Origin of the sequence: Aphanothece stagnina RSMan2012 (assembly GCF_046764815.1) — a bacterium.
Classification (GTDB): Bacteria; Cyanobacteriota; Cyanobacteriia; order PCC-6307; family Cyanobiaceae; genus NIES-981.
Map to the genome: position 1 here is coordinate 1 of NZ_JBKOUC010000012.1, position 53,732 is coordinate 53,732.

Annotated in this window: 61 protein-coding genes, 3 tRNA genes and 2 pseudogenes (1 of these 66 running past the window's edge); 47 read left to right on the forward strand and 19 right to left on the reverse strand. The window is 69.7% G+C overall.

Annotated features, from left to right (window positions below; all coding sequences use genetic code 11):
* Positions 1-256: 256 nt before the first annotated feature.
* The 3 genes from ACLNEE_RS09250 to ACLNEE_RS09260 are packed head-to-tail and all read left to right on the forward strand — an operon-like array spanning position 257 to position 2,331.
* A complete protein-coding gene (locus tag ACLNEE_RS09250; protein WP_411423784.1) occupies positions 257-1,078 on the forward strand; it encodes a HEAT repeat domain-containing protein in 822 nt (273 codons plus the stop codon).
* Between the two features lie 30 nt (positions 1,079-1,108).
* Positions 1,109-1,849 (forward strand): HEAT repeat domain-containing protein, encoded by a 741-nt coding sequence (locus tag ACLNEE_RS09255; protein WP_411423783.1) that lies wholly within the window; start codon positions 1,109-1,111, stop codon positions 1,847-1,849.
* Positions 1,846-2,331 (forward strand): low molecular weight protein-tyrosine-phosphatase, encoded by a 486-nt coding sequence (locus tag ACLNEE_RS09260; protein WP_411423782.1) that lies wholly within the window; start codon positions 1,846-1,848, stop codon positions 2,329-2,331. Before ACLNEE_RS09255 ends, ACLNEE_RS09260 begins: the two co-directional genes overlap by 4 nt.
* A gap of 19 nt (positions 2,332-2,350) precedes the next feature.
* Here the strand turns inward: ACLNEE_RS09260 and ACLNEE_RS09265 are convergent, their stop codons facing one another.
* Both ACLNEE_RS09265 and ACLNEE_RS09270 read right to left on the reverse strand, forming a co-directional pair.
* Positions 2,351-3,901: a bifunctional pantoate--beta-alanine ligase/(d)CMP kinase gene (locus ACLNEE_RS09265; protein WP_411423781.1), complete on the reverse strand. Its 1,551-nt coding sequence runs from the start codon at positions 3,899-3,901 to the stop codon at positions 2,351-2,353.
* Between the two features lie 88 nt (positions 3,902-3,989).
* Positions 3,990-4,271, reverse strand: a pseudogene (locus tag ACLNEE_RS09270) (septal ring lytic transglycosylase RlpA family protein); the annotation flags it as partial.
* 737 nt (positions 4,272-5,008) lie between these two features.
* Between ACLNEE_RS09270 and purM the strand changes: the two are divergent.
* Together purM and ACLNEE_RS09280 are read left to right on the forward strand one after the other, a co-directional pair.
* Entirely contained in the window at positions 5,009-6,043 is a 1,035-nt protein-coding gene (gene purM, locus ACLNEE_RS09275) for a phosphoribosylformylglycinamidine cyclo-ligase (RefSeq protein ID WP_411423780.1), read from the forward strand.
* A 298-nt stretch (positions 6,044-6,341) separates the two neighbouring features.
* Positions 6,342-6,983 (forward strand): hypothetical protein, encoded by a 642-nt coding sequence (locus ACLNEE_RS09280; protein ID WP_412007020.1) that lies wholly within the window; start codon positions 6,342-6,344, stop codon positions 6,981-6,983.
* Between the two features lie 52 nt (positions 6,984-7,035).
* Here the strand turns inward: ACLNEE_RS09280 and ACLNEE_RS09285 are convergent, their stop codons facing one another.
* Positions 7,036-8,004, reverse strand: a complete 969-nt coding sequence (locus ACLNEE_RS09285; protein WP_412007021.1) for an aldo/keto reductase — start codon at positions 8,002-8,004, stop codon at positions 7,036-7,038.
* Between the two features lie 64 nt (positions 8,005-8,068).
* On the opposite strand from ACLNEE_RS09285, the gene ACLNEE_RS09290 reads away from it, so the two are divergent.
* The gene (locus ACLNEE_RS09290; protein WP_412007022.1) at positions 8,069-8,239 is read left to right on the forward strand and encodes a hypothetical protein; all 171 of its coding nucleotides are present in this window, start codon (positions 8,069-8,071) and stop codon (positions 8,237-8,239) included.
* A 14-nt stretch (positions 8,240-8,253) separates the two neighbouring features.
* A complete protein-coding gene (locus ACLNEE_RS09295) occupies positions 8,254-8,733 on the forward strand; it encodes a hypothetical protein (protein ID WP_411423776.1) in 480 nt (159 codons plus the stop codon).
* Positions 8,734-8,737: 4 nt separating this feature from the next.
* Here ACLNEE_RS09295 and ACLNEE_RS09300 read toward each other — a convergent pair whose 3' ends face one another.
* Both ACLNEE_RS09300 and ACLNEE_RS09305 read right to left on the reverse strand, forming a co-directional pair.
* A complete protein-coding gene (locus ACLNEE_RS09300; protein WP_412007023.1) occupies positions 8,738-8,920 on the reverse strand; it encodes a hypothetical protein in 183 nt (60 codons plus the stop codon).
* A gap of 119 nt (positions 8,921-9,039) precedes the next feature.
* Positions 9,040-9,110: transfer RNA gene (locus ACLNEE_RS09305), tRNA-Cys, on the reverse strand.
* 44 nt (positions 9,111-9,154) lie between these two features.
* Here ACLNEE_RS09305 and ACLNEE_RS09310 point away from each other — a divergent pair.
* Positions 9,155-10,423, forward strand: coding sequence for a lipid-A-disaccharide synthase-related protein (locus ACLNEE_RS09310; protein WP_411423774.1), 1,269 nt, complete (start codon positions 9,155-9,157; stop codon positions 10,421-10,423).
* Between the two features lie 28 nt (positions 10,424-10,451).
* Complete coding sequence (locus ACLNEE_RS09315; protein WP_411423773.1) at positions 10,452-10,709, forward strand: hypothetical protein; 258 nt, start codon at positions 10,452-10,454, stop codon at positions 10,707-10,709.
* Between the two features lie 12 nt (positions 10,710-10,721).
* On the opposite strand, the gene ACLNEE_RS09320 is transcribed toward ACLNEE_RS09315, so the two are convergent.
* A complete protein-coding gene (locus ACLNEE_RS09320) occupies positions 10,722-11,396 on the reverse strand; it encodes a ribonuclease D (RefSeq protein ID WP_411423787.1) in 675 nt (224 codons plus the stop codon).
* A 91-nt stretch (positions 11,397-11,487) separates the two neighbouring features.
* Here ACLNEE_RS09320 and ACLNEE_RS09325 point away from each other — a divergent pair, with 91 nt between their 5' ends.
* Both ACLNEE_RS09325 and ACLNEE_RS09330 read left to right on the forward strand, forming a co-directional pair.
* Positions 11,488-12,039 (forward strand): cofactor assembly of complex C subunit B, encoded by a 552-nt coding sequence (locus ACLNEE_RS09325; RefSeq protein ID WP_412007024.1) that lies wholly within the window; start codon positions 11,488-11,490, stop codon positions 12,037-12,039.
* A gap of 9 nt (positions 12,040-12,048) precedes the next feature.
* Complete coding sequence (locus tag ACLNEE_RS09330; protein WP_411423771.1) at positions 12,049-12,942, forward strand: hypothetical protein; 894 nt, start codon at positions 12,049-12,051, stop codon at positions 12,940-12,942.
* On the opposite strand, the gene hemF is transcribed toward ACLNEE_RS09330, so the two are convergent.
* Positions 12,869-13,987, reverse strand: a complete 1,119-nt coding sequence (gene hemF / locus ACLNEE_RS09335) for an oxygen-dependent coproporphyrinogen oxidase (protein WP_425625184.1) — start codon at positions 13,985-13,987, stop codon at positions 12,869-12,871. The genes ACLNEE_RS09330 and hemF overlap by 74 nt on opposite strands.
* A gap of 112 nt (positions 13,988-14,099) precedes the next feature.
* Here hemF and ACLNEE_RS09340 point away from each other — a divergent pair, with 112 nt between their 5' ends.
* The 8 genes from ACLNEE_RS09340 (at position 14,100) to ACLNEE_RS09375 (ending at position 24,714) form a co-directional block, all read left to right on the forward strand.
* Positions 14,100-15,203 carry an Mrp/NBP35 family ATP-binding protein gene (locus tag ACLNEE_RS09340; RefSeq protein ID WP_411423769.1) on the forward strand — a complete coding sequence of 368 codons (1,104 nt, stop codon included), beginning with the start codon at positions 14,100-14,102 and terminating at the stop codon, positions 15,201-15,203.
* A gap of 4 nt (positions 15,204-15,207) precedes the next feature.
* Complete coding sequence (rodA, locus tag ACLNEE_RS09345; RefSeq protein WP_411423768.1) at positions 15,208-16,485, forward strand: rod shape-determining protein RodA; 1,278 nt, start codon at positions 15,208-15,210, stop codon at positions 16,483-16,485.
* Between the two features lie 16 nt (positions 16,486-16,501).
* On the forward strand, positions 16,502-17,854 hold the full coding sequence (locus ACLNEE_RS09350; RefSeq protein ID WP_411423786.1) for a sensor histidine kinase: 1,353 nt from the start codon (positions 16,502-16,504) through the stop codon (positions 17,852-17,854).
* A gap of 127 nt (positions 17,855-17,981) precedes the next feature.
* Positions 17,982-18,413, forward strand: coding sequence for a photosystem I reaction center subunit II PsaD (gene psaD / locus ACLNEE_RS09355; protein ID WP_411423767.1), 432 nt, complete (start codon positions 17,982-17,984; stop codon positions 18,411-18,413).
* 116 nt (positions 18,414-18,529) lie between these two features.
* The gene (locus ACLNEE_RS09360) at positions 18,530-20,047 is read left to right on the forward strand and encodes an anthranilate synthase component I family protein (RefSeq protein ID WP_412007025.1); all 1,518 of its coding nucleotides are present in this window, start codon (positions 18,530-18,532) and stop codon (positions 20,045-20,047) included.
* Positions 20,044-21,234, forward strand: coding sequence for a glutamate--cysteine ligase (gshA, locus tag ACLNEE_RS09365; protein WP_411423766.1), 1,191 nt, complete (start codon positions 20,044-20,046; stop codon positions 21,232-21,234). Before ACLNEE_RS09360 ends, gshA begins: the two co-directional genes overlap by 4 nt.
* On the forward strand, positions 21,231-24,230 hold the full coding sequence (ppc, locus tag ACLNEE_RS09370; protein WP_411423765.1) for a phosphoenolpyruvate carboxylase: 3,000 nt from the start codon (positions 21,231-21,233) through the stop codon (positions 24,228-24,230). Before gshA ends, ppc begins: the two co-directional genes overlap by 4 nt.
* A gap of 31 nt (positions 24,231-24,261) precedes the next feature.
* Positions 24,262-24,714 carry a hypothetical protein gene (locus ACLNEE_RS09375; protein WP_411423764.1) on the forward strand — a complete coding sequence of 151 codons (453 nt, stop codon included), beginning with the start codon at positions 24,262-24,264 and terminating at the stop codon, positions 24,712-24,714.
* 108 nt (positions 24,715-24,822) lie between these two features.
* On the opposite strand, the gene ACLNEE_RS09380 is transcribed toward ACLNEE_RS09375, so the two are convergent.
* Positions 24,823-24,896: transfer RNA gene (locus ACLNEE_RS09380), tRNA-Arg, on the reverse strand.
* A gap of 62 nt (positions 24,897-24,958) precedes the next feature.
* Between ACLNEE_RS09380 and recF the strand changes: the two genes are divergently transcribed.
* A complete protein-coding gene (gene recF / locus ACLNEE_RS09385) occupies positions 24,959-26,071 on the forward strand; it encodes a DNA replication/repair protein RecF (RefSeq protein WP_412007038.1) in 1,113 nt (370 codons plus the stop codon).
* Positions 26,072-26,124: 53 nt separating this feature from the next.
* Positions 26,125-26,736, forward strand: a complete 612-nt coding sequence (speD, locus tag ACLNEE_RS09390) for an adenosylmethionine decarboxylase (RefSeq protein WP_412007026.1) — start codon at positions 26,125-26,127, stop codon at positions 26,734-26,736.
* Between the two features lie 20 nt (positions 26,737-26,756).
* Here speD and larE read toward each other — a convergent pair whose 3' ends face one another.
* Complete coding sequence (gene larE / locus ACLNEE_RS09395) at positions 26,757-27,608, reverse strand: ATP-dependent sacrificial sulfur transferase LarE (protein ID WP_411424729.1); 852 nt, start codon at positions 27,606-27,608, stop codon at positions 26,757-26,759.
* A gap of 158 nt (positions 27,609-27,766) precedes the next feature.
* On the opposite strand from larE, the gene ACLNEE_RS09400 reads away from it, so the two are divergent.
* Complete coding sequence (locus ACLNEE_RS09400) at positions 27,767-28,978, forward strand: cob(I)yrinic acid a,c-diamide adenosyltransferase (protein WP_412007027.1); 1,212 nt, start codon at positions 27,767-27,769, stop codon at positions 28,976-28,978.
* Positions 28,979-29,079: 101 nt separating this feature from the next.
* Here ACLNEE_RS09400 and moeB read toward each other — a convergent pair whose 3' ends face one another.
* Positions 29,080-30,252, reverse strand: coding sequence for a molybdopterin-synthase adenylyltransferase MoeB (gene moeB, locus ACLNEE_RS09405; RefSeq protein ID WP_411423302.1), 1,173 nt, complete (start codon positions 30,250-30,252; stop codon positions 29,080-29,082).
* A gap of 41 nt (positions 30,253-30,293) precedes the next feature.
* Complete coding sequence (locus ACLNEE_RS09410; protein ID WP_412007028.1) at positions 30,294-30,680, reverse strand: M67 family metallopeptidase; 387 nt, start codon at positions 30,678-30,680, stop codon at positions 30,294-30,296.
* Between the two features lie 112 nt (positions 30,681-30,792).
* Between ACLNEE_RS09410 and ACLNEE_RS09415 the strand changes: the two genes are divergently transcribed.
* Complete coding sequence (locus ACLNEE_RS09415; protein WP_412007029.1) at positions 30,793-31,212, forward strand: CAAD domain-containing protein; 420 nt, start codon at positions 30,793-30,795, stop codon at positions 31,210-31,212.
* A gap of 103 nt (positions 31,213-31,315) precedes the next feature.
* Here the strand turns inward: ACLNEE_RS09415 and ACLNEE_RS09420 are convergent, their stop codons facing one another.
* A complete protein-coding gene (locus ACLNEE_RS09420; RefSeq protein ID WP_411423296.1) occupies positions 31,316-32,209 on the reverse strand; it encodes a fructosamine kinase family protein in 894 nt (297 codons plus the stop codon).
* A gap of 37 nt (positions 32,210-32,246) precedes the next feature.
* On the opposite strand from ACLNEE_RS09420, the gene crtD reads away from it, so the two are divergent.
* Positions 32,247-33,830: a C-3',4' desaturase CrtD gene (crtD, locus tag ACLNEE_RS09425; protein ID WP_411423295.1), complete on the forward strand. Its 1,584-nt coding sequence runs from the start codon at positions 32,247-32,249 to the stop codon at positions 33,828-33,830.
* Here the strand turns inward: crtD and ACLNEE_RS09430 are convergent.
* Positions 33,810-34,706 carry a prephenate/arogenate dehydrogenase gene (locus ACLNEE_RS09430; protein WP_411423294.1) on the reverse strand — a complete coding sequence of 299 codons (897 nt, stop codon included), beginning with the start codon at positions 34,704-34,706 and terminating at the stop codon, positions 33,810-33,812. The two genes, crtD and ACLNEE_RS09430, sit on opposite strands and share 21 nt — an antisense overlap.
* 59 nt (positions 34,707-34,765) lie before the next feature.
* On the opposite strand from ACLNEE_RS09430, the gene ACLNEE_RS09435 reads away from it, so the two are divergent.
* The 3 genes from ACLNEE_RS09435 (at position 34,766) to ACLNEE_RS09445 (ending at position 37,005) form a co-directional block, all read left to right on the forward strand.
* Positions 34,766-36,223, forward strand: a complete 1,458-nt coding sequence (locus tag ACLNEE_RS09435) for a hypothetical protein (RefSeq protein WP_411423293.1) — start codon at positions 34,766-34,768, stop codon at positions 36,221-36,223.
* A gap of 69 nt (positions 36,224-36,292) precedes the next feature.
* Complete coding sequence (locus ACLNEE_RS09440) at positions 36,293-36,532, forward strand: DUF2839 domain-containing protein (protein ID WP_411423292.1); 240 nt, start codon at positions 36,293-36,295, stop codon at positions 36,530-36,532.
* Between the two features lie 101 nt (positions 36,533-36,633).
* Positions 36,634-37,005, forward strand: a complete 372-nt coding sequence (locus ACLNEE_RS09445; protein WP_411423291.1) for a DUF1815 family protein — start codon at positions 36,634-36,636, stop codon at positions 37,003-37,005.
* Between the two features lie 62 nt (positions 37,006-37,067).
* On the opposite strand, the gene recA is transcribed toward ACLNEE_RS09445, so the two are convergent.
* The 6 genes from recA to ACLNEE_RS09475 form a co-directional block, all read right to left on the reverse strand.
* Positions 37,068-38,237: a recombinase RecA gene (gene recA, locus ACLNEE_RS09450; RefSeq protein WP_411423290.1), complete on the reverse strand. Its 1,170-nt coding sequence runs from the start codon at positions 38,235-38,237 to the stop codon at positions 37,068-37,070.
* A gap of 119 nt (positions 38,238-38,356) precedes the next feature.
* On the reverse strand, positions 38,357-39,124 hold the full coding sequence (locus tag ACLNEE_RS09455; protein ID WP_411423289.1) for an HAD family hydrolase: 768 nt from the start codon (positions 39,122-39,124) through the stop codon (positions 38,357-38,359).
* A 45-nt stretch (positions 39,125-39,169) separates the two neighbouring features.
* Positions 39,170-39,241, reverse strand: a tRNA-Gln gene (locus ACLNEE_RS09460).
* Positions 39,242-39,335: 94 nt separating this feature from the next.
* Positions 39,336-40,970, reverse strand: coding sequence for an AAA family ATPase (locus ACLNEE_RS09465; RefSeq protein WP_411423301.1), 1,635 nt, complete (start codon positions 40,968-40,970; stop codon positions 39,336-39,338).
* Between the two features lie 67 nt (positions 40,971-41,037).
* Entirely contained in the window at positions 41,038-42,063 is a 1,026-nt protein-coding gene (locus ACLNEE_RS09470) for a Light dependent period protein LdpA domain-containing protein (RefSeq protein WP_411423288.1), read from the reverse strand.
* Positions 42,050-42,511, reverse strand: a complete 462-nt coding sequence (locus tag ACLNEE_RS09475; RefSeq protein WP_411423287.1) for an NAD(P)H-quinone oxidoreductase subunit N — start codon at positions 42,509-42,511, stop codon at positions 42,050-42,052. Before ACLNEE_RS09475 ends, ACLNEE_RS09470 begins: the two co-directional genes overlap by 14 nt.
* Before the next feature lie 550 nt (positions 42,512-43,061).
* Here ACLNEE_RS09475 and rplC point away from each other — a divergent pair.
* From rplC to ACLNEE_RS09575, 20 genes and pseudogenes are all read left to right on the forward strand, one after another.
* Positions 43,062-43,709: a 50S ribosomal protein L3 gene (gene rplC / locus ACLNEE_RS09480; RefSeq protein ID WP_411423286.1), complete on the forward strand. Its 648-nt coding sequence runs from the start codon at positions 43,062-43,064 to the stop codon at positions 43,707-43,709.
* A gap of 14 nt (positions 43,710-43,723) precedes the next feature.
* Positions 43,724-44,359 carry a 50S ribosomal protein L4 gene (gene rplD / locus ACLNEE_RS09485; protein WP_411423285.1) on the forward strand — a complete coding sequence of 212 codons (636 nt, stop codon included), beginning with the start codon at positions 43,724-43,726 and terminating at the stop codon, positions 44,357-44,359.
* The gene (locus tag ACLNEE_RS09490; protein ID WP_411423284.1) at positions 44,352-44,654 is read left to right on the forward strand and encodes a 50S ribosomal protein L23; all 303 of its coding nucleotides are present in this window, start codon (positions 44,352-44,354) and stop codon (positions 44,652-44,654) included. The genes rplD and ACLNEE_RS09490 overlap by 8 nt, the downstream gene beginning before the upstream one ends.
* A 15-nt stretch (positions 44,655-44,669) precedes the next feature.
* A complete protein-coding gene (rplB, locus tag ACLNEE_RS09495) occupies positions 44,670-45,533 on the forward strand; it encodes a 50S ribosomal protein L2 (protein WP_411423283.1) in 864 nt (287 codons plus the stop codon).
* 35 nt (positions 45,534-45,568) lie between these two features.
* Positions 45,569-45,844 carry a 30S ribosomal protein S19 gene (rpsS, locus tag ACLNEE_RS09500; protein ID WP_213178629.1) on the forward strand — a complete coding sequence of 92 codons (276 nt, stop codon included), beginning with the start codon at positions 45,569-45,571 and terminating at the stop codon, positions 45,842-45,844.
* A gap of 3 nt (positions 45,845-45,847) precedes the next feature.
* Positions 45,848-46,201 carry a 50S ribosomal protein L22 gene (gene rplV / locus ACLNEE_RS09505; RefSeq protein WP_411423282.1) on the forward strand — a complete coding sequence of 118 codons (354 nt, stop codon included), beginning with the start codon at positions 45,848-45,850 and terminating at the stop codon, positions 46,199-46,201.
* 20 nt (positions 46,202-46,221) lie between these two features.
* Positions 46,222-46,950 (forward strand): 30S ribosomal protein S3, encoded by a 729-nt coding sequence (gene rpsC, locus ACLNEE_RS09510; protein WP_411423281.1) that lies wholly within the window; start codon positions 46,222-46,224, stop codon positions 46,948-46,950.
* A gap of 16 nt (positions 46,951-46,966) precedes the next feature.
* Positions 46,967-47,371, forward strand: a pseudogene (gene rplP / locus ACLNEE_RS09515) (50S ribosomal protein L16); the annotation flags it as partial.
* Between the two features lie 80 nt (positions 47,372-47,451).
* Entirely contained in the window at positions 47,452-47,676 is a 225-nt protein-coding gene (rpmC, locus tag ACLNEE_RS09520; RefSeq protein ID WP_411423280.1) for a 50S ribosomal protein L29, read from the forward strand.
* 17 nt (positions 47,677-47,693) lie between these two features.
* The gene (gene rpsQ, locus ACLNEE_RS09525) at positions 47,694-47,945 is read left to right on the forward strand and encodes a 30S ribosomal protein S17 (RefSeq protein WP_411423279.1); all 252 of its coding nucleotides are present in this window, start codon (positions 47,694-47,696) and stop codon (positions 47,943-47,945) included.
* 13 nt (positions 47,946-47,958) lie between these two features.
* Positions 47,959-48,324, forward strand: a complete 366-nt coding sequence (gene rplN, locus ACLNEE_RS09530; RefSeq protein ID WP_411423278.1) for a 50S ribosomal protein L14 — start codon at positions 47,959-47,961, stop codon at positions 48,322-48,324.
* A 1-nt stretch (position 48,325) separates the two neighbouring features.
* Positions 48,326-48,682: a 50S ribosomal protein L24 gene (rplX, locus tag ACLNEE_RS09535; RefSeq protein ID WP_411423277.1), complete on the forward strand. Its 357-nt coding sequence runs from the start codon at positions 48,326-48,328 to the stop codon at positions 48,680-48,682.
* A 112-nt stretch (positions 48,683-48,794) separates the two neighbouring features.
* Complete coding sequence (gene rplE / locus ACLNEE_RS09540) at positions 48,795-49,334, forward strand: 50S ribosomal protein L5 (protein ID WP_411423276.1); 540 nt, start codon at positions 48,795-48,797, stop codon at positions 49,332-49,334.
* A 19-nt stretch (positions 49,335-49,353) separates the two neighbouring features.
* The gene (rpsH, locus tag ACLNEE_RS09545) at positions 49,354-49,755 is read left to right on the forward strand and encodes a 30S ribosomal protein S8 (protein WP_411423275.1); all 402 of its coding nucleotides are present in this window, start codon (positions 49,354-49,356) and stop codon (positions 49,753-49,755) included.
* Between the two features lie 16 nt (positions 49,756-49,771).
* A complete protein-coding gene (rplF, locus tag ACLNEE_RS09550) occupies positions 49,772-50,311 on the forward strand; it encodes a 50S ribosomal protein L6 (protein ID WP_411423274.1) in 540 nt (179 codons plus the stop codon).
* Between the two features lie 32 nt (positions 50,312-50,343).
* Positions 50,344-50,709 carry a 50S ribosomal protein L18 gene (gene rplR / locus ACLNEE_RS09555; RefSeq protein WP_411423273.1) on the forward strand — a complete coding sequence of 122 codons (366 nt, stop codon included), beginning with the start codon at positions 50,344-50,346 and terminating at the stop codon, positions 50,707-50,709.
* 14 nt (positions 50,710-50,723) lie between these two features.
* Positions 50,724-51,374, forward strand: a complete 651-nt coding sequence (gene rpsE, locus ACLNEE_RS09560) for a 30S ribosomal protein S5 (RefSeq protein ID WP_411423272.1) — start codon at positions 50,724-50,726, stop codon at positions 51,372-51,374.
* Positions 51,375-51,382: 8 nt separating this feature from the next.
* The gene (gene rplO / locus ACLNEE_RS09565) at positions 51,383-51,832 is read left to right on the forward strand and encodes a 50S ribosomal protein L15 (RefSeq protein ID WP_411423271.1); all 450 of its coding nucleotides are present in this window, start codon (positions 51,383-51,385) and stop codon (positions 51,830-51,832) included.
* A gap of 149 nt (positions 51,833-51,981) precedes the next feature.
* Positions 51,982-53,301: a preprotein translocase subunit SecY gene (secY, locus tag ACLNEE_RS09570; RefSeq protein ID WP_411423300.1), complete on the forward strand. Its 1,320-nt coding sequence runs from the start codon at positions 51,982-51,984 to the stop codon at positions 53,299-53,301.
* Positions 53,302-53,390: 89 nt separating this feature from the next.
* Positions 53,391-53,732: the 5' portion of an adenylate kinase gene (locus ACLNEE_RS09575; RefSeq protein WP_411423270.1), read on the forward strand. The gene runs 222 nt beyond the window's last position; only the first 342 of its 564 coding nucleotides appear in the window; its start codon is at positions 53,391-53,393; the stop codon falls past the right edge of the window.

Genomic DNA, 53,732 nt, shown 5'->3' on the forward strand with positions numbered 1-53,732 from the left:
TGTCATCGCCAACAACTACATCGACTACGCCATCGCCGCCCTCGTCTGAAATCCCTCCTCAAGGGTTCTTACCTCGGCTCCTCTGGCCCCCGCTCGGGGGCCTTTTTCATGACCTGTCATCATCCAATCCTCAGCCTGTCCGCACCGCCCCAGCCCCCATTCCCGCGCTGGCGGTGATCCTTCATGGCTGCATCTGACCCCTATGGCGGCTTCTGATCCAAGAACTTCGGCGGCCTCGACGGCAGGGGCCCCACGGATGGACTCAGCCGCGGGCCCAACCACGGGCTCGCCCATCAGTGAGACGGAGGCGCTCGAGCGACTCCGCCAGAGCGAGGATCCCTCCCAGCAGTACTACGCCGCCTGGTGGCTCGGGCGCATGCGCAGCCAGCACCCCGACACCATCCCGCTGCTGCGCATGGCCCTGCGACAACGGCGCCCACGGGACCCGGGAGCCGGGGTGGAGGAGAACGCCGTGGCCCGGAACGCCGCCAGGGCCATGGGCAAGCTGGGGCCGGCGGCCGAGACGGCCATTCCGGACCTCCTCGACACCCTGGAGGACCCGGATGACGGGCTGCGGGAGGCGGCGGGCCGGGCCCTGGGAGAACTCCGCGCCGCAGAGGCGGTGGAGGCCCTCTGCCGCCGGCTGGCGAGTGGTCCGGCCGGCGCCGGCGCCCTGCAGCCGAACAGCCCGCGGCTGGTCGAACCCTGCGAAGCCCTGATCGAGGCCATCGGCGAGATCGGTACCGCCAGCCCCGAGGTGATCGGCGTGATCCAGCCCTTCATCGAGCACCCCCGCCCCCTGATCCGCAGCGCCACGGCCCGGGCCCTGCTCCAGCTCACCGGGGAGGAACGCTGGGGCCACATCCTGGTGGAGCTGCTGGGCCATCCCCAGCTGCAGGTGCGCCGCGCCGCCCTCATGGACCTCGGAGCGGCGGGATGGCGCCGGGCCCATCAGGCCATCAGCGCAACCCTGGCGGAGAACAGCCTCAAGCTGATCGCCCTGCGGGGTCTGGTGGAGCGGGGCCACGGTGACCCCGGGGAGGAGGAGCTGCTGGCCTGCATGGACGCCCTCCTGTGACCTCCTCTTGATGACCCTGCAGCTGTGAGCATGAACCTTCGCCAGAACCGCGCCCCCATGGAAGAAGAGGCCGTCGAAGGAGAGGCCATGGAAGGAGAGGTCTTGGACAGCCAGGAGAGGAACGGCCCAGCCCCTGCCGTGGATCTGGGGAGCTTGATCGCCGCCGTCCGGGACGCCGACGACAGCCTCGCCCTGGTGGTGGCCACCCGGGAGCTGGCAGCCAGCCGTCAGCTGGGGGCCGCCCCCACCCTGGTGGAGGTGCTTGGGTTCAACAACCCCGGCGCCGCCGTGACGGCGGTGGAGGGCCTGATTGCCCTCGGCCCTGGAGCCGTCGAAGCGCTGCTCCAGCTGGATGCCCAGAACTACGGCGCCAGGGCCTGGGCCGTGCGGGCCCTGGCCGGCATCGGGGATGTGCGCGGCCTGGACCTGTTGGTGGAGGCCCTGGGCACCGACGTGGCGGCGAGTGTGCGGCGGGCGGCGGCCCGGGGGCTGGGCCAGCTGCGGCTGGAACCCCTGGAGCAGCAGGAGCGCCTCCAGGTGCGGCAGCGCTGCCTGGACGCCCTGCTGGCGGCCACCCACGACGGCGAATGGGTGGTGCGCTACGCCGTGGCCGTCGGTCTGGAATCCCTGGGGCACGGCCAGGTCAGGGACTCCCCGGCCTGGCAACGCGGCCTCGAGGGCCTGCAGGCGCTCTGCAGAGCGGCTGAGGAGAATCCCCCCGTGGTCTGCCTGCGGGCAGAGTTGGCCCTTGCACGCCTGCGCCGCCCTTGACGGAACCGACCCGCGTCCTGTTTGTCTGCCTCGGCAACATCTGCCGCTCTCCCGCAGCGGAAGGGGTGTTTCGCCATCTGCTGGCCCGGGAGGGTCTCGAGGAGCACTTCGAGGTGGATTCGGCCGGCACCGGCGGCTGGCACAGCGGCAAGCCGGCCGATGCCCGCATGCGCGCGGCGGCCCGGCAACGGGGCATCGATCTGACCAGCCGGGCCCGCCAGATCACCCTGGGGGATCTGACCGGCTTCGATCACATCCTCACGATGGACCAGGACAACCTGGCGAGCGTGCGTGCCCTCGCCCAGGAGTTGGGCGGCCGCCCCGGGCTTGCCAGGATCGAGCCCCTCACAGCCTATGGCCGACGACTGCGGGCCGAGGAGGTGCCGGATCCCTACTACGGCGGGCCGGAGGGTTTCGAGCATGTGCTCGACCTGCTCGCGGACGCCTGCGTGGGACTGCTGGAGCACCACCGCCCGGGGTGACGGCGCCCCAAGGCCCGTGTCAGGGCTGCGGGTCCGGATCCGGCCAGGCATCGTGGGGCACCCGGTCACGGAACAGATCCACCAGGGCCTGGATCACCGCCTCGATGGCCATGCCGTCGGTGACCAGCTCCACCGCATCGTCGGCCATCCGCAGGGGGGCCACGGCCCGGGTGGCATCACGGTGGTCCCGCTCGGCGATCTCGGCCTCGAGGACCGGCTGGGATGGGACGGCAAAGCCACGGGCCTCGAGGTCCTGCGCCCGGCGCCGGGCCCGCTCGGCCACCGTGGCGGTGAGAAACACCTTGAGGTCGGCGTCCGGGAAGACAGCCGTGCCGATGTCCCGTCCCTCGGCCACCAGTCCGCCGCGGGAGCCCATGGCCTGCTGCTGAGCCGTGAGGGCGTCGCGCACGCAGCCGTGGGCGGCCACGGCGGAGACCTGCGCCGTCACCTCAGGGCTGCGGATCGCCTCGGTGACGTCGTGGCCATTGATGCAGACCTGCTGGGCCCCCTCCGCGGCCGCGGAGATCTGCAGATCGAGGCCGGCCAATGCCGCCGCCACGGCCTCCGGCAGGGCGGGATCCGCCCCCAGGTGCTGCACCCACCAGGTGACGGCGCGGTACATCGCCCCGGTGTCGAGGTAGATCAGGCCGAGACGTCGGGCGAAGGCGCGGGTCACCGTGCTCTTCCCCGCCCCGGCAGGGCCATCAATGGCAACGATCGGCGAACGGCTCATCAGAAAGGTGTGATCGATCAGGCGACCCGGGCCGCATCGGACGGCGCTCGCCAGCAGACACAACCCTGCCACCCGGTCGACGGGCTCCAGACTATGGGCCATCACCAGTTCGGCGTACTCCACCTCCAGCCCGGCGGCCTCGAGACGCTGCCGCAAGCCCCCGGTGATCGCACCGCCAGGCAGGCCGGACTGGCTGGACGCGATCTTCAGCGCCCTTGGCAGGGCCCCGGCCTGGGTCCGCTGGTCGGCGGAGAGGTAGCGGTTGCGGGAGCTGCAGGCCAGCCCATCGGCCTCCCGCACCGTGGCACAGCCCTGCACCTGCACGGGCAGCCCCAGATCGCGCACCACCCGGCGGAGGATCACGAGCTGCTGCCAGTCCTTCTCCCCCAGCAGCAGGCGCTCGGGGCGGATCAGGGCCAGGAGGCGGACCACCACGGTGGCCACCCCCTCGAAGTGGCCCGGCCGCAGGGGGGCGCAGAGAGACCGCCGCAGTGAGGACGGCGGCTGGACCCGGGTCAGGCCCGCCTCCCCCGCCGGATAGAGCTCAGCCGCCTCCGGCGCGAACAACGCCGCAGCGCCCGCTGCGGCAGCCACCCCTGCATCGGCATCGAGGTTGCGGGGGTAGCGCCCGAAGTCCTCCTGGGGACCGAACTGGAGCGGATTCACGAAGACGCTCACCAGCACCACGGGCTCCCGGCCCGCCACCGGTCGGGCTGCGGCATGGATCAACGCTTCATGCCCTTGATGCAGGGCACCCATCGTGGGAACGAAGTGGATCGGAGCCTCCTGCCGCTGCCGCCAGGCAGCGAGGTCGTGGCAGGTCAGGAGCAGGTGCACGGACGATCCCTGGGGACATGAAAAAACCCACCCGCCAGATTGGCGGATGGGCGGTTCAGCCAGACAGCCAGCCGTGCTGGGCTGCGGATCAGCGCAGGACTTCGAGCTTCACCTGGGCGACGCCACTGGCAGTGAGGCCAACCTCGGAAGCGGCGCCATGGGCCAGGTCGATCACCCGGTTGCCGTGGAAGGGCCCCCGGTCGTTGATCCGAACCACGGTGGTGCGGCCGTTGCGGAGGTTGGTGACCCGCACCTTGGTGCCGAACGGGAGGGTGCGATGGGCCGCGGTGAGGGTGCCGCGTCGGAAGACCTCACCGTTGGCCGTGCGGTTGCCATAGAAGCCGGGGCCATACCAGCTGGCCTGACCCTGGATCACCTTGACGACCCGAGGAGAGGGTGCCGGTGCTGGGGTGGGGGCGATCCGCACCGGAGGAGCCACGGGCTGGGGGGCGTCCTCGACGGTGGGGACCAGCTCGGTGTCGCGGATGGCGACCCGGGTCCCGGTGGGAGTCCCGGCGGGCTCGAGACCTGCAGCGGGGAGAGCGAGCTCCCGGGTGGTCGCGAGGGCGGAATCGGCGATGGCGGGAACCAAGGCGCTGCCGGAGAGAAGCAGGGCAAGAGCCCCTAGCGAGAAGGTTCGGCGCATAACGGGCGAAACTCGCTGGAGACCAGCAACCACCCCTTTGGGGATGGCTCACCGGCGTTGGATTCGCTTGGGCTCTTATCCGGGCTCCAGAAACTCCAGAAGATCTGGTGTTCCGGAGCCGGTGGAATGGGGCCACTCAGGAAGCGAATTCGCCTGCGGAGTTCCTGACGGGAATAACGACGGCGCAAACCTAACTGGATCAGACAGGCAATTTGGTGAGCAACGCAACAGGCAGCACCGATCAGAAATGGTCATCACACCAGACTCACAAGGCCCCAGCAGGGCTCGAGGCGCTGGAGCCGGCGCCGATCAATCAGGCAACCCAATGGCCTCCATAAGGCACACTGATTGCCGCATGTGCCGATCGACGGATTGACCACTTGCGCGGCGCCTGTCTGGTGGGGCAGCGGCCGGCCCGTGGCGTTGGAGGATCGTTGCCAGCCTGGATCGGGACTCGAGCGATGGATTACCGCACTGCCGGCGTCGACGTGGTCGCAGGCCGCGCCTTCGTGGAGCGCATCCGCAGCAGCGTCGAGGCCACCCGGCGCCCTGAGGTGGTGGGCGGCCTTGGGGGCTTCGGGGGCCTCTGCCGCCTGCCGTCAGGCCTGCGGGAGCCCCTGCTGGTGTCCGGGACCGACGGGGTGGGGACCAAGCTGGAGCTGGCCCAGGCCCATGGCCGGCACCACGCGGTGGGAATCGATCTGGTCGCCATGTGCGTCAACGACGTCATCACCAGCGGCGCCGAGCCCCTGTTCTTTCTCGACTACATCGCCACCGGCAAGCTCAGCCCCGAAGCGATGGCCGAGGTGGTGGAGGGCATCGCCGACGGTTGTCGCCAGAGCGGATGCGCACTCCTGGGGGGCGAAACCGCCGAAATGCCGGGGTTCTACGGACCCGGTCGCTACGACCTGGCGGGATTCTGCGTGGCCGTGGTCGAGGCGAGCGCCCTGATCGACGGCCGCTCCATTGCGGCAGGGGACAGGATCATCGGCGTGGCCAGCAGCGGTGTGCACAGCAACGGGTTCAGCCTGGTGCGCCGGATCCTCGAGGCCCGGGGTGTCGGCACCGCGACCCCACTGCCCGGAGGGGACGCCCCCCTCATCGACACCCTGCTGACTCCGACCCGGCTCTACGGAGCCCTGGTCAGGTCCCTGCTCCAGGCGGCCGTGCCCATCCGGGGCATGGCCCACATCACCGGAGGGGGATTGCCGGAGAATCTGCCCCGCTGCCTGCCGGACGGGGTCCAGGCCCTGCTGAATCCGGCCAGCTGGGAGCGTCCCCCGGTGTTCCGCTGGCTGCAGGAGGCCGGGGATGTCCCCGAACCCGACCTCTGGAACACCTTCAATCTCGGGGTGGGTTTCTGCCTGGTGGTGCCTGCCGATGCCCTGACCCTGGCGCTGGCGACCTGCAGGGAGGCCGGCTACGAGGCCTGGCCCCTGGGCGAGGTGGTGACCCGGCAGCCAGGCGATCCGGTTCTGGTGGGTCTGCCCAGCTGACGGAGGGCTGCGTCAGATTGGATGTCCCAAGGCCCGGCGGGTTGGCTGGCAGCCGTTCCCACGGCATCACGGCATACAGTCCGCAGTCGAGAGACGAGGCCTTGACGGGAGGAGGTGGCGTGCAATGAGGTGTGCAACCGCTTTTCGAACCCGATCACCGTCCTTGGCCGTCGCCCTCCTCCGGCACCGCCCCCAGCACCGTCGTCAGCCTCGCCACCCGCCTCGCTGACAGCCCAGGGCCCGAGCCAGCGCCGTTGATGCCCAGCTCTGAACGTGGTTTTCGCCTGAGTAGTCCCGCATGAATAGTCCCCAGACCTCCCTGACCTCCGGCCAACGCATCACCCGGCGCCGCAGTTCGGCCGGCCCGGTTCCGCCCGCCCGGCCAAACCGTCCGCGGGATCCCGTCCCCGCCGCCCTGCGGGGCGGCATGCGGCCCACGTTCCTCACCCTCCGGGACCATGGCAAGGTCTACGTCGCTGACCTGCCGCGACTCTCCGACGGGCAGCTCGCCCATATCGCCAAGGAAGTGCACGAGGTGCTCGACAGCCTGCGCAGGCGCCTGGCCGAGCTGGAGGCCCGGACCGCGCTGACCCCGGCGGAGCAGGACACCCGCATCCGCGCCAACACCAAGCGCGAGGTGACGGAGCGCTTCATCCGTGCGATCGAAGAGGAGCAGGAGCTGCGCAGCAACAATCCGGCTCTGCGCGCAGCGGCCGGCGAATCCCTCGCCCGGGTCTTCATGGAACTGGCCCGCCACCGTCTGCAGGGGGCCACGTTCGATTCGCTCCTGCAGGAGGCCCTCCAGGCCTGTGGCCCTGAGGCCGCGCCGTCGCTGGCGGCGATGGAGGAGCTGGGGGATCCAGGCAGCCTGGCGGTCAGCCCCCTGGTGCGGCCCCAGGCGATGCCGGTGGTGCTCACGCCCGAGCCCGCCGCCTCCTGAGGCCGGCCGGCGGCCGCTCGGCCCAGCTCAGGCCTCCGGCCCAGGAGAGCGCTCAGGCGCTGGTGAAGGGATTTCCGGGCATGCGCCGGCGCAGCTGCCGGGCCTGACGGTCCAGGGCGTCCCGTGCCGCAGGCTCGAGCTGCCAGCAGAGGGCTTCCGCCACCCCCTCGACCTGCTCGGGGCTCCGCAGACCCGGGATCGGCATGGCGCCGTGGGAGCGGCACCAGTTCAGCGCCACGGCGGCCAGTGGGGCCCCATGGGGAGCCGCCACCGCCGCCATGGTCGCCAGCAGCGGCGCCACCTCCGGCGCCAGCCGACGGAACAGGGCTCCCCGGGGACCACGGGGGACGGACTCACCAGGGCCGCGGCCGAGCAACCCCAGGGCCAGGGGGCTGTAGGCAATCAGCTCAATCCCCAGCTCGCGGCAGACCTCCACGACCCCACCCGGCTCGATCCCTCCCGGACAGAGCAGCGAGAACTGCACCTGCAGGCTGGTCAGGGGCACGCCCCGCCGAGCCAGCTGGCCATGGATCCGGCGGAGGCGCTGCGGCCCCATGTTCGAGACCCCCAGGGAGGACACCTCACCCCGGAGCACCAGATCCGCCAGGCCATCGAGCAGGGGCCCTTCCTGCCAGGGGGCGTAGCGGGAGGTGCTCCAGTGCAGCTGCACCCGATCCAGCTGGCCCTGCAGGCGCTTCCGGGAGGCCGCGAACGCTCGCGCGAAGCCCTGCCGGCCCAGGCGCCAGGGGAAGGGCGCCAACTTGGTCGCCAGGCACAGCCGGGACCGCTGGGCAGGGTCGAGGCCGGCACAGAACCGGCCCAGCAAGGTTTCACTGCGGCCGTTGAGGCGGCCCGTGCCGTAGGAGTCCGCCGTGTCGAAGAACCGCAGCCCGAGCTCCACGGCGCGGCGGAACGTGGCCTCCAGCTGCCCATCCTGGCTGGGGTCATACCCCCAGAGGAACTGGTTGCCCCACGCCCAGGTGCCCACGCCGATGCCCGGCAAGCCTGCAGAGGCGGGCAAGACGGGCGACGACGGGGGTGAATGCGCCATGGTGAAACGGTCTGCCTGCTCCGATGCGGCCACTATGAGCACCCTGCCCCCACAGGCCCCGACCACCCCGTTCGTCCACCCCCCGTGCTCCTCCCCTTCCCAGCCGCAGCCCGGCAGCGATCCGGTGCTCTGCGGCCACTGCGGCCGCACGGCCAGCAATGGCATCAGCTGCCAGGGCCACTGCGTCGCCGACTCGGGTTACTGACGCTGCCCTGGTTCGTGCTGGGCCTCCTCGGGGTGCTGGCGCCGGCCTCGGCCGAGGGCTACGGACGCTGGGAGGCCGAGACCAACACCTGCACCTTGCGGACCGAAGCCCAGGCCCCGGACAGCGGCGCGAGACCCCAGACCTGCCGGGCGATCAGGCTGGAGCAGAACCTGGAGGGCATGCTCACCGTGCGGTTCCTCTCCACGGGGGTGGCAGAGGATGTGGCGGTGGAACAACTGATCTTCGTGGGCCAGCTGGCCACGGGCCAGGAACCGATGCGCTGCAACCGCGAAGCCCGCTGTGATCCCCAGTGGCCCACCAGCCTCACCGTGACCACGGTCGCCGCGAGCCGCTACAGCCCCCGGGGCCTGCTGATCAGCCTGCCGCGAACGCACCTGGCCCGGGGTTCATGCCGGCTGGAGGAACGGCAGCTGCGCTGCGAGGCCAGGAGCACCAGCGGTGGTGCCAGCTGGGAGGCGGAAGCGAGGCGCTAGCCCTTCAGCGCCCCCCCATCACCTCGGACTGGGTCTGGGACCCGCTCTGGTGGCCGTCGAGATGGCGCTCACACGCCCCTGCCGGGGAAGCCGAGAGGGCGCCAGCGCCCGCCATGGCCACGACGATCAGACCGGCGAGCACACGGCCCCGGCGGACGGCTGGGAAGCCGGGATGGGCTGGACGCATGGCTGGAGAAGCCGACATGGCCCTGAAGCTAGACATCCGACCGGCCATGGTCAGCCTGGTGTGCGGCAATGTCGGCGTTGAAGGACCGTTGAGGGGAGAAATGAGGCAGGAAAGAAGAGAGGCGGCACCCAGATTCGAACTGGGGGTAAAGGATTTGCAATCCTCTGCCTTACCACTTGGCCATGCCGCCGGCCAGGGATCAAACTCCCGTGAGCGGATCGTATCAGCCATGGCATGCCCCCCCCGCTGCTGGTCCTGAGCAACGGCCACGGGGAGGATGCCATCGCCCTGCGGCTCGTGGAGGCGCTGCACCGCCGGCTGGCCGGACTCGAGATCGCCGTGCTGCCCCTGGTCGGCGAAGGGCAGAGCTTCGCGTCCGCGGAGGAGGGCGGCCTGGTGCGCCGGGTCGGTCCGCGGCGCTCCCTGCCCAGCGGCGGATTCAGCAACCAGAGCCTCAGCGGGCTGAGGCGTGATCTGGCGGCCGGACTCCCCCAGCTGAGCTGGCGGCAGTGGCAGTGGGTGCGGGCATGGGGCCGCAGCGGCGCCCCCGTGCTCGCGGTGGGAGACCTGCTTCCCCTCCTGCTGGCCTGGGCCAGCGGCGCGCCGTTCGGGTTCATCGGCACACCGAAGAGCGACTTCACTTGGGCGTCGCCGCCTCCGCCGGGCTGGGGAGCCACTCCCCTGGCGGACGGCTATCACGCCTGCAAGGGCAGCGAGTGGGATCCCTGGGAGTGGCGGCTGATGGGCCACAGGCGCTGCCGCCTGGTCGCGGTGCGCGATCGGCTCACGGCCCGGGGGCTGCGGCGTCGCGGGGTGGCGGCCCTGGCTCCCGGCAACCCCATGACCGACGGTTTCGAGGCGGCCGATGCTCCTCCGGCCTGGCTCGCCCGCCAGCAGCGGCTGCTGCTGCTGGCGGGAAGTCGGATGCCGGAGGCCCTGGAGAATGCGGCCCGGATGCTGACAGCCCTGGAGCAGTGGCGGCCCCAGGGACCGACGGCCCTGCTGGTGGCCAGCACCTCCCGGCCAACCGCCACCGAGTGGCACACCCTGCTGACCGCAAGGGGTTGGCGTCCCCTGCCCCCGGACCCCGAGCGGGCCGGCACGGGTGCCGACAGCCGCTGGGGCCGTGGGCCCCTCACCCTGCTGCTGGGTTCGGGCTGCTTCGGCCGCTGGGCCCGCTGGGCGGAGCTGGGCCTGGCCACCGCGGGCACGGCGACCGAACAGCTCACCGGGCTGGGGGTGCCGGCGCTGTCGCTGCCTGGCCCGGGGCCCCAGTTCAAGGCGGGCTTCGCCCGCCGCCAGAGTCGCCTGCTGGGGGGCGCGGTGCAGCCCTGCCATGGCTCGGCCGAACTGGTCGAACAGCTCAGCCGCTGGCTGGCAGATCCAGGCCTGCGCGCACGGCTCGGCCGGATCGGCCGGCACCGCATGGGCCCGCCGGGAGGCAGTGATCGCCTGGCCGAGCTGATCGAGCAGCGGCTGCTGCGAACCGACCGACTGGGATGATGCCCCTCATTCCCGAGGGTCTCCACCGATGGCCGGCATCCAGGATCGGGCTTACACCATCGCCTGCAGCCGCCTCGCCAGCGTCCTGGGGGTGAGTCTGGCCTCCGCTCGCCGCAAGGTCGACGTCCAGGCCGCCGCCGCCGGAATACGGGACGGGGCGGACAAACTGGCCCTGGCCGAGGAGATGCTGGCAGCGGCCAGCAGCGGCAGTGCCTCCACCCACGAACTGCTCTCCTCCCTGCTGGAGGCCGTCGGCAACGACGAACACTTCATGCTGGAGGACTGAAGCCTGCCCCGCTCAGCGGTTGCCGCCGCTGGAATGCTCGAACAGCAGCGGGAAGCGTTGCCGGTCCAGATCGGCCAACACCGGCAGGCAGCGGAAGCAGCGCTGCGCCAGCTCCCAGCGCTCCTCGCGGCGCAGCATCGTCTCCAGCCGGTCGCGGGCCGGGAGCAGGTAGCGCACATCCCCGGCGGCGTAGGCCAGCTGTGCCTCGCTGAGGTCCTCCACCTGCCCCCAGTCGGAACTCTGGGCCCGCTTGTCCAGTTCAACCCCCACCAGCTCCTGCACCACGTCCTTGAGGCCATGGCGGGGGCTGTAGGTGCGGCCCAGCCGGCTGCCGATCTTGGTGCAGAAGATGGGATCCACCGCCATCCCGAGGTTCTCGGCCAGGGCTGCCACGTCGAAGCGGGCGAAGTGGAACACCTTCTCGATGGCGGGGTTCTCCATCAAGGCCTGGAGGAGGGGAGCCCGCTGCTGACCACGGGCCAGCCGGATGCAGCAGACGTTGTCGGCGTCATCGCAGATCTGCACCAGGCAGAGCCGATCGCGGCCATGGATCAGGCCCATCGCCTCGGTGTCCACGGCCAGGGCCCGCGCTCCGGCATAGAGGGCGGCCCATTCCGCATCGAGATCACCGTCGAAGACGGCGAACCGGGCCGGCTCGGGCAGGTTGCTGGGGGGGGCGGCAGTCATGGCGAGGGAAGGGCACAGGGGTGGAACCGGGTCCATGTTGGACGCCGCCCACCGGAGCCTCCCCGCAGAATGGGTTGAGTTCTGCAGCTCCATGAATCCCACCGGCTCCACCCTGGTCCTGACCCTGCTGCTCGCGGTGGGGCTGGTCTTCTTTCTGCGGGCCGCCAGCAAGGACCGCACCACCACGGTGGAGGTCCGCTCCTCCCGTCCTCCCCTGGAGGTGCTCGAAAGCCTGAGCAGCTGGCTTCAGCAACGGGGCTGGACGGCAGAGGAGACCAACCCCGAGCACCGCAGCCTGCGCTTCCGCGGCCAGGTCCGCTCGAGCGCGCTACTGGCCGGTCTCCTGTCGCTGCTGGGGGGCGTGGGAGCCGGCTGCCTCGGCCTGGTGGTGCGGCAGATCGAGCCCGCCCTGGGCTGGTGGCCCCTGATCCTGGTGGCCCTGGGCCCCCTGGCAGGGGTGCTCTACCGGCGCCGGGCCGCACGGGCCGAAACCGTCGAACTGCGCCTGATCAGCCATGACCAGGCCACCGGCAGCGCCCTGCGGCTGCGCGCCCACCGGGACGAGCTGATCGCCCTGGAACTGGAGCTCGGGCCGAAGCTGGGGCTGTTCAGTGATGCCAATCTGCTCAGCTCACCCATCTAGCGGATCGCCATGGCCCACCCCAGAGCCCTGCTGCTGATCGGCCTGGCCGCCCTGCTGAGCGTGCCTGGAGCGATCGCCCGCGCGCCGATGCTGCTGGATCCCGATCCGCTCACCGGCCCCCGCAGTCGCCTCAGCCGCAACAAGGACTGGGTCGGCCTGCGGCCCCTTGCCGCGGGCACCGAGATCCTGGTGATGGCCGGCCATGCCGACTCCCAGGGCATCGCCGGGGCCGGCACGGCCGGCGAGGCGGTGGATCGGCTGGGGGCACGCCCGATGCAGCCGGGGATCCGCGACGAGCTGTACTGGAATCTCGTCACCGCCCGGGCCGTGGTGGCCCTGGGGCGGCAACGCGGCCTGGCGATCCGGCTCTATGAGCCCCCCGTGCGCACCATCGCCGACGGCGACGACCCCCGCACCAACTGGAGCGTGGGCAAGGCCCATGCCGCGGCGGGAGGTTATGCCCTCGAGATCCATTACGACGCCTACGGCCCCGATGGGGTCGGCTCGGGGTTGATCCCGCCCCTGCATCGCCAGCCCAGCCGGCTCGATGAGAGCCTTGCCCTCGCCTTCGGCTCCTATCCGCTGCACTACCGCGAGGGTCTCGGGGCTCCCCGCCGCGGGATCGCCATCCTGGAGATCGGCAAGCTGGAGGGAGCCCTCGAGCGCACCCTCCGGGACCCCTCCCGCCGCGACGCCGCCGTGGAGGCGATCGCCCGCCGGGTGGTGGAGGCCCTGGAGCAGGGCCTGGATCGCGGGCCGGGGAGATTTCCGGCCCAGCCCGTGGGAGCGGGATCGATCCCCACCGCTGCTGCAGGGCTCAGGCCGCTCGTCAGTGCACCGCCTGGTGCGGAGCGCAGCGCCCCTCGAGTGCCGGGTCCTCCAGCCAGTCCTGAGGCCGAGTGAACAGATCGGTGAGCAGGGCTTCGCGGCTGCCGGCCTCGGGCTGGTAGCCGTACTCCCAGCGCACCAGGGGAGGAAGGGACATCAGGATCGATTCGGTGCGGCCATTGGTCTGGAGGCCGAAGATCGTGCCGCGATCGAACACCAGATTGAACTCCACGTAGCGCCCGCGGCGGTACAACTGAAACTCCCGTTCCCGATCGCCGTAGGCGAGACCCTGGCGCCTTTCGGCGATCGGCACATAGCTGGGCAGGAACCCATTTCCACAGGCACTGGCCAGCTGGAACAGCTGCTCCCACCCCTGGGCGATCGGGCCGAGCCTCCGACTCACCGCCGCGGCTGGCCCCTCCGGATCCTGGCCCTTGTAGAGCACACCACGGGGATCCTGGTAGTCGTAGAAGATCCCCCCCACCCCGCGGGTTTCCTGGCGGTGTTTGAGGAAGAAGTATTCGTCGCACCAGGGTTTGAACACCTGGTAGTACGCCGGATTGACGCTGTCGCAGGCGGCCTTGAGGGTGCGGTGGAAGTGGCGGGCATCCTCGAGGAACGGGTAGTACGGGGTGAGATCGGCGCCACCGCCGAACCACCACACCGGACCGGCCTCGAAGTAGCGGTAGTTGAGATGGACGGTGGGGATGTAGGGATTGCGGGGGTGGAGCACCATCGAGGTGCCGGTGGCAAACCAGTTGTGACCGCGGGCCTCGGGTCGCTGACTGAGGATCGACGGGGGCAGCTCCGATCCCTCCACTTCCGAGAAGTTGACGCCCCCCTGCTCGAAGACGCGGCCCTCCTTCATCACCCGCGAGCGGCCACCGCCACCCTCGGGCCTCACCCAGCTCTCCTCAGCGAAGCGACCCTCGCCATCGACCGTCTCGAGACCCGCGCAGATGGAATCCTGCAGCCCCATCAACAGGGCCCTGGCCCTGGCGCGGGAGTCTGCCGGGGGAGCCTCCAGCGGCGACGCCTCGGCTTTGCCGCCGGCGAGACTGCTGTCCCCTCGCGTCAACAGGTCCTTCTGCATCGCACCGCGCCCGAACGGCGCCTCCAATCAGGTTCACCATTTCAGCCTGACGGACCGCTTCACAAGTGTTCGAGAGGCTCTGTCACGGCAGTCACCCCGGTGAGGACACCTAGGATCGGCCTCCCTGAACCCTGGTTGGATGGCCACTGCTGAGCAGGCCCAAGCCGCCCTCACCGCCGTGAAGGACGCCGGCAGCGGCCGCAACCTGCTCGAGCTGGGCTGGATCCAGGAGCCGCGCCTGCAGGGGCAGCGGGCCGTGATCCGCCTCGCCTTGCCCAGCTTTGCCCAGAGCCAGCGCGACCGCATCGTGGCCGAGGCCCGCGAGGCCCTGCTCAGCCTCGAGGGGATCGATGACGTGCAGATCGAGCTGGCCCAGCCCGCCGCCGCGGCCTCGGCTGGAGCCCCGATCGGGGCGGCCGGTCATGGTCCTGGAGGCCACGGCCAGCTGCCGGAACGCCAGCCGATCCCGGGGGTGCGGCAGGTGATTGCCGTGAGCAGCGGCAAGGGTGGCGTGGGCAAGAGCACGGTGGCCGTGAACCTGGCCTGCGCCCTGGCCCGCACCGGACTGCGGGTGGGCCTGCTGGACGCCGACATCTACGGCCCCAACGCCCCCACCATGCTCGGCGTGGCCGACCGCACCCCGGAGGTGCGCGGCGAAGGCGCCGGCCAGGTGCTGGTCCCCATCCCCAGCTGCGGCATCGCCGTGGTCTCCATGGGCCTGCTGATCGACGCGAACCAGCCCGTGATCTGGCGGGGGCCGATGCTCAACGGCATCATCCGCCAGTTCCTCTATCAGGTCGACTGGGGCGAGCGCGATGTCGTGGTGGTGGACCTTCCACCCGGTACGGGCGATGCCCAGCTCACCCTGGCCCAGGCCGTGCCGATGGCCGGCGTGATCGTGGTGACCACCCCGCAGGAGGTCTCCCTCGCCGACGCCCGCCGCGGCCTGGCGATGTTCCTCCAGATGGGCGTGAACGTGCTCGGGGTGGTGGAGAACATGAGCGGGTTCATTCCTCCCGATGCCCCGGAGAAGCGCTACCCGATCTTCGGCAGTGGCGGCGGCGCCCGGCTGGCTGAGGAGGCCGGGGTTGCCCTGCTCGCCGAGCTGCCCCTCGAGATGCCCGTGCGGGAAGCCGGGGACAGCGGCCGCCCGGTGGTCATCGCCGAGCCCGACTCAGTCACGGCCAGGGCCTTCCTCGATCTGGCCGCCAGGATCGCCACGCTCGCTCCGGTGGCCGCCTGAGCGGATGCTGAGCCTGCCGCGGCGCGGCCGGGGACTGTTCTCCGGCGGCCCTGGGGTCCGACGCCGCCCCCTCGCCGACGTGGACTGGCTCCTCTGGGGCATTCCCCTGGCCATGGTGCTCGTGGCCGGCATCCTGATCGCCAGCACCCAGCGCCAGGCCGACTACGCCGACTGGTACCAGCACTGGGTGACCGGAGCAGTGGGGATGGGGCTGGCCCTGCTGCTGGCCCGGATGCCCCTGGAGCGGCTGCTGCCCTTCAAATGGGTCATCTACGGGGCCCTGGTGGCCAGCCTCGTGGCGGTTCGGATCGTCGGGGTGAGCGCCCTGGGGGCCCAGAGCTGGATCAACATCGGCGGCTTCTATGTGCAGCCCTCCGAATTCGCCAAGCTTGGAGCGATCCTCCTGCTGGCCCAGGTGCTGGCCCGCCATCCGATCGAGCGCCCGGTCGACCTGGTCCGTCCGGTGAGCCTGATCGGTCTGCCCTGGCTGCTCGTGTTCATCCAGCCTGACCTCGGCAGCTCCCTGGTGTTCGGGGCCGTGCTGCTGGTGACGCTGTTCTGGGCCGGCATGCCCGGAGCCTGGGTGGTGCTGCTCCTGTCGCCGCTCGTGAGCGCCATCGCCGCGGGAACCCTGCCCTGGCTGCTGATCGGCTGGATCCCCCTGGTGGGATGGCTGGCCTGGAGCTCTCTGCCCTGGAAACGGGTGGTGCTGGCTGTCAGCGTGGCGGTGCAGGGGCTGTTCGCCGTGCTCACCCCGTGGCTCTGGGAGCACGGCCTGCGGCCGCACCAGCGCGACCGCCTCACCCTCTTCCTCGACCCCGGCCAGGACCCGCTGGGGGGTGGGTATCACCTGTTGCAGAGCACCGTGGGCATCGGCAGTGGCCAGCTGTGGGGCACCGGACTGATGCAGGGCTCCCTCACCAAACTGCGCTTCATTCCGGAACAGCACACCGATTTCATCTTCAGCGCCCTCGGCGAGGAGACCGGCTTCATCGGCTCGGTCCTGGTCGTGGTGGGCTTCGTGCTGCTGATGTGGCGGCTGCTGCAGATCGCCGGCCGTGCCCGCACCGATTACGAGTCGCTGGTGGTGGTGGGCATCGGGGCGATGCTGATGTTCCAGGTGGTGGTGAACATCAACATGACGATCGGCCTCGGTCCCATCACCGGCATTCCGCTGCCGTTCCTGAGCTATGGCCGTTCGGCCATGCTGATGAATTTCATGGCCCTGGGGCTCTGCGCCTCAGTGGCCCGGCGCGGCCGTTCGTCCCAGAGCCGCTGGTAGGGAGCTGAATGTCTTGGTGAGCCTCGCCCAGCTGAAGCGTTGCCTGGCCGAGGGAGTGCCCGCGGGATCCAGCAACGAGGACGGGGTCCGTCGCCAGTGGTGGGCGGCCCTGGCCACGCTCCAGGAAGACTTTCTCCTCCCCCGTGGAAACGTTTCGGGCCTCTGGCTGGCGGCGCCTCTGCCGGCGCTCTACGAACCCGCGCTGCTCCAGCGCCTGCAGGGCTGGGTGTGGAGCCCGGCCCCGCTCGACGAACTGCTGCCCTCCACCGCCCCCCTGTTGCCGGGTTCGGCACCCGAGCCGCTGAGCGGCGGGGGGTTTCAGCGTCTTCCCCTGGAGCCGGAGGATGGCAGCGATCCCCTGCTGCTGCTGATCACCCCGGGGCTCCAGGTGGCGCTCTGCCTGGACGGCCCCCCCAACGCCCGCCGGCTGGTGGTGCGCTTCGATCCCGAGGTGCTCTCCACGGCCCTGTCGCTGATCCACCAACGGCTGGAACGCACCGACAGCGCCGCCGCCCAGGGCCTGCGCGACGCTGTGCAACGCCTCGGCCCCCTCCACAGCGACCCATCCCTCGGCACGCAGTTCTGGCCCCGCCTGGCGGACCGTCTGGCGACCATGGCGCCGAGCCTGACCCTGCAGCCCCTGGTGCATGGGCCCCGGCGGGAGACGCCCCAGGCGGTCAGCAGTGAGCTGGCCCTGCTCGAAGCCCTCACCCACGAGGTGCGCACCCCGCTGGCGACGATCCGCACCCTGATCCGCTCGCTGCTGCGACGGTCCGATCTGCCCGCCGTGGTGCGTCAGCGCCTCGAGCAGATCGACGGGGAATGCAGCGAACAGATCGACCGCTTCGGCCTGATCTTCCTGGCCGCCGAGCTGCAGCGCGAGCCCGGGCAGCAGCCGGGCCAGGCGGGTCCGCCGCTGGCCCGCACCGACCTGAGCCAGCTGCTGCGGGCCCTCGAAGAGCTCTGGGGGCGCCAGCTGGCGCGGCGTGAACTGGTGCTGCGCCTCACCATCGCCGAGGGCCTGCCGCCGGTGCTGAGCGATCCGGCCAGGCTCGAAACCATGCTCGGCGGGCTGATCGACCGCTTCAGCCGCAGCCTGCCGGCCGGCAGCACCGTGCATCTCTCCCTGCAGCCAGCGGGGGCGCGGCTCAAGCTGCAGCTGAGCAGCGAGGGGACGGCGGCGGGATTCGCGGGCACCGACCACGAGGCCCAGCGGCGTCACCTGGTGGGCCCGGTGCTGAGCTGGAATCCCGCCACCGGGAGCCTCCAGCTCAGCCGCCAGGCCACCCAGCAGCTGTTCGAACGCCTCGGGGGGCGGCTCACCGAACGCAGCGGCAGCGGCCTGACGGTGTTCTTCCCAGCCTGCTGAACCGGCCCGGCACGCTCAGCCCGGCCGGTTTGTTGACGGGTGTGAAGAGTGGGGGACTCGGGCCGAGGGGGCCAAAAACGCGGTGCTAGTTTCCCGCTGAACCAGTCTGCCGACACCTGAATTAGCCATGACAGCAACGGCGCTGAGCGGTCAACTTCCCAAGTACATCGGCAGCACGGGCGGGCTGCTCAACGCCGCTGAAACCGAAGAGAAATACGCCATCACCTGGACGAGCTCCAAGGCTCAGGCCTTCGAGCTCCCCACGGGCGGCGCTGCCGAGATGAACGAGGGCGAGAACCTCATGTATTTCGCCCGCAAGGAGCAGTGCCTGGCCCTGGGCACCCAGCTGCGCACCAAGTTCAAGCCTCGGATCGAGGACTACAAGATCTACCGGATCTACCCCGGCGGCGACACCGAGTACCTGCATCCCAAGGACGGTGTCTTCCCCGAGAAAGTCAACGAGGGACGTCCGATCGTGGGACACAACCCCCGCAGCATCGGTGCCAATGTGAACCCCTCGACCCTCAAGTTCACCGGTAAGAACACCTTCGACGCCTGAGCCCCACCTGAGCCCTCCCGGTTGTCGTCCAACCAACTCCTATAAAGGCGGGGCCCGGCGCCCCGTTTTTTTTGCCTGCCGGTCCTCCGATGTTGCAGTCCGATCGCCCTGCTTCCATGGCCCCTGGCTCCATGGACCAGGCCTTCCGCGATCAGGTGGCGGCAGGCAAGACCTTCATCCCGCTCTGGAAGCGCTGGCCTGCGGATCTCGAAACGCCGCTGACCACCTGGCTCAAGGTCGGCGCCGCCAGTGCCCATGGGGTGCTGCTGGAATCGGTCGAGGGGGGCGAGCGCATCGGCCGCTGGAGCTTTGTGGTCAGTGAGCCGCTCTGGACCCTCACCAGCCGGGGGGAGCAGTCTGTGCGGGAGTGGCGCGATGGCCGGCAGGAGGCCCTCAGCGGCAATCCCTTCGACCTGCTGCGCCGCTGCCTCGAGCCCCTGAGCAGCAGCCCGATCCCCGGACTGCCCCCGGTGGGCCACCTGTTCGGCTTCTGGGGCTACGAACTCATCCGCTGGATCGAGCCGAGCGTGCCCGTCCACCCCCGCGCCGATGGAGCCCCGCCGGATGGCTGCTGGATGCTGGCCGACAGCCTGCTGGTCTTCGACCAGGTGAAGCGCCAGATCACCGCCATCGCCTACGCCGATCTCAGCGGCGGCGAGGACCCGGCCACGGCCCACGCGGCCGCGGCCAACCGCATCGCCGCCCTGGAAACCCGCATGCACGAGCCCCTGCCCGCGGGGGTCACGCCCCTGCAGTGGCATGACAGCCAGTCCACCGAGATCAAGGCCACCAGCAACCGCAGCCGGGCCGATTTCGAGTCGGCCGTGGAGCGGGCCCGGGACCATATCGCCGCCGGGGACGTCTTCCAGCTCGTGCTCAGCCAGCGGCTGGAGAGCCGGTTCAGCCGGGATCCCTTCGAGCTGTACCGCAGCCTGCGGATGGTGAACCCCTCCCCCTACATGGCCTTCTTCAATTTCGGCGACTGGCACCTGATCGGCTCCAGCCCTGAGGTCATGGTCAAGGCGGAACCGGTGGCCGGAGGGAGCATCCAGGCCTCCCTGCGGCCGATCGCGGGCACCCGACCGCGCGGCGCCGACGAGGCGGAGGACCGGGCCCTGGAGGCCGAGCTGCTGGCGGATCCGAAGGAACGGGCCGAGCACGTGATGCTGGTGGACCTGGGCCGCAATGACCTGGGCCGGGTGTGCCGGCCGGGGACCGTCCGGGTCACCGATCTGATGGTGATCGAGCGCTATTCCCATGTGATGCACATCGTCAGCCAGGTCGAGGGTCTGCTGGCCCCGGACAAATCGGTGTGGGATCTGCTGATGGCGGCCTTCCCGGCCGGCACCGTGAGTGGCGCCCCGAAGATCCGGGCCATGCAGCTGATCCATGACCTCGAGCCCGATGCACGCGGGCCCTACTCGGGGGTCTACGGGGCCGTGGACCTGGGCGGCGCGCTCAACACCGCCATCACCATTCGCACCATGGTGGTCCAACCGACCGCCGATGGCTCCTGGCGGGTCCAGGTGCAGGCAGGAGCCGGCCTGGTGGCCGATTCCCGCCCAGCGGCGGAGTATCAGGAGACCCTCAACAAGGCCCGAGGCATGCTCAAGGCCCTGGCCTGCCTGGAGTGAACCAACCCGACGCGCCACAGACGACCACGGTCGCCCCCCTGCTGCTCAAGGGCTTCGAAGTGGAGCTCTACACCGGCCGCCGTGATGGCACGGTGGTGGGCTGCTCAGCAGAGGCCGCGGCAGCCCTGCAGGGGTTCGTCACCGAGCCGGACCACCGCAACCTGGAATACATCACACCCCCGGAGGCGAGTTACGCCCGCCAGCTCAGCCTGCTGCTCGAGCCGCGGCGACGCCTGCGGCGCTGGCTGCAGCAGCGGGACCTCACCCTGCTGCCCGGCAGCACCCTCAGCCTGGGGGACAGTGGCCACTTCGAGCGGTCCGACCCCGCCAACCCCTACCACGACTACATCGAGCAGACCTACGGCACCCGTGTGGTGACGGCCAGCGTCCACATCAATCTCGGACTCACCGCCATGGAGCCGCTGTTTGCCGGCCTGCGGCTGCTGCGCTGTGAGGCCTCCCTGCTGCTGGCCCTCAGCGCCAGCTCCCCCTTTCTCGACGGCGCCGTCACCGGTGCCCACTCCCAGCGCTGGCTCCAGTTCCCCCTCACACCCGCCGAGGTGCCCCTGTTCCTCAGCCACGGGCACTACGTCGACTGGATGGAGCAGCAGCTGCAGCGCGGCACCATGCAGAACGTGCGGCATTTCTGGACCTCCGTGCGCCCCAACGGGGAAGACCGCCCCTACGGCCTCAACCGGCTGGAGATCCGCATCTGCGACCTGGTCAGTGACCCGGTTCTGCTGCTGGCGATCACGGCCCTGGCGGAGCTCCGTGTGCGGCTGGCCCAGAACGACCCCGAGCAGTGGGACCCTCTGCGGGCCAGCCGGCTGGACACCGATGAGCTGGCCCGCCTGGCCGACGCCAACGACCGCGCCGCGGCCCGGTCCAGCCTGGACGCCACGCTGCGCCACTGGCGCGACGGCACGCCGATCCAGGCGCGCGCCTGGCTGCGGCAGCTGCTCGAGGAGGTTGCCCCCCTGGCCGCGGCCTTCGGCCTCACGCCGGTGATCGAACCGCTGGAGGCGGTGCTGGAGCAGGGCAACCAGGCCATGCGCTGGCTGGGCCGTCACCGGAACGGTGAAACGATCCGTGCGATCGTGGCCGACGAGGTCAGGGTCATGGTGGAGCAGGAGGATGAACTCGCCGCCATGACGGGCACAGACGCAGCACTGGGCCTTTTGGGATGATCCTCACCACCAGCGACGACCGACCAGCCTCCATGCGGCAGTTCGTGCCTCCCGTCGTCGAACCCTCGCAGCGGGCGACCCGGCTGCTGGGGGAGCGGCTGGAGCTGGTCGAGGACCTTTGGGAAACGGTGCTGCGCAGCGAGTGCCCGCCGAGCCACGCCGAGCGGCTGCTGCGCCTCAAGCAGCTCAGCGATCCCAGCGAATCCGGCACCGCGGTCGCCGACACGGCCGACGCCATCGTCCAGTTGATCCGGGAGATGGACCTGGCCGAGGCCATCGCCGCGGCGCGGGCCTTCTCGCTTTACTTTCAGCTGGTCAACATCCTCGAACAGCACATCGAGGAAGACAGCTACCTCGACAGCCTCAAGACGCTGCCGGAGGCGGCCTCCAGCGATCCCTTCCTGCCACCCCTCGCCAGCCAGACCGAACCGGCCACATTCCGGCAGCTGTTCGAACGCCTGCGCAACCTGAATGTTCCGCCGGCCCAGATCGAGAACCTGCTGCGCAATCTGGACCTGCGCCTGGTGTTCACGGCCCACCCCACCGAAATCGTGCGGCACACCGTGCGCCACAAGCAACGGCGCGTGGCCACCCTGATCCAGACGCTCGAACAGGGCAGCGGACTCAACCGGGTGGAGCGGCAGAGCCTGCGGCTCCAGCTGGAGGAGGAGATCCGGCTGTGGTGGCGCACCGACGAACTGCACCAGTTCAAGCCCACCGTGCTCGATGAGGTCGACTACGCCCTCCACTACTTCCAGCAGGTGCTCTTCGAAGCCATGCCGCTGCTGCGCCAGCGGATCCGCTCGGCGCTGCTCGACACCTACCCCGACGTGGAGGCCCCCCGCGACTCCTTCTGCACCTTCGGCTCCTGGGTGGGGGCCGACCGGGACGGCAACCCGTCGGTGACCCCGGAGATCACCTGGCGCACGGCCTGCTTCCAGCGCCAGCTGATGCTGGAGCGCTACATCAAGGCCGTCGGTGAACTGCGGGACCAGCTCAGCATCTCGATGCAGTGGAGTCAGGTCAGTCCGGCGCTGCTGGAATCCCTGGAGATGGACCGGCTCCGCTTCCCGGAGATCTACGAGGAACGGGCTGCCCGCTACCGCCTCGAGCCCTACCGCCTCAAGCTGAGCTACGTGCTCGAGCGGCTCCGGCTCACCCATGGGCGCAACCAGCTCCTGGCCGATGGGGGCTGGGAATCGCCCTGTGACGGCCTCGCCACCCTGCCCGCCTCGATCGGCAACCTCAGCGGCTCACCGGTGCAGGAGCTCCACTACGGAGCAGTGGATGAGTTCCGCACCGACCTCGAACTGGTGCTCCAGAGCCTGGAGAGCACCGGCCTGAGCTGCGAATCGCTGCAGCACCTGATCAGCCAGGTGCAGATCTTCGCCTTCTGCCTGGCCAGCCTCGACATCCGCCAGGAGAGCACCCGCCACAGCGACGCCCTCGACGAGCTCAGTCGCTACCTGCAGCTGCCCGTGCCCTACGGGGAGATGGACGAGGAACAGCGGGTGGCCTGGCTGCTGGGCGAGCTGCAGACCCGGCGGCCCCTGCTCCCACCGGCAGCCAGCTGGACCCCCACGACGGCCGAGACCTTCGCGGTGCTGCGCATGGTGCAGCGCCTCCAGCAGGAGTTCGGCACACGGATCTGCAGCACCTACGTGATCTCCATGAGTCACACGGTCTCGGATCTGCTGGAAGTTCTGCTGCTGGCCAAGGAGGCGGGTCTGGTGGACCCCGTGGCCCAGCGCTCGAGCCTGCTGGTGGTGCCGCTGTTCGAGACCGTCGAGGACCTCCAGCGCGCTCCGGAGGTGATGGCCCAGCTGTTCAGCCAGCCCTTCTACCGCCACCTGCTGGCCAGCGGGGAGACCGGCCAGCCCCTTCAGGAGGTGATGCTCGGCTACTCGGACAGCAACAAGGATTCCGGCTTTCTCTCCAGCAACTGGGAGATCCACAAGGCCCAGATCGCCCTGCAACAGCTCGCAACCGAGCACGATGTGGCCCTGCGGATCTTTCACGGCCGGGGTGGATCCGTGAGCCGCGGTGGTGGGCCGGCCTACCAGGCGATCCTCGCCCAGCCCAACGGCACCCTGAGCGGAAGGATCAAGATCACCGAGCAGGGGGAGGTGCTGGCGTCCAAATACTCCCTGCCCGAGCTGGCTCTCTACAACCTCGAGACCCTCACCACCGCGGTGCTGCAGAACAGCCTGGTGAGCACACCGGTGGACAACACCCCCAGCTGGAACGAGCTGATGGGGCGGCTGGCGGCCCGCTCCCGCGACTTCTACCGGACCCTGGTGCATGACAACCCCGACCTGGTGGCCTTCTTCCAGCAGTGCACCCCGATCGAGGAGATCAGCAAACTCCAGATCTCCAGCCGTCCGGCCCGTCGCAAGAGCGGCGCCAAGGATCTCTCCAGTCTGCGGGCCATTCCGTGGGTGTTCGGCTGGACCCAGAGCCGCTTCCTGCTCCCGAGCTGGTTCGGGGTGGGGGCCGCCCTGCGGGATGAGCTGGATCAGGATCCCGAGCAGCTGGAATTGCTGCGCCTGCTCTACCAGCGCTGGCCGTTCTTCCGGATGCTGATCTCGAAGGTGGAGATGACCCTCTCGAAGGTCGACATCGACCTGGCCCACCATTACGTGCAGGCCCTGGGCCGGCCCGAGCGCCGTGAGGCCTTCGAGCAGATCTTCGCCACGATTGCCGCGGAGTTCGATCTGACGCGCGATCTGGTGCTGGCCATCACCGGCCATCAGCGCCTGCTGGACAGCGATCCCGCCCTGCAACTGTCGGTGGATCTGCGCAACCGCACCATCGTGCCCCTGGGGTTCCTCCAGGTCGCCCTGCTGCGGCGGTTGCGCGACCAGAACCGACAGCCCCCGATGAGCGAGGCTGCCACCGGCAGCGGCGATGGCCGCACCTACAGCCGGAGTGAACTGCTCAGGGGCGCCCTGCTCACCATCAACGGCATTGCCGCCGGCATGCGCAACACCGGCTGACCCCTCGCAAGCGATCACCCTGGGCTCCCTGTTGATCCCCTTCCGTCCGCCAACCCCGCCCCCCCGTCTGCAGGAGGGCTACCGGCTCCTGCTCGATCCCTGGCCGGATCCGCGGGCCCTGAACCACCTGCTTGCGGCGGCCGGTGATGCCCCCCGGACTCCCGAGCGCTGGCAACGGGCCCTGGAGCGCAGCCTCTGGCACCTGGGCGTGGAGGATCCCCAGGGCCATCTGGTGGGCTTCGTGCGCGCCACCAGCGACCTGGCGCTCAACGCCAACCTCTGGGACCTGAGCACCGATCCGGCCGAGCCCACCCGGGACCAGGTGATGCTGGCGCTGGTGCAGGCCTCCCTGGCCCGGCTGCGGCGGGAACTCTCCGGCTGCAGCGTGTCCCTGTCGGCACCGCCGGGGTCGCTCAAGGCCCTCGAGCGCCAGGGGTTCATCGTGGATCCGGGCGGGATCCGGGCCATGGGGCTGTGGCTCTGACCGCGGGCCGTGGGCGGCCCAGCAACAAAAAAGCCTTCCGGTTCCGGCCGGAAGGTGAAAGTCCCGCAGCAGCGGGGAATGGGCGTCGAGGCCAGGGCGTGGGCTCAACGAGCATGGAGGGACTCGAACCCCCGACCCTCAGAACCGGAATCTGATGCTCTATCCAACTGAGCTACATGCCCACCACCGGGATTCGTTCCCGGAGGCCCTACCTTAGCCGCTCACCGCCTCGGGACCCATCCGGCTGCAACGCCTCGAGCTGCTGCAGTTCCGCAACATCGCGCGGCTCGACCTCAGCCTGGAGGCCCCCAGGTTGCTGGTGCTCGGGCCGAACGGCGAGGGAAAATCCAACCTGCTCGAATCCGTCGAGCTGCTGGGGTCCCTGCGCTCCCATCGCACGGGCTCCGATCGGGATCTGATCCAGCAGGGATGTCCGGCCGCCGTCGTGCGCGGCCGGACGGCGGCGGGGGACGAGCTGCAGCTCGAGCTGCGGCGCTCCGGCGGCCGCCAGGCCCGCCGCAACGGCAAGATCCTCGAACGCCAGCTGGATCTGCTGGGTTCCCTGCGCTGCGTCAGCTTCAGCGCCCTGGACCTGGACCTGGTGCGGGGGGAACCTGCCGGCCGTCGCCAGTGGCTGGACCGGGTGGTGCTCCAGCTCGAGCCGCTCTACGGCGACCTGCTGAGTCGTTACGGCAGGCTGCTGCGGCAGCGCAGCCAGCTGCTGCGACGCGGCCTGGGCGGCATGGAGCAGTCCGCCCTGCTCGACGCCTTCGACCTGCAGATGGCCACGGTGGGCACCCGGCTGCATCGCCGCCGCCACCGGGCCCTGCTGCGGCTGGAGCCGCTGGCGGCCGGCTGGCAGCGGCGTCTCAGCGGCGGCCGGGATGTGCTGGGGATCCGCTACCGCAGCGGAACCGTTCTCGAGGGCGAGGAGGCGGAGGCGCCCTGGCGTGAGGCCCTGGCGAGCCAACTCGCCGCCCAGAGACCGGAGGAACTCCGGCTGGGGCAGTGCACGGTGGGCCCCCACCGCGACGAGGTGATCCTGTCCCTGGGCCACCAGGAGGCCCGGCGCTACGGCTCGGCAGGCCAGCAGCGCACCCTGGTGCTCGCCCTCAAGCTGGCGGAGCTGGACCTGGTGAGGACCGTGGTGGGCGAGCCGCCCCTGCTGCTGCTCGACGACGTGCTCGCCGAGCTGGATCCGCACCGTCAGCAGCTCCTGCTCGAAGCGGTGGGAGAAGATCACCAATGCCTGGTGAGCGCGACCCATGTGGAGGCGTTCAGCGCCGGCTGGCGGGCGCGCTGTCAGATCGCACAGCTGCGGGCGGGGGGCCTGGTCACGGTCGAGGGTCCCACCTGATGCCGGAAGGGATCCGGGCGCGTATGGTGGGCTGCCTGTTCAGCTCACCCTTGATGACCCAAGGCCTGCCCTGCCTCCACCCCCACCCTGGATGGAGCGCCGACACACCCCCCCAGACCACGGACCACACCCCCACCCGCCCGATCATCGACACGCTGGCCACAGCTGAGACGCTGGCCACAGTCGACACGCTGGCCAAAGCCGAGACGCTGGCCAAAACCAGCAGCTCTGCCAACATCTCCGCCACGGTCGGCAAGCACTGCATCCTCGAGCTCTACGGCTGTGATCAGGCCAGGCTCGACGACGAAGCCTTCCTCCGGGACACCATCACCTCGGCAGCCCGACGGGCTGGTGCCACCCTCCTCAATCTGATCACCCACCGTTTCGAGCCCCAGGGCGTCACCGGCCTGGCCCTGCTGGCCGAATCCCACATCTCCATCCACACCTGGCCCGAGTCCGGCTACGCCGCCGTGGATGTGTTCACCTGTGGGGACCACACCATGCCCGAGCGCGCCTGCGCCGTGCTCGCCGACGAACTCGCCGCTGCCCACCACAAGCTCACCAGCTTCCGGCGCGAAACCCCCGCCGCGATCGCAGAAGTCGAGCGACAGCCGAGTCACGAGGCCCCACCCAGCCCACCGGCCGCGGCCGCCCTGGTGGCCTGAGGCGAAGCCCCGAAGGCTGCTCAGCCGCTGGCCGTTCCGGAGGCGCCTGGCTGGAGATCACGGTTGAGCTTGCCGCTCACCAGACCCTCCAGATCCAGGCTGACCGCCGTGAAGCCAAGCTGCCGGAAGGCTTCCACCAGCTCCCCTCGGGTGCCGGGATCCCTCCACAGCTCCAGGGCGGCGGACAGCTGCTCGGCAGGCAGTTCGATGCGGGCGGTCTGTCCCTGACAGCGCACCCGCAGTCGAGGCCAGCCCTCGGCATGCAGCCGGGCTTCCGCGGCGGCGACCCGCTCCAGCCGCTCCGCGGTGATCGGTTCTCCGTAGGGAAAACGGGAAGCCAGGCAGGGCTGGGCAGGCTTGTCCCACCAGGGCAGGCCAAGTGCCCGCGACAACCGGCGCACACCGGCCTTGTCGATTCCCAGCTCCGCCAGCGGTGAGCGCACGCCCTGCTCCTGGGCCGCGCGGATTCCGGGGCGATGGTCGCCCAGGTCGTCGCGGTTCACCCCATCGAGCACCACCGCGCCGCCGGCGGCTGCCGCGACGGGGGCCAGCAGCCGATGCAACTCCCGCTTGCAGGCGTAGCAGCGTTCGGAAGGATTGCTGGCATAGGCGGGATCGGCGAGCTCCGCGGTGGGCAACTCGCGATGCTCGATGCCCAGCCAGCGCGCCTGCACCGCCGCCTCCCGCCGCAGATGCGGGGCCAGCGCGGGGGAGATCCCGGTGATCGCCATGGCCCCCTCGCCGAGCTGTTCCACGGCAATGGCCGCCACCAGGGCACTGTCCACGCCTCCCGAATAGGCGACCGCGATGCGTGGCAGCGCAGCGAGGCTGGCGCGCAGATCCTCCAGACTCCGCTCGAGTTCGGGGGGCAGGCTCTCAAGCAGGGTGAAGGCCACGGGCGGGGTTCGGGGCAGGCCAGGGCGATGATCCTGGCAAGCAGGGGGGCCGGCCGGCGGGTCGGCACCCGGCCACACCCAGCCCCCTGGCACCGGGGGAGGCTGGGTAGCATCCCCTCGAACCCACCCAGCGCATGAGCCCGAGCCGCACGCAGACGCCGCATCGGGAGACGGGACGCAGCAGCGGGTCAGGCAGCACGACGGGCCGGGGTTCGGGCATCGGCATCCGGACGGCCGCCGGCAGCGATGAGCGGGCCCACGGCCAGCTGCACGTCTACGACGGGGATGGCAAGGGCAAGAGCCAGGCCGCCCTGGGGGTGGTGCTGCGCACGATCGGCCTGGGGATCTGCGAGCAGAAGCGCACCCGCGTGCTGCTGCTGCGGTTCCTCAAGGGCCCGGGCCGCGCCTACGACGAAGACGCCGCCATCGAAGCGCTCCAGCAGGGTTTCCCCCATCTGATCGACCAGGTGCGCACCGGCCGGGGCGACTTCTTCGGGGCAGACGAGGCCACCCGGTTCGATCGGCTGGAGGCCGAGCGGGGCTGGGACATCGCCAAGGGAGCCATCGCCAGCAACCTCTACTCCGTGGTGGTGCTCGACGAACTCAATCCCGTGCTGGACCTGGGGCTGCTGGATGCCGAACGGGTCTGCCAGACCCTGGCGGCCAAACCCGAGGGCATGGAGGTGATCTGCACCGGCCGGGGGGCGCCGCGCCAGCTGGTGCAGCTCGCCGATCTCCACTCGGAGATGCGGGCCCACCGGCGCCACGACGACTCCTCGGAGCTGGGCCAGGGCCTCGACGGGATCGAGATCTACACCGGGGAAGGCAAGGGCAAGTCGACCAGTGCCCTGGGCAAGGCGCTGCAGGCGATCGGGCGGGGCATCAGCCAGGACAAGAGCCACCGGGTGCTGATCCTGCAGTGGCTGAAGGGGGGAGCCGGCTACACCGAGGATGCCGCCATCGCCGCCCTCCGGGAGAGCTACCCCCACCTGGTGGACCATCTGCGGTCCGGGCGGGATGCCATCGTCTGGCGCGGACAGCAGCAGCCGATCGACTACGTGGAGGCCGAACGTGCCTGGGAGATCGCCCGGGCGGCGATCTCCAGCGGCCTCTACAAGACCGTGATCCTCGATGAGATCAACCCCACGGTCGACCTGGAGCTCCTGCCCCAGGAGCCCATCGTGCAGACCCTGCTGCGCAAGCCGGCGGAGACCGAGGTGATCCTCACCGGTCGCTGCAAGAACCGTCCGGCCTACTTCGATCTGGCCTCGGTGCACTCCGAGATGGTGTGCCACAAGCACTATGCCGAGCGGGGGATCGACCTCAAGCGCGGCGTGGATTACTGAGCCGATCGCCCGCCGACGGGCCGGCACCGCGGCAGGCGAACTGCGTCAGGCGATCAGTCAGTAGCGCTGGACTGAGGGGTCAGTAACGCTGGACCGTGGGGTCAGTAGCGCTGCACCGAGGGGTCGATCTCCTGGCTCCAGGCATCGATGCCGCCACTCACGTTGATCCCCTCGATGCCATGGCGCCCCAGGGCCAGCAGAGCCTTGGCACTGCGGCCCCCCAGCTTGCAGTGCACGAAGAGCTTCTTGCCTTCGGCCAGCCGGCGCACATCCTCGATCGCCTCGCCGCTCTCGATCCGATCGAGGGGCATCAGCACCGATCCGGGAATCACCGCGATGTCAGCCTCCGGAGGATTGCGGACATCGAGCAGCAGGATGTCCTCCAGCTGACCGTCGATCACGGTCTTGAGTTCCGCCACCGTGATGCTGGGCACACTGCCGGCCTCCTCCTGGCCGGGAGCGGTGCCGCCCACGCCGCAGAACTCCTGGTAGTCGATCAGCTCCTCGATCACGGGCCGCTCCGGATTGGGCCGCAGCTTGAGCTCGCGGAACTTCATGCCGAGCGCATCGAACAGCAGCAGCCGGCCACTGAGGGTGGTGCCGATGCCCGTGATGATCTTGACGGCCTCGGTGGCCTGGATCACGCCGATGATGCCGGGCAGCACCCCCACCACACCGCCTTCGGCGCAGGAGGGCACCATGCCCGGCGGCGGAGGCTCGGGGAAGAGGTCGCGGTAGTTCGGGCTCTCCGCATCGAGGTTGAAGACCGTCGCCTGTCCCTCGAAGCGGAAGATCGAGCCGTAGACGTTCGGCTTGCCCAGCAGCACGCAGGCGTCGTTGACCAGATAGCGGGTGGGGAAGTTGTCGGTGCCGTCGCACACGAGGTCGTAGGGCTCGATGATGCCCAGGGCGTTCTCGCTGGTCAGGGCCGTCTCGTAGAGGTCGACCTGGCAATGGGGGTTGATCTCCAGGATCCGGGCCTTGGCCGATTCGATCTTGGGCTTGCCCACCCAGCTGGTGCCGTGGATCACCTGACGCTGCAGGTTGGAGTGATCCACCACGTCGAAATCGACGATGCCGATCCGACCGACGCCGGCGGCGGCCAGGTAGAGCAGCAGGGGCGAGCCGAGGCCGCCGGTGCCGACGCAGAGCACGGAGGCGGCCTTGAGGCGCTTCTGTCCCTCCATGCCCACCTCGGGAAGGATCAGGTGACGGGAAAAGCGGGCCACCTCATCGGGGCTCAGCTGAACGTCGGTGGTGTCGGGGGGGAGCATCGGCAACGGCGAGGCTGCGGCAGCCCAGGCCACAGACCAGATCAAGCATCCATTCTCCATGGCAACGGCTGGGGCTGACGATCCGTGTCGTCCAGCCACCAGGCGGCGAGGTCGCCGTCCGCCGCGAGAATCAGCATCAGGGCTGGGGCCAGGGTCAGGGCGCAGTCGGTGGGGGAGGGAACCGCCTGTCCGCTGGGGTGGCTGTGGGCGGCGCCGAGCACGGCCAGCCCCCGCTGCCGGGCCCACTTCTGGGCCAGCAGCTGCTCCCTGGGATCGATGGCGAAGCGGCGACGGCGCTCGGCGGGCTCCGGCCAGGTGTTGAGACAGGGCCAGATGCGCTGCCCATGCCAGGGCACCGCGGCGCCGTGGGGCGAGCCGCGACGACCCAGCAGCAGGGCACAGCCCTCCTCCGGTGCCGCGCAGGTCAACACCCGGCGCAGAACGATGAGCGGCCCATGATCAAGGCGTAGCTCGGTTGGCGCGGCGAAGGGCACCCCGATACCTTATGAAGCGTTGCGATCCGGAGCCCAGCGCAGGTCCATGAACGACACCACCACCGAAGCGGTTCAGACCGGCGAAGCGGACCACAGCGGGGAAGCACCCACCACGGGCGTGTTCACCCAGGACACCGCCAGCGGTGAGGCCGACGGGGGCGTCAACTTCACCGAGCGCTACAGCGAGATTCTGGGCAAGGTGAACCAGACCCTGGACCAGGTCGACTGGAGCCAGATGGGCCGGATCGGCAAGGCCAGCGGCATCATCCTGGCCGTGATCATTGCCCAGATCCTGATCAAAGGGGTCCTGGACACCATCAACCTGCTGCCGATCGTGCCCGGCCTGCTGGAACTGCTGGGCCTGGTGGTCGTCGGCCAGTGGAGCTGGACCAACCTCACCACCAGCGAGAAGCGCAGCGCCGTGGTGGCGCGGCTGCAGGGCCTCCGCAAGGAGTACCTGGGCTGAGTCTCCGAGAGTCCAGCAGGGGGCAGGCGCCTGGGACCGGGTCCCCGGCGGTTCAGCGGAAGGGCAAGGCCGGGGTGGGCCAACCGTTCGCTCCAACCGTTCCTCAGGCGCGGCCCACCAGCCTGTCGACCACGGCCTGGGCCTGGCGGAGGTAGCCCCCGCCGAACAGGTTCGCGTGGTTGAGCAGGTGGTACAGGTTGTAGATCTCACAGCGCCGCTCCGCCCCCGGCGGGAGCGGCCACTCCCGGCTGTAGCCCTCGAAGAAGGCCTGGGGAAACCCTCCGAACAGGCCGGCCATCGCCAGATCCACCTCCCGATCCCCCCAGTAGCAGGCCGGATCGAAGATCGCCCCACCGCCGCCCGCCACCAGGCCGGCGTTGCCGCACCAGAGATCCCCGTGCACCAGCACCGGCTCACAACCGTGGGCCTCCACCCAGTCCGGCAGATGCTCCAGGAGTTCTGCGGCGCCATGCAGGGCCAGGCCAGCCGCCGCCGCCCACTCCAGCTGGGGCCTCAGGCGGCATTCCGCGAAGAAACTGGCCCAGCCGCTGCGCCAGCCATTGCGCTGGGGTGCTGAGCCGATGAAGTTGTCGGTCTCCAGGCCGAAGCCACGGCCGCCGTGGTCGGCACCGCTGGCTCTGTGCAGCCGGGCCAGGCCGCGTCCCAGCTGACTCCAGTCGCCGTTCCGGCCCGTCAGCTCCAGCCAGGGCAGCACCAGCACGGCCCGCTCCCCCGCCACCCCGAGGGCCAGGGGGCGGGGCACCAGCAGATCCGCCGGGGCCCAGCGGGCGAGGGCCTCCAGACCATGGGCCTCGGCCTCGAGCAGGGCCAGCGCCTCCGCGCGGTTGGTCTTGGCGAACAGGCGGCTCCCATCCGCACAGACCAGCTGCCAGGCCTGGTGGATGCAGCCACCTCCCACCGGCCGCAGATCCCTCAGCTGGCGGCCCAGCCTCGGCTCCAGCCAGGCCGCCAGGGGTTGGAGGGGCAGGCCGGTCACGGCACCGGGGGCGTCATCTGCCTGCCAGCATGCCGCGATGGATCAGGGGGTGGACGCGGTTGTGGTGGGGGCCGGCATCGCCGGCCTCACGGCCGCCGCCCTGCTGGCGCACGAAGGCCTGCAGGTCGAACTGCTGGAGGCCCATGGCCAGAGTGGCGGCTGTGCCGGCACCTTTCGCCGCGGCCCCTACGTGTTCGATGTGGGCGCGACCCAGGTGGCTGGCCTCGAACCCGGTGGCAGCCACGCGCGGATCTTCCGCCATCTCGGCCTCGACCTCCCCGCCGCCACCCCCCTCGACCCCGGCTGCGTGGTGCACCTCGGGGATGGCAGCCGTCCCGTGAGCCTGTGGCGGAACCCCCAGCGCTGGCGGGAGGAGCGCTCCAGGCAGTTCCCGGGGAGTGAGGCCTTCTGGCAGCTGTGCAGCCGGATCCACGCGGCCAATTGGTCGTTCGCGGGTCGGGATCCGGTGCTGCCGCCCCGCAGCCCGTGGGACCTGGCCCGCCTGCTGGGCGCTCTCGGCCCCGGCAACCTGGCCACCAGCCTGCTGCTGGGGGCCACCGTGGCCGACCTGCTGAGGCTCTGCGGCTGCAGTGGGGATCTCCGCCTGCGGCGCTTCCTGGATCTGCAGCTGCGGCTCTATTCCCAGGAACCCGCCGATCGCACGGCGGCGCTCTATGGCGCCACGGTGCTGGCGATGGCCCAGGAACCCCACGGCCTCTGGCATCTGCACGGCTCGATGCAGAACCTGAGCACCGCGCTGGAACAGGCCCTCAGCGCCGCAGGGGGGAGGATCAGGCTCCGCCACCGGGTGGAGCACCTCCAGCGGCACGGCGGGCGCTGGCGGGTGCAGGGCCACCGGCAGGGCGATGGACGCGGGCCGGTGCCGTTCCACTGCGAGGCCGCCGATGTGGTGCTGGCGATTCCGCCCCAGGGCCTGCCTGCCCTGCTCGGCGCGGAGGCGCTGCCGGGCTCCTACCGCGCTCGTCTGACAGGCTTGCCCGATCCCTCGGGAGCCCTGGTGCTGTACGCCGCCGTCGATCGCCGGGCGCTGCCGCAGGACTGTCCAGGCCATCTGCAGACGGACTGGCCCGATCCCGGCCCTCTCTTCCTCTCGGTGAGCCAGCCGGGTGATGGCCGCGCTCCGGAGGGCCAGGCCACGGTGATCGCCAGCGTGTTCACCCCAGCCCGTCCCTGGTTCGGCCTGGAACCCGGGGCCTACCGCGCCGCCAAGCGTGAGGCCCTGGACGGCATCCAGCGGGGGGTCGCCCAGCTGCTGGGGCTCGCCCCGGCGGATTGGCGGCACGTGGAGCTGGCCACCCCACGGGGATTCGCCCGCTGGACAGGCCGACCCTTCGGCTTCGTGGGAGGACTGGGCCAGCGCCCCGGCAGCTTCGGCCCCTTCGGCCTGGCGAGTCGCACCCCTCTGGAGGGCCTCTGGCTCTGCGGGGATGCGATTCATCCGGGCGAGGGCACCGCAGGCGTCAGCCTCTCGGCGCTGATGGCCTGCCGCCAGCTGCTGGCCCGCCGCGGCCGGAACCTGGTGCTCGGCGGCACGCCCGCGACGGCTGCCCCCCGGCGGGAGCGGGAACTGAGCGGCGCCTCAGAGGAAGCCGGGGCGTAACTGCTGGCAGTCGCTGAGCTCAATGTGGAGCTCCTCCCAGGCGGCCTGCTCCAGGTGGTCGTCCAACCGATCCAGGCTGAGGCGGTAGGCGGCCAGGGCGTCGCGCAGCGCCGATCGGTTGCAGCGGGCCATCAGCGTGCCGAGCTCCGGATTGCCCCCTCCCACCCGGGTGGTGTCGGCAAACCCACTGGAGGCCAGCGCCCTGACCAGCGCCGGCAGGTCACCCCCCTGCTGACACGCCGCGCGGTCGACGCCCTGGATCAGGGCCGCACCGACCAGCACGGGCAGATGGGAGATCAGGGCGACCGCCCGGTCGTGACTCTCCGCCGGACAGCACAGCCAGCGGGCCCCCAGCCGGCCAGCCAGAGCGGCCACCTGTGCCAGCGCCGCCGGATCGGTGTCCTGGCGAGGGGTCGCCACCCAGGGACGTCCAGCGAAGAGACCGCGCTCACCGGCCTCCACCCCCGCCGCCGCCGTTCCGGCCATGGGATGGCTGGCCACAAACCGGGGATGCAGCGCCCCCCAGCGATCCAGCACGGGCGCCTTGACCGACCCCACATCCGTCACCACCGCCGCGGGGGGCAGCGCCGCCTGCAGGGCCGGATCGGGATCGAGCAGCCGATCCAGCGGCAGGGCGAGGACCACCAGGGCGCATCCCTGCAGGATCTGCGGGTCGAGGCTGACCGCCGTGGCCAGTCCCCGTGCCAGCGCCCGCTCGGCGGTGGCCGCACGGTGCACCAGGGCCCGCACCTCCACCCCCTGGGCCAGGAGGTCGAGCCCCAGGGAGCCCCCGATCAGGCCAAGTCCCACGATGCCCACGGGCCCCTGGAGGGGCTCATGGGCCGGCTCCGCGTCTGAAACCAGCCGGGCTGTCATCGCTGCTGCAGTGCCGCTGAGCCAGCTTCCTACGATTCAGTCCCATCGGCTGACGGCGGATGCTTGAGGCCCACGCCCACCACCAGCTCAAGGCGCTGCTGCGGCGTGAAGGCAGGGAGCGCTGGCCTCACCACCTGAGTCTCTGCCGCCTGGTCGCCCGCAGCCTGCGCCGCGGGGATCAGACCCTGGTGCGGCTGGCCCCTGGGAGTGATCCGAGCTGGCTGGTCGGGCTGCTGGTGCCCCTGGCCCTGAGCGATGCCCCGGTGGCCCTGGTGCTGAGCGAAACCCTGCGCCAGCGGGTGCTGCAGGTGGAACTTCCCCGGCTGGTCGAGCCGGAGGCCGGACTGCTGCTGCCTTTCTACGAAGGTGAGCAGCCAGGGTCGGCACGGGTGTGGCTGCTGAGCCACCACCAGCTGGTTGAGGCCTGGCGCCGGGGGCAGCTGGGGCAGCGCCAGCTGGTGATCCCGGAAGCCGAACACCTCGATGCCCGCCTGCGGAAGGCCCTGGCGCTCAGCATCGGGCCGGCGGACTGGGAGCGCCTGACCCGCGCCCACCCCGCCGCCGCCTCGAGCCTGCTGGAGCTGCATGGCCGCATCGGCCGCCAGGTGATGGCCCATCCCCGCAGCCACCACCGCCCCGTCGGCCTGGCCCCGGAAGACGAGGCCCCGCTGCGCCAGATGCTGGCCCTGCTGCATCCCCTGCCCGAGCCGTGGAACACCTGGCTGGAAACCGGGAGAGAGAACTGGACCACCTGGGCCACCCGCACCCCTGAGCGCCTGGAGTGGTCCCTGCACCGCCAACCCCTGGAACCGCTCCAGGTGCTGCAGGGCCTGCTGGCGGATCGCGGGGCGGTGCTGCTGGGGGAGATGGTCGGCCCCCGGCTCCACGGCGGCCGCTCGAACGGTGCGCCGCTGGGCCTCTCCCCCACCGTGAGCGTCGATCTGGGCGATCCCCCCCTGGCCGACCCGCTCCCCCTGTACGCGCCCCTCCGCCAGCCCCTGCCCAACAGCCCCCACTTTCCCGACCACCTCTTGGAGCAGGGTCGCCGACTGGTGCTGGGGCAGGCCGGCCTGACGCTGGTGCTGCTGGATGACGAGGGACTGCGCCTTTCGCTCACCAGTGGCCTCGCGGCCGAGTTCGGCAGCCGCGTGGAGCACGAGAGCACCGCACCGGAGAGCAACGGGGTGGTCTGTGGCCGCTGGAGCTGGTGGCTCGACCACCAGTCCAGGCTGCCGCTGCCGGACCAGATCGTGGTCGGGCTGTTGCCCATCGCCAGCCTGGAGGACCCGCTCACCGCCGCCCAGGTGCAGGCCCTGCGCTGCCAGGGGCGGGACTGGTTCCGCGAACGGCTGCTGCCGGACGGACTCACGCGTCTGCAGCTCGGTGTGGCGGGACTGCGCCGGCAGGGCGGGCGCCTCGCCATCCTCGATGGCCGTCTGCGGGGCCGCAGCTGGGGCCAGGACGTCCTGAAGGCCCTCGAGCCCTGGGTCAACCTGAGCCGGCTGCTCCCCCACTGACTTCCACACGGGGCCGGACCAGGCAGGCGTGTCCTCCTAGCCTGAAGCCGCAACAGGCACGAACCGGGCATGGGGGAAGCGAGGCGCCGCAGCATCCAGGGGCTGCCACCGAAGGCACCGAAACGCACCAAACCGGACGACTCCCCCCGGGTCGCCCCGTGGCTGCCCCTCACCCGACTTCAGGCCGATCGCTTCGTCTCCCTCACCACCCGGGGGGCCTGGGTGGGCATCGCCGCCCTGGTGCTGTTCTGGGTGACCGTGCGCTTCATCGGCCCCGCAGCGGGATGGTGGACCCTCGCGGATGGGTGAGCCCAGCCCGGCCCTGATCGGCCCTCCTCAGCGTTGGTAGGCATTCATACCCACGAGAAACGGAAGAAAAGATTAGATTCGTCCGATATGCAGCTGGTTCCATGTTTCCCCGGCTCGCGGAGCAGTACCGCTCCGTCGTCCATGATCTGGTCATGAGCCTGCAGGCCCTGGCCCGCAGCCTCCAGGCCCGCGGCCTGCCGGCCAGCTGCTACGTGTGTGGCGATGGCCGTGATGGCCATGGGGCCTCCTTCGTTGCCAACCTGGGAGCCAACCACATGGTCCGGTTTCTGGTCTCCGATTTCGGGATCAGCTGGGTGGAGTCCCGCAACGGCCACGAGCTCGTCAAGCTGGAAGGGGCTGAAGCCATCCAGGAGCTCCAACGCGTTGCACAGGTGCTCCAGGAGCCCGGGGACCTTCCCGAGAGCCTGGAGGTGACCACAGCCCCGGGCCCCTTGAGCACGGGCGGGAGCTGACGACCGGCCGGCACGCCTTCAACGACGAGGACGGCCTGGCAACGGGGACAAGCTGCCCCGCTTCAGCCTGCGGCCGGGAGAGGCTCCTCCAGATCGGAGGTCGCGGTGACGCCCGTGGCCGCGGCGGCCTTGGCGGCAGCCGCCAACGGCTTCATCGAGTTGGCCGTCACCTCGGAGCCCTCGGTGAGCTTCTGGCGGGTGAGCTGCTCGATGCGCTCTTTGGCTTCCGGATTCTGCTCCAGCCAGGTGATCGTGTTGTCGCGACCCTGGCCGATGTTGTCCCCGTCGTAGCTGTACCAGGCCCCCTTGCGGGTCACCACAGCGGTTTCCTCGGCGAGGTCGAGCAGGCAGCCCAGGGTGCTGATGCCCCGCCCGAACAGGATGTCGAATTCCGCAATCCGAAAGGGTGGAGCCACCTTGTTCTTGGCCACCTTGACCTTGGCCCGGATGCCGTACTCCTCGGTGCCGCGCTTGAGGGTCTGGATGCGGCGGATGTCCAGCCGCACCGAGGCATAGAACTTCAGGGCATTGCCGCCCGTGGTGGTTTCGGGATTGCCGTAGGTGACGCCGATCTTCTGACGCAGCTGGTTGAGGAAGATCACCGTGCAGCCCGACTTGCCGATGTTGCCCGTGATCTTGCGCATCGCCTGGCTCATCAGACGGGCCTGGCTGCCCACGGCCAGATCGCCCATCTCACCTTCGATCTCCGCCCGCGGCGTCAGGGCCGCGACCGAATCGACCACGACGATGTCGACCGCGGCGGAACGGACCAGTTGGTCCACGATCTCGAGGGCCATTTCACCGGTGTCCGGCTGAGACACCAGCAGGTTTTCGATGTCGACCCCCAGCGAGGCGGCATAGACCGGATCGAGGGCATGCTCGGCGTCCACGAAGGCCGCGACGCCGCCACGCTTCTGCACCTCCGCGATGGCATGGAGCGTGAGGGTGGTCTTACCGGAGCTCTCCGGTCCGTAGACCTCCACCACCCGACCCTTGGGATAGCCGCCGCCGAGGGCCAGGTCGAGGGTGAGCGCCCCGGTGGAGATCGTTTCCACCCGCATCCGCGAGGCATCCCCGAGCCGCATGATCGACCCCTTGCCGAAGTTCCGCTCGATCTGATTCAGCACCAGACCCAGCGCCTTGTCCCGCTCGGCGGCAGCCCGGGCATCGGCGGCGTTGGAGGCCGGTGCACCGGACGAGGTGAACGCAGCGGCCTTGGATTCAGCAGGCATGGGGAATCAGGGGAATGTATGGAACGGGCCGCGGAGCCATCCTGCGACCTCCAGGAAGCAAGTGCCACCAAAGGGAGCCGGCGTCTCAATCGCGCTTAGTACAGGCGTACTCTAGCGGTTCAGATCCAGTCCGCCAGGGGGGCGGCGAACCGAGCCGGCTCCAGCCAGCCGATGCCGGCCGGCAGATCCCGCTGGTCATCGGGGCCGAGATAGCCCCAGCTGACCAGGAAACAGCGCACCGGTGCCAGCTCCGGATCGGCCCGCACGACCTCCAGGGTGGGGCGACGATCCTCGACGAACCACACCGGGTCGCGACGCTTCAGCAGCTGGCGCAGCACCGCGGGCTTGCTGCCGTGCTCGTGGCCGTAGAGGGCCCAGGGTTCGAGCCCGGCGGCGGCGAGGATCTGGCCGGCGAACACGCCCCCCTTGGTGGTGAGCACCGCCCAGTCGACCCCCTCATGGGCCAGCCCCCGCAGGCGCTCCACCACACCCGGGTAGAAGCGGTGGAGGCCCAGCCAGGCCGGCAGATCGGCCGCGATCGCCTCGGCGCGCACCTGTTCGAGGCACTCCTGGAGGAGGGTCGCGTCCCAGCCCCAGCGCTGCAGGGCTTCCGCCACGGCCGAGCCGTAATCACCGAGGAGCCGCGCGAGCTGGAGGTCAGGCCGCGCGAGCTCGGCGGCCATGAGCACCATCTCCCAGCCCTGATGGATCAGGGGCCGCAGCCGGGCGAAGGCGGGCGGAGCGACGGTCGGCAGATCGAGGCCCGGAGCCAGCCGGAGGGCGGCGCTGCGGGCGGCCCACCAGTACTCGGCCATGCCGTCCACCAGCACCCCGTCAAAGTCGAAGACCAGCAGGGGGGAGGCTCCGGAAGGGAACGGTTGCGGCAAGGAGTCGATGCCGGAAACGCTTCCGGGGCAGGGGCTTTGAAAAAACTGGGCCGCTAGGATTCGAACCTAGGAATGGCGGGACCAAAACCCGCTGCCTTACCACTTGGCGACGGCCCAATGCAGCTCCCGGGGAGCGTGCTGCCTCGGCACTCGCCGATGCCTAGCTAGTTACCCACAGCGGCCGGTCCTTCGTCAACGCCCCGATGGCCCCTCAGGCCGGGAAGACCCGCAGCCGCTGGTCGCCTCCCCGGCCGAACACGGCCGTGCGCACCCGGTAGCGGCTGGCGAGCTCGCTCTGGAGCTGGCGCACCCGCTCGTTGCGGGGCAGCAGTTCCACCGGCTGCCCCTGGGCCAGCACCACCTGCTCCACCGCCAGACGGCACTCCTCGAGCGCCGCCAGGGCATCGTCACCGTCGCCGCCGGGAGCCTCCGGCCGCGGGGGGCGGTGGCGCTCCACCAGCCGCTCCAGAGCCCGCTGCAGCTGGGGCAGGGCCGCACTCTTGATCACCAGGATCGGCAAGCCCAGCTCCTGGGCCTGACGCCTCACGTGGGGATCCCGGCCGAGCTGCTGACGGGCACTGAGCACCACGTCAGCCACTTCGACACTGCCCACCACCTCCACCGGCAGCTGGCGCGCCCGCACCACCTGCTCCAGCGCCGCCCGACCGATCCCAGCCGGATAGACCCGCAGCGCCGGGGCCGGTTCGACTGCGGGAGGGGGTAAGGGCCGTTCAACCGTCCCGACCGGCCGGGGCGGGGGTGACGGCGCGTCCGGGGCGGGCAGGGGCCGCTCCACCGGGCGCCGCGGGGCAGGCCCGGGCAGGGACTGGGCCGGCGGCGGGGTCTGGAGCTGCAGCCGGCCCTCGGCATCCAGCTCGCGGACCTGGGGGCGGGCCGCCTGGCCCCGCAGCAGCAGATCCACCGTCTGGGCCACATCGGCATGGACCAGCCAGCGGTTGCGGCTGTGCATCTCCACCGCCAGGGGGAAGGTGGGTTCGGCCGCCCGCTCGAGCACCGTCTTCTGGGTGCGCCGGCGGCGGGCCTCCTCATCGCCGAGGGTCACCGACTGGATACCGCCCACCAGATCGCTGAGCGTGGGGTTCTTGATCAGATTGGCCAGCTCGTTGCCATGGGCTGTCGCCACCAGCATCACGCCGCGCTCGGCAATGGTGCGGGCGGCCTGGGCTTCGAGCTCGGTGCCGATCTCATCGATCACGATGACTTCCGGCATGTGGTTCTCCACCGCTTCGATCATCACCTGATGCTGAAGTTCCGGTCGGGCCACCTGCATGCGACGCGCCCGGCCGATGGCGGGGTGGGGAATGTCGCCATCCCCGGCGATCTCGTTGCTGGTGTCGATCACCACAACCCGCTTGCCCAGCTCATCGGCGAGCACCCGGGCGATCTCGCGCAGGGCGGTGGTCTTGCCGACGCCCGGCCGGCCCATCAGCAGCAGCGAGCGGCCGGAATCGAGCAGATCGCGCACCATGGCCACCGTGCCGAACACGGCCCGACCCACCCGACAGGTGAGGCCCACGATCTCGCCGGTGCGGTTGCGGATGGCACTGATGCGGTGCAGGGTGCACTCGATGCCGGCCCGGTTGTCACCCCCGAAGGTGCCGAGCTGCTGAACCACGGCCGCCAGGTCACTGCGCCCGACCACATCCTCCCCCAGGGCCACCGCACGCCCCGGGTAGCGGGCCTCGGGAACCCGGCCCAGGTCCAGCACCACCTCGAGCAGCTGCTGGCGACTGGCGTCGCCGGCCAGGGCCTGCTGCACCGCCTCAGGCAACACCTCCAGCAGACGATCGAGATCGTCGGTGATCCGCTGGGGCGGGGCGACCACCAGGGGCGTGGTCGCAGCTGGTGAGGGGGGGATCAGCGGCTCGGAACTGGGCACCGCAGAAGCGCGTTCAGGGCCGTTCTAGCCAGGGATCCACCAGCGACCGCGCCAGCCGCAGGGCCTCCGGCCAGAGATCGGCAGCCGCCAGCAGCCGCAGCCCGCGGTGCGCTGCCTCCTGCAGCAGGGGCTGGAGGCAGCGCCGGGCCACGCCGCCGAAGGCCACACCCGCACAGGATCGGGCCAGGTCCGGCTGGCGCTGCAGCAGCGGCAGGGTGCGGCCATTGGTGCCGCCGGCCAGCTGCAGGGGGCCGGGGGGGAGCTCCGTGCGGCGGGCCCTCAGCAGCTGGACGGCGGCCCGGGCGGTGCCGTCCCCCACATCCCCCGTCATCGGCCGGCCGTCCAGCTGCCAGAGGGGGAGGAAACCGTGGTGCCGCAGGGCAGCGAAACGTTGCCAGAGCTCCGCCGCCGAGACCTCCGCCGCGGCACTCACGGCGACGCGGCGCAAGGGGACCCCGCTGGCGACAAGCTGGGTCACCCGCTGCTGAAAAGCCTCCAGCCGGCCTGGCTGGGTGTGGATCTCCACCGCATCGGGGGCCAGGTCGCGGAGCAGGGGAGGCAGGTCCTCGGGCGTCAGCAGCTGGTGGCGCTCCTCGATCAGTCCGAGGGGGCAGGCGGGAAGGCAGCGTCCACAGCCGTAGCACCGCTCCTGCAGCACCCCAGGAGCTCCGGTGGCCTCCATGCCGATCGCCAGCGCCGGGCAGACCCGTTCGCAGGGACGCGGGCAGGAGGGAGGACAGGCCAGGGGGTCAAACCAGGCCTTGCGGAAATGGGGATCGACCCCATCGCTCAGGCTGACCATCAGCCACGGCCGCGATGCGCCCTGGGCCATGGCCCAGGTGATGCCCCGGCGAGCCGCCGCGACCACCGCGGCGTCGGCGGCGACATCGACGCAGTGAACCCCCGCCAGCACATAGAGACCGGTGAGATCCTCGATGGCCGCCAGGTCGTTGTTGCTGGCGCCGCCGATCCACTTGACCCAGCGACCCTGGGCCAGGGCCAAAGCAGGGGTGCGGGCCGGGAGATCAGGCCGCGACAAGCTGCTCGAGGGGCATCCAGCGCAGCTCCCGGGCACCGCCCATCTCCACCACGAGCCGGAGCCGGGGCATGCGCCGGGTGAGGGCCACCAGGGAGCTGCGCTCGGCCGCCGACAGCACCTGCCCCTCCAGCAGCCACAGCACGATCGGCTGGTCGCCTTCCAGCAGGCTGCCCAGCTGGGGCATCACCCGGTGGACCTCGCCAACGGCGGCGCCACGACCCACGCTCTGGTGACCCAGGTGGGGCGGGCGGACCCCATGGAGCTGCAACAGGAACGCCTCGGGATCCCCCAGGCCGCGCGCCGAGGTGATCTGGGCGCGGTAGCCGGCAGCACGCAGCCGCCGGAGCAGTCGGGTTTCCGCCCCGCCCTCCAGTGGGGCGTAGAGCGCGAGGGCCCCGGCCCGCTCGAGGTCTTGCCGGAATCCACGACCGGACAGCAGCAGGGGCATCGCAGGCAGACGCGGAGCTGCCGGCGAGTCTGACAGCCCTTGTCCTTGAGAGGGTGTTGCCGAGAGAGAGGGGAAGGGTCAGGCCGTGGGGTATAGTTGATCGCTGTGCTTTGAATCTGTGCCCGACCGCTAGCCGGGCCTCCAGATCGCCGCACAAGGTCATCAGTGGTGATGACCTCCCACGGCCAGTGCGGGACAACCGGTCGCATCGCCTCGAGACCTCTGGTCCTGCGGCGATCCATCCGGAACTCGCCGGGAAACTATCCGAACGCGCTGCCTGCTCCCCGGAGCTGGCCAGTCCGGTTCAGACAAGTCCCAGCCGCGCTGATTCAGATCCTGAATCGGTCTTGCTAGCGGCCTGGATTTCGATCCTGGGATCTCTGCACTGCCCCACCGCTGGCCCCAGGGCTCAGCCACTGAGGAACGTCAAGCTCCCAAGGCCAACCAAGCCAAAGGCCAACCAAGCCCAAGGCCAAGCCAGACCGTTCACACCTCTGCATCGGCTTCACCGGAGTGATCCGGTGGTCCAGCTGGCGTTGTTTCCCCTCCTATGTCCATCGGCATTCTTGGGAAGAAACTGGGGATGTCCCAGTTCTTCGACGACGAGGGCAAGTCCATCCCGGTCACCGTGATCGAGGCGGGCCCCTGCCGCATCACCCAACTCAAATCCACCAGCACCGACGGCTACAACGCCGTCCAGCTCGGCTTCGGCGAGATTCGCGAGAAGCTCGTCAACAAGCCCGCCAAGGGCCACCTCGCCAAGTCCGGTGAGGACGTCCTGCGTCACCTCAAGGAATACCGGGTCGACAGCATCGACGGTCTCGAGCTGGGCAGCTCCATCACCGTGGAGGCTTTCGAAGCCGGCCAGAAGGTGGATGTGAGCGGCGACACGATGGGACGGGGTTTCGCCGGTTACCAGAAACGCCATGGCTTCAGCCGGGGGCCGATGACCCACGGTTCGAAGAATCACCGTGAACCCGGCTCCACGGGCGCCGGCACCACCCCGGGCCGCGTCTACCCCGGGAAGCGCATGGCTGGTCGCTACGGCGGCAAACAGACCACCACCCGCGGTCTGGTGATCCTCAAAGTGGACACCGAGCGCAACCTGCTGGTGGTCAAGGGTTCGGTGCCCGGCAAGCCCGGCGCCCTGCTCAACATCCGCCCGGCCAACCGGGTGGGCGCTAAGGCCGGGAACTGAGGAGGACCGACGACATGGCTGACTGTGTGATTCGCGACTGGCAGGGCAAGGAGGCCGGCAAGGCTTCCCTGGACCTGAAGGTCGCCAAGGAGAGTTCCGCCACCGACCTGGTGCATCGCGCCGTGGTGCGGCAGCTGGCCCACGCCCGCCAGGGCACGGCCAGCACCCTCACCCGCGCCGAGGTGGCCGGTGGTGGTCGCAAGCCCTACAAGCAGAAAGGAACCGGACGGGCCCGCCAGGGATCGATCCGGACTCCGCTGCGGCCGGGCGGTGGTGTGGTGTTCGGGCCCAAGCCCCGCAGCTACAACCTGGCGATGAACCGCAAGGAGCGGCGCCTCGCCCTCCGGACGGCCCTGATGAGCCGGGTGGCGGACATCACGGTGGTGAAGGGATTCGGCGAGAGCCTCGAAACCCCCCGCACCAAGGAGATCACCGCAGCACTCGGACGCCTCGGCATCGCTGCCGGAGCCAAGGTGCTCGTGATTCTCGACAACGCTTCCGAAGCCGTGCGCCGGTCCGTGCGGAACCTCGAGAAGGTCAAGCTGATCGCTGCGGATCAGCTGAACGTGTTCGACCTGCTGCACGCCAACAACCTGGTGGTCAGCGAGGAGGCCCTAGCGAAGATTCAGGAGGTCTACGGCGATGGCTGAGCGTTTTGCAGAACGGCTGGCGGATGTGATCCGCAGGCCGCTGATCACCGAGAAGGCCACCCGGGCCCTCGAGCTGAACCAGTACACCTTCGAGGTGGACCACCGGGCAGCCAAGCCCGACATCAAGGCAGCGGTCGAAACCCTGTTCGATGTGAAGGTGGTGGGCGTCAGCACCATGAACCCGCCGCGCCGCACCCGCCGTGTCGGGCGCTTCGCCGGCAAGCGTGCCCAGGTGAAGAAGGCCGTGGTACGCCTGGCGGAAGGCAACGCCATCCAGCTGTTCCCTGAGTCCTGAGGGGTCTGAAGACACATGGCAATCCGCAACTACCGCCCCACCACACCCGGCACCCGCACCCGTGTCGCCAGTGATTTCTCCGAAGTCACCGGCCGCGGACGGCAGCGGGGTCTGGTGGTGGCCAAGCACCGCCACAAGGGCCGCAACAACCGCGGCGTGATCACCTGCCGCCACCGCGGCGGTGGCCACAAGAAGCTCTACCGACTGGTGGATTTCCGTCGCGACAAGCACGGCGTGGTGGCCCGGGTGGCCGCCATCCACTACGACCCCCACCGCAATGCCCGCCTGGCGCTGCTCTTCTACGCCGATGGCGAGAAGCGCTACATCCTGGCGCCGGCGGGCATCGAACTCGGCCAGCAGGTCATCTCGGGACCTGACGCTCCGATCGAGACGGGCAACGCCCTTCCCCTGTCGGCCATTCCCCTGGGCTCCAGCGTCCACAACGTCGAGCTCTACGCCGGCCGCGGCGGCCAGATGGTCCGTACCGCCGGCGCCAGCGCCCAGGTGATGGCCAAGGAAGGCGACTACGTCGCCCTCAAGCTGCCCTCCACCGAGGTGCGTCTGGTCCGCCGCGAGTGCTACGCCACCCTCGGTGCCGTGGGCAACTCCGAAGTGCGCAACACCAGCCTGGGCAAGGCAGGCCGCAAGCGCTGGCTGGGCCGCCGCCCTGAGGTGCGTGGTTCGGTCATGAACCCCTGCGACCACCCCCACGGTGGTGGCGAAGGCCGCGCCCCGATCGGTCGCTCCGGCCCTGTCACCCCCTGGGGCAAGCCGGCTCTCGGTCTCAAGACTCGCAAGCGGAACAAGCCCAGCAACCGGTTTGTGCTCCGGAAACGTCGCCGCACCTCCAAGCGGAGCCGTGGCGGACGCGATTCCTGATGAACCACACCGCTCTGCTCGCTTCCTAAACCGCTATGGGACGTTCACTCAAAAAAGGTCCGTTCGTTGCCGACAGCCTGCTTCGCAAGGTTGAAAAGCAGAACGCCGCCGACGACAAGACCGTGATCAAGACCTGGTCACGCGCATCCACGATTCTGCCGATGATGATCGGCCACACCATTGCCGTGCACAACGGCAAATCCCATGTTCCGGTCTATGTGACCGAGCAGATGGTGGGCCACAAGCTCGGCGAATTCGCCCCAACCCGCACATTCCGGGGCCACATCAAGGACAAGAAGGGAGGCCGTTGATCCATGGCTAACACTGCTCCGAACCAGGCCCTCGCCCACGGTCGCTACATCCGCGGCTCCGTGTCCAAGGTGCGGCGGGTGCTCGATCAGATCCGCGGCCGCACCTACCGCGAGGCGCTGATCATGCTCGAGTTCATGCCTTACCGCTCCACCGGCCCGATCACCAAGGTGCTGCGCAGCGCGGTGGCCAACGCCGAGCACAACCTGGGTCTCGATCCCGCGACCCTGGTGATCGCCGTCGCCAGCGCTGACATGGGTCCATCCCTGAAGCGCTTCCGCCCCCGCGCCCAGGGTCGCGCCTACGCGATCAAGAAACAGACCTGCCACATCAGCATCGCTGTGGCTCCTTCCGCCTGACCCCCGAGGACACCGAACCGATGGGACACAAGATCCATCCAACCGGCCTGCGCCTGGGGATCACCCAGGACCACCGCTCCCGCTGGTACGCCCCAAGCAAGACCTATCCCACCCTCCTTCAGGAGGACGACAGGATCCGCAAGTTCATCCACAAGAAGTACGGCTCCGCCGGCATCTCCGACGTCCTGATCGCCCGCAAGGCCGACCAGCTCGAAGTGGAGCTGAAGACCGCCCGACCGGGCGTTCTCGTCGGCCGCCAGGGCAGTGGCATCGAAGATCTGCGCACCGGCATCCAGAAGACCGTCGGTGATGCGAACCGCCAGGTGCGCATCAACGTGGTGGAGGTGGAGCGGGTCGATGCCGACGCCTTCCTGCTGGCCGAATACATCGCCCAGCAGCTCGAGAAGCGCGTCGCCTTCCGCCGTGTCATCCGCATGGCCGTGCAGCGGGCCCAGCGGGCCGGGGTGCTCGGCCTCAAGATCCAGGTGAGCGGTCGTCTGAACGGCGCCGAAATCGCCCGGACCGAGTGGACCCGCGAAGGCCGTGTGCCGCTGCACACCCTCCGCGCCGACATTGACTACGCCACCAAGCTGGCCAGCACCACCTACGGGGTCCTGGGCATCAAGGTGTGGGTGTTCAAGGGCGAGGTGCTCCCGGGGCAGAAGGAGCAACTTCCCGTCGGGGCCGCTCCCCGCCGCCGGACCAGCCGGCAGCCCCAACAGTTCGAAGACCGCTCTAACCAGGAGTGATCAGGAGGCCTGAACCATGCTGAGTCCAAGACGCGTCAAATTCCGCAAGCAACAGCGAGGCCGCATGCGCGGCATCGCCACCCGCGGCAACACCATCGCCTTCGGCGATTTTGCCCTGCAGGCCCAGGAGTGCGGGTGGATCACCTCCCGCCAGATCGAGGCCAGCCGCCGGGCGATGACCCGCTATGTCAAGCGGGGCGGGAAGATCTGGATCCGGATCTTCCCGGACAAGCCCGTCACCATGCGCCCCGCCGAAACCCGCATGGGTTCGGGTAAGGGCAACCCGGAGTTCTGGGTGGCCGTGATCAAGCCCGGTCGCATCCTGTTCGAGATGGGAGGTGCCGACATCACCCCCGAGATCGCCAAGGAAGCCATGCGGCTGGCCCAGTACAAACTGCCGGTCAAGACCAAGTTCCTCACCCTGGCCGACCAGGAAGCCGCCGAAGCGGAGCTCGCGGCTGCGGCGCCGGCCCCATCCGCCGTTCCTGTGGAGTCCTGACCATGGCCCTTCCCCTCATCGCCGACGTTCGCCAACTCAGCGACGCCGACGTCATCGCGCAGATCAACGCCACCCGGCGTGAACTGTTTGACCTGCGCTTCCAGCAGGCCACCCGCCGTCTGGAGCACCCGCACCGCTTCAAGGAAGCCCGCATCAAGCTGGCCCACCTGCTGACGGTGCAGCAGGAGCGCAAGCGCTCCGCCGCCACAGCTGATTCAGCCTCCTGATACCCCCCTCGATCCCCATGGCACTCAAGGAAAGGGTCGGCACCGTCGTCAGCGACAAGATGGACAAAACGGTGGTGGTGGCGGTGGAAAACCGCTTCCCCCATCCCATCTATCAGAAGACGGTGAGCCGCACCAAGCGATACAAGGCCCACGACGAAGCCAACAACTGCAAGGTGGGCGACCGGGTCCGGATCACCGAGACCCGGCCCCTCAGCCGCACCAAGCGCTGGACCGTGGCCGAGGTGCTCACCACCTCCGCCACCACCTGAGAAGGACCGACCGATGATTCAACAGGAAACCTTCCTCAACGTCGCCGACAACAGCGGCGCCAAGCGCATCCAGTGCATCCGGGTGCTGGGCACCAACCGTCGCTATGCCCACGTGGGCGATGTGATCGTGGCGGCGGTGAAGGACGCCATGCCCAACATGGGCGTCAAGAAGTCCGACGTGGTCAAGGCCGTGGTGGTCCGGACCAAGGCCACCCTGCGCCGCGACACGGGCAATGCCATCCGCTTCGACGACAACGCCGCGGTGATCCTGGGGACCGACAACAACCCCAAGGGCACCCGCGTGTTCGGCCCGGTGGCCCGCGAGCTGCGCGAGCGGAACTTCACCAAGATCGTGTCCCTCGCTCCGGAGGTGATCTGACATGGCTACCGCAACACCCAAGGCCAAAGCCGCCGTGCGCACCAAGATGCGCCTCAAGAAGGGCGACACCGTGCAGGTGATCGCAGGGAAGGACAAGGGCAAGACCGGTGAGGTCCTGCGCACCCTGCCCTACGAGAACCGTGTGGTCGTGCAGGGCATCAACCTGCGCACCCGCCACGTCAAGCCCAGCCAGGAGGGCGAAAGCGGCCGCATCGTCACGGAGGAGGCCTCCCTGCACGCCTCCAACGTGATGCTGTACTCCACCAGCAAGCAGGTCGCCAGCCGCGTCGAGATCGTCGTGCAGAACGACGGCACCAAGAAGCGCCGCCTCAAGAAGACCGGCGAAATCCTCGATTGAGCCGGCACGCCACCCGGCATGCCGTCCCCATCCCGCGTTACACCCACCCTTCTTCCACCGATCCCCTGTCCGCCTTCTGACCACGCCCAGAAGCGCAACCTCCTCCCCCCTCATGTCACTCAAACAGCGCTACCGGGAGACGATTCAGCCCAAGCTCCTCAAGGACCTGAGTCTCTCCAACGTCCATGAAGTCCCCAAGGTGGTCAAGGTCACCGTCAACCGTGGACTCGGAGAAGCCGCCCAGAACGCCAAGGCCCTCGAGGCCTCGATCGCGGAGCTGGCCACGATCACCGGTCAGAAGGTGGTGGTGACCCGGGCCAAGAAGGCCATTGCCGGCTTCAAGATCCGTCAGGGCATGCCGATCGGCGTGGCCGTCACCCTGCGGGGCGATCGGATGTACGCCTTCCTGGAGCGCCTGATCAACCTGGCACTGCCGCGCATCCGCGACTTCCGCGGCGTCAGCCCCAAGAGTTTCGACGGCCGGGGGAACTACACCCTGGGGATCCGCGAACAGATCATCTTTCCTGAGATCTCGTTCGACAAGATCGATGCGATCCGTGGCATGGACGTCACGATCGTGACCAGCGCCCGTAACGACGAAGAGGGCCGGGCCCTCCTCCGCGAGATGGGAATGCCGTTCCGCAGCAACTGAGCCCTCTTCGGACCCGACCATGGCCAATCACGACCCGATTTCCGACATGCTCACCCGCATCCGCAATGCGAGTGAGAAGCGTCACGAATCCACCAGGATCCCTGCCTCACGCCTGATCCGCAGCATCGCCAATGTGCTGCAACAGGAAGGCTTCATCGCAGGCATCAGCGAAGAAGGCGAAGGCGTTCAGAGGCAGCTGGTGGTTGAACTCAAATACAGCGGCAAGCATCGCCAGCCCACCATCCGCTCGGTGCAGCGGGTGAGCAAGCCCGGTCTGCGCATCTACAAGAACAATCGTCAGCTGCCCAAAGTTCTGGGCGGCCTCGGTGTGGCCATCATCTCCACCTCGAAGGGAGTGATGAGCGACCGCGACGCCCGCAAGCAGGGCGTCGGTGGCGAAGTGCTCTGCTACGTCTACTGATCAGGGAGGTTGATTCATGTCACGTATCGGTAAAGCGCCCATCCCCGTGCCCGACAAGGTCACCGTTGCCCTCGACGGGCTCACGGTGACCATCAAGGGTCCCAAGGGGGAATTGAGCCGCACCCTCCCTGAGGGCGTCAGCATTGCCCAGGACGGCAACACCCTCGTGGTGAGCCCCTGCAGCGAAAGCCGCCGCTCCCGCGAGCGCCACGGCCTGTGCCGCACCCTGGTCGCCAACATGGTCGAGGGCGTCAGCCAGGGCTTCACCCGCCGCCTCGAGATCGTCGGGGTGGGTTATCGCGCCGCCGTTCAGGGCAAGAAGCTCGTGGTCTCGGCCGGCTACAGCCACCAGGTCGAGATGGATCCTCCGGACGGCGTTTCCTTCGCCGTCGAGGGGAACACCACCGTGCTCGTGTCCGGTGCCAGCAAGGAGCTGGTGGGGAACGAAGCCGCCAAGGTGCGGGCGATCCGTCCCCCTGAGCCCTACAAGGGCAAGGGGATCAAGTACCAGGGCGAACGGATCCTTCGCAAGGCCGGCAAGACCGGCAAGAAATGAGGTCTGCCTGAGCATCGTTACCCTGTATTGCCATGTCATCGCTCTCCCGCAAACAGCAGACCCAGAAGCGTCATCGCCGTCTGCGTCGCACCCTCACCGGCACCGCCGAGCGTCCGCGCCTGGCCGTGTTCCGCTCCAACAACCACATCTACGCCCAGGTCATCGACGACGCGGCCCAGAGCACCCTCTGCTCCGCCTCGACCGTCGACAAGGAACTGCGTCCCAGTGTGACGACCGGGGGCAGCTGCGACGCTTCGATGGCCGTGGGGCAACTCGTGGCCAAGCGCGCCCTCGCCAAGGGCATCTCCCAGGTGGTCTTCGATCGCGGCGGCAACCTGTACCACGGCCGGGTCAAGGCCCTGGCTGACGCCGCCCGGGAAGCGGGCCTTCAGTTCTGATCCCTGCTCTCACCATGACCGAAACCAACGATCAAGTTCAGACCAGTGCCGTGCCGGCGGCCTCCGACGTTCCCGCCGCTGCCGAAGGGCAGCAGGAGCGTCGCGGCGGTCGCGGCGAAGGCCGCGGTGACCGTGACCGACGCGGTGGCCGGGGGCGCGACAACCGCCGCGGCCAGGAGCGTGACTCCGAATGGCAGGAGCGGGTGGTGCAGATCCGCCGTGTTTCCAAGACCGTCAAGGGCGGCAAGAAGATGAGCTTCCGGGCCATCGTCGTCGTGGGGAACGAGAAGGGCCAGGTGGGCGTGGGCGTCGGCAAGGCCGGTGATGTCATCGGTGCCGTGCGCAAGGGCGTGGCCGACGGCAAGAAGCATCTGGTCAAGGTGCCCCTCACCCGGCACAACTCGATCCCCACCCTCAGCAACGGCCGCGATGGCGCGGCCAGCGTGCTGATCCGCCCCGCCGCCCCCGGTACGGGTGTGATCGCGGGCGGATCGATTCGCACGGTGCTTGAGCTGGCCGGGATCAAGAACGTGCTGGCCAAGCGGCTCGGCTCCAAGACCCCGCTGAACAACGCCCGCGCCGCGATGGAAGCCCTCGCCGGCCTTCGCACCCACAAGGAGACCGCCAAGGAGCGGGGCATCTCCCTCGAGCAGATCTACTCCTGAGCCCTCCCATGAGCCTCCATCTCCAGTCCCTCAAAGCCAATGCCGGCGCCCGTCGGCGCAAACTGCGCAAGGGTCGCGGCATCGCCGCCGGCCAGGGTGCCAGCTGCGGTTTCGGCATGCGTGGCCAGAAGTCCCGCTCGGGCCGGCCGACCCGGCCCGGATTCGAAGGCGGCCAGATGCCCCTCTACCGGCGCATCCCCAAGCTCAAGCATTTCGAGCTGGTCAACCGCCGCGAATTCACCGTGGTGAACATCGCCAAGCTGGGCGCCTGCGCCAGCGGCAGCACCGTGTCCCTCGACTCCCTCGTCAAGGACGGCATCGTGACCAGCCCGAAACACCCCCTGAAGGTTCTCGGCCAGGGCGATCTTGCGGTCAAGCTCACCGTTCAGGCGGCGGCCTTCACGGCCAGTGCCCGAGCCAAGATCGAAGCCGCAGGCGGCAGCTGCGAGATCATCTGATCGGCCGTGCGGGCTCCGCGGCCTAAGGTCTGAGCCGTCTGCCGGATGTTCCGGGAGACGGCTTTTTGATGCAGCTCCGGACGGCTCCCCCCAGCAGCTCCGCCGCTCCTGCCCCGAAGCCACGCTCTCTCTCCCCACCGAAAACCACCATGCTCGTCAGTCGGGGGCGCAACCCCAGCGCCGGGGAAATCCTCAGCCAGCTGATCCAGTCCAAAAGCCTGCGGGACCGGGTGCTCACCACCCTGGGGCTGCTCCTGCTGGTGCGTCTCGGGATCTACATCCCCGTGCCGGGCATCGACCGGGTCGCCTTCCAGGAGTTCCTCGCCCGGGGGGGACAGCTGATCGGCTTCCTCGACATCTTCACCGGTGGCGGCCTCTCGACGCTCGGGGTGTTCGCCCTGGGGATCCTGCCCTTCATCAACGCCTCGATCATCATCCAGCTGCTCACGGCGGCCCTGCCCCAGCTGGAGGATCTGCAGAAGAACGAAGGCGAGGCCGGACGGCGCAAGATCGCCCAGATCACCCGCTACGTGGCGCTGGGCTGGGGCATTCTCCAGAGCACGGTGTTCGCCCTGATCCTGAGGCAGTACGCCACGGAGGGCCTCTCGGAGCCGGTGTTCGTGATCCAGACCGCCATGGCGCTGGTCACGGGCTCGATGATCGTGATGTGGATCAGTGAGGTGATCACCGAGCGGGGCATCGGCCAGGGAGCTTCCCTGGTGATCTTCGTGAACATCGTGGCCACCCTGCCGCGGGCCCTCGGTTCCACCATCGAACTGGCCCAGAGCGGCGACCGCAGCACGGTGGGAGGGATCGTCGTGCTGGTGCTGGTCTTTCTGCTGACCATCGTCGGCATCATCTTCGTGCAGGAGGGCAACCGCCGCATCCCGATCGTCAGTGCCAAGCGCCAGGTGGGCGGCGCGAACCTGCTGGCGGCACGGCAGAGCTACCTGCCGCTCAAACTCAACGCCGGCGGGGTGATGCCGATCATCTTCGCCTCGGCCGTGGTCTTCCTGCCCCTCACCATCGCCAACCTCACCCGGAGCCCCTGGCTGATCCAGGTGGCGGGCTACCTCAACCCGAACAGCAGCACCCCCTGGCTCTACGCCCTGGTCTTCTTCGGCCTGATCGTGGGCTTCTCCTTCTTCTATGCCTCGCTCACGGTGAATCCCGTGGACATCGCCACGAACCTCAAGCGCGGCGGCGTGGCCGTCCCCGGAGTTCGGCCGGGTTCCGCCACCGCGACCTACCTGGGCGGCGTGCAGAACCGCCTCACCCTGCTGGGAGCCCTCTTCCTCGGCGCCGTGGCGATCATTCCATCGGCCGTGGAGGGGGCTACCCAGGTGAGGACCTTCCAGGGACTCGGTGCCACGTCCCTGCTGATCCTGGTCGGCGTGGCCATCGACACCGCCAAGCAGGTCCAGACCTACGTGATCTCCCAGCGCTACGAGGGCATGGTGCGCCAGTGACCGGCGCGTCCGGGCCGTGCCAGGGCCAGTCCCGCCCGAACCTGCCCATCCCTCGTTCAACCCACTCCCCGATCGCCAGCTCGACAGCCATGAAGCAGCGCCTCCTTTTTCTCGGCCCTCCAGGGGCCGGCAAGGGTACCCAGGCCCAGCAGCTCGCCGTCCACGGCGGACTGCTCCACCTCTCCACCGGTGATCTGCTCAGGGGCGAAGTGGCCGCCGGCACCGAGCTGGGTCAGGAAGCCGAGGCCGTGATGGCCCGGGGCGAACTGGTGAGCGACGCCCTCGTGCTGGCGATCGTGCGCAGCCGTCTGGAGCAGCAGGCGGCAGCAGGGGGCGGCGGATGGCTGCTGGACGGTTTTCCCCGCAACCTGGCCCAGGCCGGAGCCCTGGAGAGCCTGCTGGAGGAGCTCGACCAGCAGATCGAGCGCGTG

Bases quoted from the DNA above. Each gene is read 5' to 3' on its own strand.
- ACLNEE_RS09250 (WP_411423784.1), top strand. From the start codon at position 257: ATGGACTCAGCCGCGGGCCCAACCACGGGCTCGCCCATCAGTGAGACG.
- ACLNEE_RS09255 (WP_411423783.1), top strand. From the start codon at position 1,109: ATGAACCTTCGCCAGAACCGCGCCCCCATGGAAGAAGAGGCCGTCGAA.
- purM (WP_411423780.1), top strand. From the start codon at position 5,009: ATGGATTACCGCACTGCCGGCGTCGACGTGGTCGCAGGCCGCGCCTTC.
- ACLNEE_RS09280 (WP_412007020.1), top strand. From the start codon at position 6,342: ATGAATAGTCCCCAGACCTCCCTGACCTCCGGCCAACGCATCACCCGG.
- ACLNEE_RS09290 (WP_412007022.1), top strand. From the start codon at position 8,069: ATGAGCACCCTGCCCCCACAGGCCCCGACCACCCCGTTCGTCCACCCC.
- ACLNEE_RS09300 (WP_412007023.1), bottom strand. From the start codon at position 8,920: ATGCGTCCAGCCCATCCCGGCTTCCCAGCCGTCCGCCGGGGCCGTGTG.
- ACLNEE_RS09310 (WP_411423774.1), top strand. From the start codon at position 9,155: ATGCCCCCCCCGCTGCTGGTCCTGAGCAACGGCCACGGGGAGGATGCC.
- ACLNEE_RS09315 (WP_411423773.1), top strand. From the start codon at position 10,452: ATGGCCGGCATCCAGGATCGGGCTTACACCATCGCCTGCAGCCGCCTC.
- ACLNEE_RS09320 (WP_411423787.1), bottom strand. From the start codon at position 11,396: ATGACTGCCGCCCCCCCCAGCAACCTGCCCGAGCCGGCCCGGTTCGCC.
- ACLNEE_RS09325 (WP_412007024.1), top strand. From the start codon at position 11,488: ATGAATCCCACCGGCTCCACCCTGGTCCTGACCCTGCTGCTCGCGGTG.
- ACLNEE_RS09330 (WP_411423771.1), top strand. From the start codon at position 12,049: ATGGCCCACCCCAGAGCCCTGCTGCTGATCGGCCTGGCCGCCCTGCTG.
- ACLNEE_RS09340 (WP_411423769.1), top strand. From the start codon at position 14,100: ATGGCCACTGCTGAGCAGGCCCAAGCCGCCCTCACCGCCGTGAAGGAC.
- rodA (WP_411423768.1), top strand. From the start codon at position 15,208: ATGCTGAGCCTGCCGCGGCGCGGCCGGGGACTGTTCTCCGGCGGCCCT.
- psaD (WP_411423767.1), top strand. From the start codon at position 17,982: ATGACAGCAACGGCGCTGAGCGGTCAACTTCCCAAGTACATCGGCAGC.
- ACLNEE_RS09360 (WP_412007025.1), top strand. From the start codon at position 18,530: ATGGCCCCTGGCTCCATGGACCAGGCCTTCCGCGATCAGGTGGCGGCA.
- ppc (WP_411423765.1), top strand. From the start codon at position 21,231: ATGATCCTCACCACCAGCGACGACCGACCAGCCTCCATGCGGCAGTTC.
- speD (WP_412007026.1), top strand. From the start codon at position 26,125: ATGACCCAAGGCCTGCCCTGCCTCCACCCCCACCCTGGATGGAGCGCC.
- ACLNEE_RS09400 (WP_412007027.1), top strand. From the start codon at position 27,767: ATGAGCCCGAGCCGCACGCAGACGCCGCATCGGGAGACGGGACGCAGC.
- moeB (WP_411423302.1), bottom strand. From the start codon at position 30,252: ATGCTCCCCCCCGACACCACCGACGTTCAGCTGAGCCCCGATGAGGTG.
- ACLNEE_RS09415 (WP_412007029.1), top strand. From the start codon at position 30,793: ATGAACGACACCACCACCGAAGCGGTTCAGACCGGCGAAGCGGACCAC.
- crtD (WP_411423295.1), top strand. From the start codon at position 32,247: ATGGATCAGGGGGTGGACGCGGTTGTGGTGGGGGCCGGCATCGCCGGC.
- ACLNEE_RS09430 (WP_411423294.1), bottom strand. From the start codon at position 34,706: ATGACAGCCCGGCTGGTTTCAGACGCGGAGCCGGCCCATGAGCCCCTC.
- ACLNEE_RS09435 (WP_411423293.1), top strand. From the start codon at position 34,766: ATGCTTGAGGCCCACGCCCACCACCAGCTCAAGGCGCTGCTGCGGCGT.
- ACLNEE_RS09440 (WP_411423292.1), top strand. From the start codon at position 36,293: ATGGGGGAAGCGAGGCGCCGCAGCATCCAGGGGCTGCCACCGAAGGCA.
- ACLNEE_RS09445 (WP_411423291.1), top strand. From the start codon at position 36,634: ATGTTTCCCCGGCTCGCGGAGCAGTACCGCTCCGTCGTCCATGATCTG.
- recA (WP_411423290.1), bottom strand. From the start codon at position 38,237: ATGCCTGCTGAATCCAAGGCCGCTGCGTTCACCTCGTCCGGTGCACCG.
- ACLNEE_RS09475 (WP_411423287.1), bottom strand. From the start codon at position 42,511: ATGCCCCTGCTGCTGTCCGGTCGTGGATTCCGGCAAGACCTCGAGCGG.
- rplC (WP_411423286.1), top strand. From the start codon at position 43,062: ATGTCCATCGGCATTCTTGGGAAGAAACTGGGGATGTCCCAGTTCTTC.
- rplD (WP_411423285.1), top strand. From the start codon at position 43,724: ATGGCTGACTGTGTGATTCGCGACTGGCAGGGCAAGGAGGCCGGCAAG.
- ACLNEE_RS09490 (WP_411423284.1), top strand. From the start codon at position 44,352: ATGGCTGAGCGTTTTGCAGAACGGCTGGCGGATGTGATCCGCAGGCCG.
- rplB (WP_411423283.1), top strand. From the start codon at position 44,670: ATGGCAATCCGCAACTACCGCCCCACCACACCCGGCACCCGCACCCGT.
- rpsS (WP_213178629.1), top strand. From the start codon at position 45,569: ATGGGACGTTCACTCAAAAAAGGTCCGTTCGTTGCCGACAGCCTGCTT.
- rplV (WP_411423282.1), top strand. From the start codon at position 45,848: ATGGCTAACACTGCTCCGAACCAGGCCCTCGCCCACGGTCGCTACATC.
- rpsC (WP_411423281.1), top strand. From the start codon at position 46,222: ATGGGACACAAGATCCATCCAACCGGCCTGCGCCTGGGGATCACCCAG.
- rpmC (WP_411423280.1), top strand. From the start codon at position 47,452: ATGGCCCTTCCCCTCATCGCCGACGTTCGCCAACTCAGCGACGCCGAC.
- rpsQ (WP_411423279.1), top strand. From the start codon at position 47,694: ATGGCACTCAAGGAAAGGGTCGGCACCGTCGTCAGCGACAAGATGGAC.
- rplN (WP_411423278.1), top strand. From the start codon at position 47,959: ATGATTCAACAGGAAACCTTCCTCAACGTCGCCGACAACAGCGGCGCC.
- rplX (WP_411423277.1), top strand. From the start codon at position 48,326: ATGGCTACCGCAACACCCAAGGCCAAAGCCGCCGTGCGCACCAAGATG.
- rplE (WP_411423276.1), top strand. From the start codon at position 48,795: ATGTCACTCAAACAGCGCTACCGGGAGACGATTCAGCCCAAGCTCCTC.
- rpsH (WP_411423275.1), top strand. From the start codon at position 49,354: ATGGCCAATCACGACCCGATTTCCGACATGCTCACCCGCATCCGCAAT.
- rplF (WP_411423274.1), top strand. From the start codon at position 49,772: ATGTCACGTATCGGTAAAGCGCCCATCCCCGTGCCCGACAAGGTCACC.
- rplR (WP_411423273.1), top strand. From the start codon at position 50,344: ATGTCATCGCTCTCCCGCAAACAGCAGACCCAGAAGCGTCATCGCCGT.
- rpsE (WP_411423272.1), top strand. From the start codon at position 50,724: ATGACCGAAACCAACGATCAAGTTCAGACCAGTGCCGTGCCGGCGGCC.
- rplO (WP_411423271.1), top strand. From the start codon at position 51,383: ATGAGCCTCCATCTCCAGTCCCTCAAAGCCAATGCCGGCGCCCGTCGG.
- secY (WP_411423300.1), top strand. From the start codon at position 51,982: ATGCTCGTCAGTCGGGGGCGCAACCCCAGCGCCGGGGAAATCCTCAGC.